This is a genomic window from Pseudothioclava nitratireducens, assembly GCF_029210495.1.
Lineage (GTDB): Bacteria > Pseudomonadota > Alphaproteobacteria > Rhodobacterales > Rhodobacteraceae > Pseudothioclava > Pseudothioclava nitratireducens.
Window position 1 is genome coordinate 1 of sequence record NZ_JARGDK010000010.1, and the last position, 53148, is coordinate 53148.

Sequence of the window (53148 nt, forward strand, 5' to 3'; positions counted from 1 at the left end):
CTGTTCTTGCGGCCGAGGGGCCGGGATATCCGCCACCCGCACATCGATCCGGGTGGTGTCCGACAGGAGCCGCGCCGCTCCGAACGTGGTCACATCATCATTGCGACGCATGATGATGCGGATGCGGGTGAACTGCCCTTCGCTGTCACGATGCCAGGCCTCGTGGGCGAGGTTCGGATCAGCGAAGAGCAGATCGAGGGCCACGGCAAAGGCCGTCATGTCTCAGCGGCCTCAGTTCGAGCTGTGCAACCGGATCGCAAGACGTGGGCGCTTGTTCACCGGCAGGATTGAGGCCTCGGTCATGAGATCGATCCAGCGGCCTTTGGCGTCCATCATCTGCCGCGCGTAAAGCGGCAGGCCGACGGTGTTGGCCGTTTCGAGAAGGTTCGCTGGCCCGCCATAGGTGGTGAAGGTGTCGAAGGTGCCAAGCGGGAAGGCGATGCCCTCGCCCGCGGGGATCAGCCGCTCTGAGGTGCCGTTCGAGAGGGTGACCGAGCCGTTGTATTCCTCGAACAGGATGCCCGCGAAGGGGAAGGCGCGGCGCATGTCCTCGCGGAGCGGCTGGCCGCCCGTGGCGGAGAAGAACTTATAGGCCTCTTCGGTCTTGGGGTGGCTGATCAGCTTGTCGAAGAACTCCGAGCTTACCAGCGCATGCGCGGTGGTCATGGTCTCGCCCAGAAGGCTGTCCTCGATCCCACGCAGCACGGTGCGGACCTTGCCCTGGACATTGGTGCCAGCCGTGCCGAAGACGAAGTCGACCGAGATCTGCTCGAGGCCGAATTCAGTGAAGTAATTGTAGAGCGTCGTGCCTGCGCCATCCTTCACGATGCCGCGGAGCGCATTCATCTCCATGTATTCGCGGGTCTGCGCATGCTTGCGGCGCATCAGTGTGAGCTTGCGGTTCATCACCTCTACGAGCGGATCGGCTGCGTCCGACAGGCCCAGCGCGGGCATGCCCTGAATGTCGGCTGGCAGGATCACATCGTCATGCGGGATCCAGGGCAGGGCGAAGCTTCGCATCGAGCGCTGCTCGCGGGTGCCGACAGTGGCAGGCGCGCCCAGCGGCACGGACGGCAGCAGGCTCAAGACGCCTTGGCGCTGTTCGATCACGATCGAGCGCTGTGTGACGCCTTCAAAACGGAAGAGGCCGATCTGGCCGAGGCGGGTGTAGAGGTTGGGCAGGATGTTAATCGCCTGCGTCATCTCGGCGAGCGAGTAGCCGCCCGCGTCAAACGGGTTGCGGGTGATGGTCATGGGGAAACTCCAGAGAAAGAGGGGGCTGCGTAGCTGCGTGTTCGGGATCAGGTTACGATCAGTCAGTTCAGGCGGCGTCGCGCGGGATGATGCCGAGCGCTGTCAGCTGGGCATGCTTGGCGGCCGTCTTTGCAGCGTCATCGACGCTGGCGTCGAACACGAGCGTGGCTTTTGAGACGATGGCGGGGCCGCGCACGACCACGACCGCCTCCGCGTCCGCCGCGCTGGCGTCGGTTGCGTAGAGCAGGACGGCAGCAGCCGTCTGGGCGCCATCGGTGCCACCCGAGGTGGCGAGCTTGTACTTGCCGCTGGCGGTGATGCGGCCCAGCACAGCGCCGACAGGGTAGCTGGCGCCGGCCAGCAGCGTGACGGTCTCGCGGGTAAAGTTGGGGTTCAGCTCGTATTTGAGGACATCGCCCATGGTGGGCGGTTGGGTCAGCACGGACATGGGCAATCTCCTGAAGATTGGGTGTCAAAAAGAAATCCCCCGCCGGGGAGGAACGGCGGGGGATCAGGTGGGCGGTGCAGATTTCTGGGAGAGCAGTTCAGCCCCTGCTGCCCGCCGAGGCAGCCTTCTTCGCGGCCGCCACAATCGGGCTTTCCAAGGACTTGGGGAGAACCGGGGAGGGTGGCGCGGCAACGATGTCGCGCGCGTCAGCTGCTGCAGCGGCGCGCTGAAGGACCAGTTTGCGGAGGGCTTCCGGGGCCGTGCCGTCGCGCAGCGCCTTCGCGGCATCGATGGTGATCCCGAGGCGGCCTGCCTGCGCCGCGATCTCGGCGATCTCCGCCGCTGCCTCGCGAAGCTGAACTGAGAGTTCCGCCAGATTGCTGGGTTGCGCGGCCGCCGGGGCGGGCAAAGGCGCCGCAGCTGCGACGGGCGCGGGGTCTTCTTCCTGCACGCCACCGGCATCATCCAGGGCATCCGAACTCTCAGCAGTGCTCTCCATCGCCGTGTCTTCCGTGTTAGTGGTTTCAGGAGTTTCCTCAGCAGTGTCTCGATGGGCGTTCATGGCGACCTCCATTGGTTTGGTATGAGCGGCGTGGGGCAGCCGCGCGGTAGGTGATGGGACGGACAGGCTCTCGCGGAATCGGGCAAAGCCACGGGTGAGGTCGATCACCTCATCGGCCAAGCCAGCGATCACGGCATCCGTCCCGCGATAGGTCGCAGCCTCTGTCGCCAGTGTTGCCTCCTGGCTCAGTCGCCCAGCGCGGCCTGCAGCAACAGTCTCAGAAAAGAGGAACCGCAGCACATCGATCTCGCGCTGGATTTCGTTGCGCACGTTCTCGGGCAGCGGCTCATAGGGATTGCCATCGACCTTGTGCATGCCGGAATGAATAAGCGTGACCCGCACCCCATCCTCATCCAGCTGACCACTGAGATCGGCATGTATGACGACAACCCCGATACTGCCCACGGCGCCAGTGCGCGGCAGCAGAATTCGGTCGGCCTGGGAAGCCAGCGCATAGCCGGCCGAGAACGCATGCTCTGCGACAAAGGCCCAGACGGGCTTGCTGCCCCGGATTGCCCGAATGCGATCGGCGAGGTCGAAAACGCCGGCCACTTCGCCTCCGAAACTATCGATTTCCAAGGCAATGCCGCGCACCGCCGGATCACTGGCCGCCGCTTCGATCTGAGCGGCGATCCCCTCGTAACTGGTCTGGCCCGAGGACTGACCGATCCAGCTCCCGCGATGAATAAGAACGCCAGAAATCTCGATCACGGCGATGCCGTCCACGATCGGGTAGGGCGCATTGCCATGTTGCTGAAGTCGTTCGGTAAGGTTTCCGGCGAGTATACCGGCGCGGGCGGTAAGGCTGGGAGCGCCATCTTCTGCGTCGACGCCATCAGCCAGTTCAACCTGCCGTCCCAGGATGCGCGGCCCGAGGCCAGATAGAAACGCCATGGCCTTGGACGGTTCGACCAGCAGCGGCGTGTTGAAAGCGCGCGCGGCAATACGGGCATGGAGCATCAGGGTTGGTCCTCGTCAGGGAGCGGGCGGTCTTCCGCGTCATCAGCGTCATCGATTGGCTCGCTCACCTCGTCTTCGAGCGGAACCGTCTGCACGCCCTGCGCGGGCGATCCTGGCCGGCGGAAATCAAGGCCCAGCGCACGCTCGCGGTCCCGCTCTGCGGCAATCTCACGATCGACCTGCTCCGCGTCATAGCCGCGCTCGGCGATGGCCTGGGTGCGGGATTTGAGCCCTGCCTCGATCTGCGCGATCTCTGCATTGGCGTCCTTCAAGGGATCGACCCAATCCCATTTCGTGGGGAGCCAGTCGGCGGCAAGCATGCGTGGGCGCTCGGCCTCATAGCCGGGCAAGGCCAGCGCGCCGGAGAGCACCGCAAGATCGAGCCACCGTGCATAGACCGGGCGGCAAAGCTGATAGACCATCACTGAGTGCTGCCATGCTGAAACCCGCCGACGGAACTCGATCAGCGCCAGGCGTGAGTTCGAGAAGTTTCCCTTCACCATGTCATTGGCGAGATACGGATAGGGGATCCCGAGCGCGGCCGAGATCTGCAGCAGCGTCCTATACTGGAACGGCTCATAGGTCGCTCCGCTGTCAGCCGGCTGGCCCACGGTCACATCCTCGCCAGGATCCAGCCGGACGATCTGGCCCGGACTGATCTCGACGCCAGAGGGCATTTCTTCATCGTCCAAGGGCGCGAGCGGGTTCTCGGGGGCAGGGGAGGTCACGAACATTGCGTACATCGCGGCGACCTTTTTGCGGTCGAGCTCGGCATCGTCATATTGGTCGAGCAGGAACAGCTTCACGATGGCGGGCGCCAGTTTCGAGACGCCGCGCAGCTGCCCGCCCTCGACTGGGTCGATCACATGGATGACCTCCGAGGCGGGAACGCGCACGATTTCTCCCGAGAGCCCCGGATCTGTGCTGTCGCCCGGGTGACGGCGGAAGAAGTGATAGGCGACGCGCCGCCCGATCCGGTCGAACTCGATCCCCTGGCGGATGGCGTTGCCGTTGCGCGCCACGCCTGTTTCATGCAGTGGCAGCATTTCCGAGGGCAGCATCTGCAGTTGGAGCGGAACCGTGAGGCCGTCCTCCACTCGCCGCGGCCGGATACGAACGAAGACCTCACCGGCTAAGAACACCTCCCGCGCGGCGCGGCGCTGCAGCCCGTAGAAATCCGTTAGCCCCTCGGCATCGGCCTCATCCGTCCAGGCGAGCCAGAGCCGCTGCAGCTCTTCTTTCCTTGCGGCATCGGTGAGCTTCGAGATCGGCTTGATTCCGTCGCCGACCGTATTGGCCGCCCAGCTTTCGACCGCATTCACGGCATAGCCATTGTTGCGCACGAGCCAGCGCGCACGGGCGGTGATGTCGGGGCCTGCTGCTGCGATCAGCGCATTCACATGCGCGCGCGTGGCCTGGAACCCGCGCAGGCGCCGATGATGCTGACCGGCATCAAACCCACCGATGAAGGCGCCTAGGCGCTGCCGCCAGTTCATCACAGATCCTTCACGGCGAAGGGGCGGAGCACACGCCCAGCGCCGCGCTCAAGTTTGGCAATGCGACGTTCGACATCACCGATCGCAGCGGCGAGTTCGGCATCCGTGCCGTAGTTCACGGTCTTGCCGTCATAGCTGACCGACCGCGTGCCGCTGTAGCGCGCGGATAGCAGCGCGCTGTGGCGGAGTTTCAGCTCGTCGAGGGTCATGGAGTGCTCTTGTTTTGCACACTTTGAGTGTGTATATTTCGTATGCGTCAGGAGGTTCCAATGCAGCACGCCACCACAGAAAAGCAGCGTACCAACGTCACCCTCACGGCCGCCAACTTGGCGGCCGCTCGAGAGTTGGGTCTCAATGTATCAGCCATTAGCGACGCCGCAGTTGCCGAAGCGGTCCGCTTGGCAAAGGCGAAAGCTTGGGCACAAGAGAACGCGACAGCCATCGCAGAGCGCCGAACCTGGATCGAAGCCAATGGAACGCCTCTGGCGGATCTTCAGGTATTGAAGATCGGCTGATGGCGCAGTTTCATGTTTATCGGGTGCCTGGCGATCGTCTCGTGCTCGACCTGCAGACGGATTTGATCGAGACCGGCACGCGCGTGGTTGCTCCGCTCATACCCTTGGCTTCAGGTCCTAAAGCCATCGGTCGGCTTGAGCCGGTGTTGGATATCGATGGTACCGCTTATGTGCTTCACACCGCTGAAATGGCCGCGGTTCCGTCCGCGTTGCTCAAGGGCGGGCCTGTCGTTGATCTATCAGCCTCAGATTACGAAATCCGTGGGGCGCTCGACATGGTGTTCTCCGGCTTTTGATCACTCCATGTATTTGGGTGTGCTGATCTTCCAGCCGCGCCGCCGGGGCGTTGCAATCCGCCCCGCTTGCGGCTCGATCGATTTCTCGGGCTCGGCACCCTGTGCTGGGACAGCCGTTTCCACGCCCGCCTGGTTCTCCAACTGACGCCACATCCGTTCGTCAAAGCGGTCGGCGCCGAGGATCCAAGCGGCGGCCCGCGCATAGACCCGTGTGTCCAGCGCCTCGTTCCGCTCGCGCATCTTCTGCCATTCCTGGCGGGCGTAACCGCGCCGGTCGCGGATGGTGACCAGTTGTTCTGCCACGAGCTGCTTCAGCCATTCGCTGTCTGTCCAGTCGGGCAGGTGGATCATGCCCGCGGGATTTGGCACGCCCAGCTCGCGATCTTCATCGGACGGTCGCTCAAGGCGCAGATAGCGATAGGTCTCGGCCTTGAAGGTGGCCGTGGCCACCGTCCAGAGCCGTGCCCCACGTTTGAGCTTCCGTCCGTTCACCGTCGCGTCGACGAAGGTCGGGCCCGACACTGGCGTGGCCCGGTTGAATCCCTCGAGCCCCTTTACAGGCGCCACCTGAGCGGTGCCCTGCTTTCGGGACCAGGCATAGACCGCCGCGGACTCGTAGCCCGTGTCGATGGCAAGCTTCGCCAGCGTCATGAACGCGCCGTTCTCATGCGCCCAAGTCTGGCTAAGAATGGCGGTCAGCCTCTCCCAGCACGCCGGGTCATCCGGCCCGCCCGGAAGCACGATGTGATCGATGAGCCAGCTTTCGAGGCCGCGGCCCCAAGCCCAGACATCGACCTCGATGCGATCCTTCTGGACGTCAGCACCGGCAGTCAGGAACAACCCGCCCATGGGCACCTGAGCGGCAAACACCTCACGTCGGTCCGCCAATCGCTGCCATTCCGGCGCATCGCCGCTTTCAACCCAGGTCTCGCCCAGAAGCGTGTTGCGCGCTGCGCGCAGCATCTCGTCCGAGCCCTGGGCCGCCAGCCAGTCCCGCGCGATCTGCTCCCAGCTTTTCCAGCCGATCGGCGAATAGAGGGCTGACAAGTGGAAGCCGATCGCTGACGGATCGGTCGAGGTTGCCGTCGCCCGCCATTCCCCATTCGCCAGCATTTGCGTTTTGTGGTGCTCGGCGATCGGGCGCTCGCAGCCCTCGCAGGCATAGGCCGCGGTTTCCGGCCGGCCCTTGTCCCAGCGCAGCCGTTCAAACTGCAGCCATTGCCTATGGCCACAATGCGGGCAGGGCACGAAATACCGCCGCTGGTCGCTGGCCTCGTACTCGCGCTCGATCCGAGAGAGCCCGCGGATCGTTGGTGTCGAGACCATGAAGACCTTGCGCCGATGCGCGAAGGTCGTGGTGCGCGCCTCGGCCAACGTGACCGGATCGCCTTCTTCGTCGGCCGAGGCTGGATAAGCATCGACCTCATCCAGAAACACATAGCGCGCTGGCATCGAGCGGAGGCCCGTCGCCGAATTCGCTCCCGTCAGCACCAGAATGCCGCCGGGAAACTCCTTCGACAGCATCGAATTGCCAGCATCGCGAGAGCGCGCCGGCTGCACGCGTTCCTTCAGCGCTGGGCTGTCTTCAATCAGCGGATCGATCCGCCCCCGAGAGGTCCGCTTGGCCATCTCCACAGTAGGCAGCACCGCCAGCATCGGGCCCGGCGCGTGATGGATCACGAAACCGATCCAGTTGTTGCCCGCTTCCGTGGCCCCGACCTGCGCGGCTTTCATGAACGAAATCCGCTGCGCCGGGTGCTTTGGCGACAGCGCATCCATGATCTCGCGCAGATAAGGCGCGCGAGCCGTGCGATACCGACCGGGTTCTGCTGCCGCCCGCGACGACAGCCAACGATGCCTGTCGGCCCATTCGGACACTGTCAGGTCCGGGTCAGGCCGCATGCCTCGGCGCCAAGCGCGCAGGATATCCTCGGCGCCGTCAAAGGCGAGATCGAGCTCCTCGGTCAGATCGTTGTCGGTCAGGCTGTGTTCATTGTCTCCTTCATGCAATCGAGACCCGGAGGTCTGCGAGGGCGTCGAGCTGCTCTCGGACATGGGTTTCCAGCACCCTCTGCAGGATCGCAGTCTCGATCGTCACGGGCACCCCCGATGCCTTCTCCATCTCTGCGGATAATTGCGCGGCCATGAGGGCCGCGACGCGGGTGGGCCAGGTGACCCAAGTGTCGCGCTCCTGGCGCGCGAGGCGGAACACCAGCGTCTCGGCGCGCGCACGGTCGACCAGCACGCCCTTCTTTTTCTGGATGGCCAGTTGGCGTTCTTGCGCCTGGTACACCGTCAGCGCAGTCCGGGCTTTCAGATAGGAAGTACTGTCGCCGGGACCGGAGACGGCACCTTCGCCGACGCTGCCCCGCGATCGCATCTGCTGGTCTGGATCAGTCATCGCGCCCCGACGCGCATCAGATGCTTCGGCGTTGATCGACCCGTCGGCAAAGAGCACCAGCCGACCGTTCTTTCGCGCTTTTTGCACCGCGCCCCGAGAGAGGCCGGAAGCTTCGGCATAGGCACGCTCGGACATACCTTCCATGGCGCTGAGATGATCCTCAATACATTGAAATTAAACAGAAAAGTGCCGATTGTTCAGTTGATTACACTCCCGGATCGAGCGATTCATGGTCTCAGAAGGCGGGTGCATCGCACCCCGCACACAAGGATCGGATACCAACATGACCCGCCGCAAAACCACCAACCCAACTGCCCAGCGCGACGCCCAGCTCCTTGAGATCGCCCAGCGCCAGTTCCGCATCGAGACGCTGGAGACCCAGAACTGGGACCGGCTGGATTTCCACGATGTCGCCGTCTGGGCCATCCGCGCCGCGCTCGAGGAAGCCTTTGAAGCCGGACGCCGCGCAGGCCCAGCCAACACCCAAGTCTGAAAGGACATCCCCATGACTGCCATCACCACCATCCGCATCGACCACGCCGCGCTGCCGGAGCATCTCGACTGCTCGCGCCCGGACGCCGTCGCCGAGGTCATCGAGACTGAGCTGCGCGATGCGGGGATCACCGCCGAAGCCTCCGACGTGATCTCGCACATCAAGATTGAGCTGCCGACCACGCAGCTCGCTGCCGCCAGCACCCTGCTGGCGAGCCTCAAGCTGATCTGAGGGCGCGACGATGAGCACCCGCGCGCAGATCGCCATTCAGATCGGGCCCGAGGAATGGGCCCACGTCTACGTCCACTTCGACGGTTACCCGTCCCACATGCTGCCCGCGCTGGCTGCATGGAATACCGAGGACATCCTCGCCGCCCGCGAAATCCGACAGGTCACTGCCGAGGCGCTGGACTGCTTCGATCCGCCCCGCGCGCCCCGCATCCTGCCGTGTCCGACCTGCGAGCTGTCCCATCTCTATGTCTGGCAGGACGGGGCATGGGTCGATGCGACGACCTCTGCCGAGTGATCATAAAGCAATGAAATTGCTACTATTTCTCTACGACATCTGGCGCTTCAGAGCGATGGTCATCGCACCAAAACGATGCAACTCACCTGAAAGGCCCACGCCATGACCAACCCGACCGCCGCCCTGATCGCCAACTTCCGCGCCGCCGTGGAAGAGATCGAAGCCCGCCTCGCGCCCAGCGCCTGCGCCACGATCGCCTCGCACAACTGGATCGTCATCGACGACTTCGGCCCCCTCAAATTCGAACTAACGCCCGAGGGCGGGAAGCATCGCGCCACCTGCACGGGTCACGGCAGCGCCCACAAGGTCAACCGCTTCACGAAGGAAGATGCCGAGCGCCTCGCAGCCGCTTGCAACGCCCGCGCCGCCTTCTGGGCCGACGCGGCGCTCGAAGAGGCCGCGGCGCTGCGGAGCCACATCGCGACGCTCGAAGCACTCAGCGCCGCCTGAGCCTTAACGGGCGGGGCCCAGCGCCCTGCCAGCCCCCATCACGAGGATCCCGACCATGATCACGCATCCCTGCCTGCCCAGCCGCAACGAGGATTACGGCTTCTTCCGCACCCTGACCGTCTGCCCAGAGCGCGACCGCCGCAGCGCAGAGGTCTGGGCTCTGGCCTCGCGCATGATTGCCGAGGCCATTGGGGCCGACAGCGAAGATGAGATGATCGGCATCCGCGACTTTCTCGACAGCCGGATCGGTCGGCATTTCGCCGACGATGTGGTCGGCAACATGACGGGCTGCAACATCGGGCTCGAGGCCGCAATCGTCTCCGCGATACGCCGTTGGCAGGGTTGGCGCATCGATCGTGCCACAGAACGCTCCGAGGGCATCCCCGCAGGGCTGCCTTACCTGACGGGTTGGGTCCAGCACTTCGCTGTCGAGGCCGCGATGGCCGACAGCGACTGACCCATCCCCGACATCCCCATCACAATAAGAGGCCAAGATGCCCAAACTCACCGATACGCAGTCCATCATTCTCAGCCGCGCTGCCACGCGCCCCGACAATCTCGCCATGCCGCTGCCTGAGGGGCTGGCAGGCGCTGCGGCCAAGATGGCGGTCGCCAAGATGATCGAGCGCGGCTGGCTCGAAGAGGTCGAGGCCAATCTGCGTCGTGGCGATCCGCGCTGGCGCGAGACCGGCGATGGTCACGGCACCACGCTGATCGCGACCGAAGCTGGCCTTGCCGTGATTGGCATCGAGCCCGTCGTCGCGACGACCATGACCAATCTGCGAAAGGCGAAGCTGGACCTAGCCTCGACGGCAAAGGAGCCCGCCGAAACATCACCCGATGCCGACACGCCGCAGCCAGTTGCCATCCGTGCTGGCACCAAACAGGCGCAGATCATCGCGCTCTTGCAGCGACCCGAGGGGGCGTCCATCACCGAGATCGTCGAAGCGACGGGCTGGTTGCCCCACAGTGCCCGAGGTCTGATCTCGGGCGGGCTGAAGAAGAAGCTTGGTCTGCCGATTACCGCGCAGAAGGTCGCTGGCAGAGGAACCGTCTACAAACTTGAGGCTGCTTGATACCTCGCCCTCACCGCAGCCGCTCGAACAGCCTGCGCAGCGCATAGCTGCGCACGAGCGAGATCCCGGTGAAGATTGAGCCAATGGCAAGGTTCTCGCCAAGGCTGGGGTGAATGCCGAACCATGGGAACACCACGATCTGCGTGATCAACGCCAGCAGATAGCCCACGGCGACATTGGTGATCGCCTCGACCAGCGAGAGCCGTCGGGATTGGGTCACGCGGCCAACCGCTGCGACTTGAGCGCCGAGAATGTCTCGCCGCTATCCGCCAGAACAGCCTCTTCGCCGGTGAAGGCTTGCCAGCGCTCGATTGCGACGTCGACATAGACTGGGTTCAGTTCAACGCCGAGGCAGATCCTACCGGTCGTCTCGGCCGCGATGAGTGTGGTCCCGGATCCCATGAAGGGCTCATAGACCGCCTGGCCGGGGCTTGAGTTGTTGAGGATGGGGCGGCGCATACATTCGACGGGTTTCTGAGTCCCGTGCACCGTGGCTGCATCCTGATCGCGGTTGGCGATCTGCCAGAGCGTGGTCTGCTTGCGATCGCCGGCCCAGTGGCCCTTGCCCTTGGCACGCACCGCATACCAGCAGGGTTCGTGCTGCCAGTGATAATCTCCGCGGCTGAGCACCAGCCGGTCCTTGGCCCAGATGATCTGGGAGCGGATGCCGAAACCCGCGGCGATCAGACTTTCGGCCACGGTCGCGGCATGCAGCGCACCGTGCCAGATATAAGCAACATCGCCGGGGAAGAGCGACCAGGCCTCGCGCCAATCTGCGCGGTCGTCGTTCAGCACCTTACCGGTACGTTTGGTCTTTGCGGCACCCGCCTGGTTGCGCCAGGACGGATCGTAGTCCACGCCATAGGGCGGGTCAGTCACCATCAGGAGCGGCTTCACACCGCCAAGAAGTCGCCCAACGACATCTCCGCTGGTACTATCTCCACAGATCAACCGATGCGAACCCAGCTGCCAGAGGTCACCCGCCACCGAGACCGGTGTCACCGGGGGCTCGGGGATGTCGTCCTCGCCCTCTATCGACCCGTTGTTCGCGTCATCGTCACCTTGTGCCGCGTTCAGCAACCCCTCGAGGAACTCGTCTGAGAAGCCCAGCAGGTCAGTATCAAAGCCCAGCGCCTGCAGGTCGATCACTTCCAGACCCAAATTGAGTTCGTCCCACTCCGCCATATCCGCGACGCTGTTGTCCGACAAACGCAGCGCTCGGCGATGGTCCTCATCAAGATGCGACAGGCGCAGTACCGGGATCTTGCTTAGGCCAAGCTGGGTCGCGGCCATGATGCGCCCATGCCCGGCGATGAGCTCGCCATCGTCGGAGATCAGGCACGGCATGGTCCAGCCGAACTTGAGCATATTGGCCGCCAGTACGGCCACCTGGTTGTCGCTATGCAGGCGCGCATTGCGGGCATAGGGCCGCAAGCGTTCGATCGGCCAGAGTTCGATCTGGCTCGGCATGAATGGGAGATCCATAGGGCAGGGCTCGCACAGGCGCGCGGAATGTCCTGTGGCCGCCTAGGGGGGCGCCAAGACTTGGGATCCGCGATGTCAGGAAAACGAAACGCCCGCGAGGGCATCCTCCGGGCGCAATTCTTCGATGATCTAGGGGTACGTCAAGGGGGGCAGCTTTGTCAAATTCAAAATGAGGTCTGCACGGATTGACGAATCCCCAGCATTTGTTCACCTTATGTTTCTGTCCTGCCCTTGTTCTGAATTCTCACCATGCAAACACCCGCTGACGATCCTTCCGTTTGTTTGCTGCCAGTATTCAGCAGCCGTGTCCCGGCCGGGTTTCCGAGCCCGGCCGAGGATCATATCGAGGGCAAACTCGACCTCAATCAGCATTTGATCCGGCGGCCCGCTGCGACCTTCTTCGTGCGCGCGAGTGGTGAATCCATGCGCGATGCCGGGATCTTTGATGGCGACCTTTTGGTTATCGATCGCTCGCTTGCGCCTCAGGACGGGGATGTTGTGATCGCTGTGGTCCAGGGCGACCTGACGGTCAAACGTTTGGCTCGCACGCGTGGAAATACCTGGCGCCTTGCTGCCGCGAATGCGGCGTTCCCAGACATCCCCGTCGATGAAAATGGTTGCGAGATCTGGGGCGTGGTGACCAACAGCGTCCGCCGCCATTGCCAGCGGTGAAACCATGCCGACTTTTGGCTTGGTGGATTGCAACAACTTTTATGCCTCTTGCGAGCGGGTGTTCCAGCCGGGTCTGGCTCAGCGTCCCTTGGTCGTCCTCTCGAATAATGATGGCTGTGTGATTGCGCGCTCGCAGGAAGCAAAGGCGCTTGGTATCCCGATGGGGGCGCCGCTCTTCAAGATCAGGGGGATAATCAGTGACCACGACGTTGTTGTGCGTTCGTCGAACTATGCGCTTTATGGAGATCTGTCCGAAAGGGTGATGAGCCTTCTGGCACAGGAGGCACCGCGTGTGGAAATCTACAGCATCGATGAATGCTTCCTGGATTTGCACAGGCTCGCCGTCCCTGATCTCTCAGCGTGGTGCGCCGACCTGCGACGAAAGGTCAGGCTCTGGACAGGGATTCCCGTTTCGATCGGGATCGGTCCGACCAAGACGCTGGCCAAGATCGCGAACAAACTTGCCAAGGGGTCACCCCGTGCAGGGGGTGTGCTGGACCTTGTGCATCATCCTGACTGGATTGAGCCCGCGTTGCGCAAAACACCTGTTGGGGATGTCTGGGGCATTGGTCGCCGGTGGTCTTCCATGTTGGCAGACCGGGGCATTGCGACAGCGTTTGATTTGAGCCGCGCGCAGGATGGATGGGTGCGTCAGCGTATGGGAATCGTGGGTCTGCGCACCGTTCACGAGTTGCGGGGCATAGCTTGCCATGATCTGGAAACTGAGCCGGCCCCGAAACAGACAACCTGCTGCTCCCGAAGCTTTGGTAAGGCAGTCTCTCAGCGCGAGGAGGTTTATTCTGCGTTGCTATCGTTCGCGGAACGCGCGGCAGAAAAGGTCCGCGTCGGAAATCAGGTGGCGGGGGCACTGCAGGTCTTTGTTTCGACCGACCGCTTCGACACCAAGGCGCCGCCGTACAGCTCGGCTGCGACCATCCGATTTCTGGTCCCCACCGCTGACGCCCGCGATATCGTGAAAGCTGCTGGGCAAGCCTTCGACAAAATCTGGAGACCAGGGTTCGCCTATCGCAAGGCGGGCGTGCTTTTGTTGGATCTTGCGGAGCCGGGGGATCGGCGAGCTGGATTGTTCGACCAACGAATACGCTACAGCGATGATCTCATGCAGGCCGTGGACGCCATCAATCAGCGTCACGGGCGTGGTGCGATAGCGTTCGGTCTTGCCCCGAAATCGAGGGGACGGCTCTGGGCAATGAAGCAAGATATGCTTTCGCCGCGCTACACCACGCGCTGGTCTGATTTGGCGGTTGCTCGGGCGAATGAGGCTGCAAATGGTGCGCTGGATTAGGTGGGTTCCTCGACGCTGGTTTTGGCAAGGTGGATTCTTGACAAAAACGGTAAAATCCACTTTCGAGGTAATCCGTGCTGCGCAACACATTGTAATTACGTAGGTATTCTGGCTGACGCAGATGGGGTGGCTTGCAAGTGGATTCCCCGGTGTAAAGGCCAGAGGCTAGAAAACTTGCGCGCTGCGCCCCCCCGTATATGTGTAGGGCCGGGGAGGAACCATGCCGGGGGGGGCTGTGGTCCTAAGTCTCACCAAACAATGTCTATAACGCGACCGTCACTGTGCTGGCACACTCCTACGCCGCCGGCTGTGGTAAAGCCGCTCGAGTCAGCATATTGAAGTTGGCAGGATAGGGTCGAACCCTTGGAGCCCAACAACACTGCCACAAAATCGCCCGTGTAACTCGACCCTACAATGGTAGTCGTCCCAAAGGCTGTGGTGCCGCCCGCCGTGGCTGTGCCGAACCCGGTTCCGATAGTGGTACTTGCCCCACGCATCACCGCTTTGCCATTGAAAGTTTCGCCGTCGATCACGGCAGTGAGCATATCGCTCGACATGCCTTGTTCGTAGGAGAACTGAACTGGTTGGCCAGATCCACGGACAGCGCCTTGCATCGTTCCGCCGCATGCCGATAGTAGACTGATGCTGGCGACCAGCATGGCATTTACAGCATTCTTCATCTCAGCGCTCCTGCTTTCCGAGTGTTGCTCGCAACTGGACATCAGAGTCGTCCGAATTTCAAGGTCGACACGCTGAATTCCCAATAAGCAGGAAATTTAGACTTGGCGTGGATTGGCGGCGCGTGCACGAGCGCGCGCTTCATTCGCCCCCTTGGACGTGATTAATACCCAAGTCGCAAATGCAATTTTGTCGTTGCGGCCAGCCCCAGCGAGCGCACTGATGCTATCCTCAGCCAGTGTGATGAAACTCAGAGCTTCAATTTTACTGAGTCGGATCATCGGATCATAGTCCGCGGCATGCCGGGCTGCCTGCAGCTGCTTGAAGGCATCAGAAAAATCCTTGATCCCTTGAGGAAACGCAATGTTTGCTGCCGCATTGCATGCATTTTTCGCAGTCCCATGATCAAGGCCTCGGTAAACCTCGACCCAAGCTTTGTTCGGTCTTTTTGCTTTCGTCTTGCCAACCAAGGCGTCAGCACAGGTCCGCGCCAGCCCATGAAAAACCGCATAATAGGCCGCGCTCACGGCACGGCGCAGGTCTGCTTGTCTTGGCTTTCTCACCCCATTCGAAGGACAAAGGGTTTTCGCCGACGCGATTAACCCCTTTGAGAGCGTGGTATCAGGCATGCGCTTCCATCGGGCGAATTACAGGAAATACACCCTCAAGCTCTTCGCCCAATACAGTCTTAACGCGTCCGGTCAGGCCAAAGAACTTGCCAGAAAAATCACGCGCCGTTGTATCCCTGCCAAAGTGTACACGAATTAGCAGTACTTCTTCGCCGCTCTCACCAACCGACGTTTCCATTTCGACGCGTTGAACTTTGCCTAAAAAGCGATCACGAATGACACGCTCGACGGCATCACGACGTTCCTCCGAGATTTTCATGTCTTAGCCTTGATTGCATTGTTTAATTTTTTGCTTTCATCCACGCTAGCACCAAGATGGAACCCTCGCAACGAATGTGAAGAACCCGGCCCATGTCATGGTCCGCACATGCGTACCCATGGATACCTCTTCGGTGCCGTGTTTGTCACATCAATTTCCCGCAACATTCCCCCAGCTTGAAGTCCTTCCCCCACCCATTCTAGCGCCCGCCACCAGTCGTCATATGCCCGCCGTGCAGCCTCAATCTGCTGCGGATGGGGCGAGAACGTCACTGGGCACGCGAGCACCTCTACTGTGCGCCACTTACCGCGCGACAAAACACGATCGGTCCCGACCACCACGGTGGTAGCCCGCTCTCCATGCTGGTTCCGCTTCGTCTCAACCGGCACACAGCGCGGCGCCACACCAGGCATCCAGTCCGGCGTCAGCCCAGCGCGGGCGAGCTCGGCAACCCGGATAGCCATACGCTTGCCGCCCAGACTGTCGGGCATCCCAGCGACGGTGGCCGCGATGACCTCGGCGTCTTCATGGGTGTAGCTGCCGATCTTGTAATGGCCGCCGTCGATCTTACAGCCAAGGATGGCGCGCTGCAGGAGGACGTATTCGAGGCCGAAGCCAAACCCTTGCTCGCGCTCGGGGTCGGGCGGCTCGGGCAGTTCAAGCTGGGCATGCTCAACGCGGAATGCCCACTCCAGCGCTTGCTGAACCGACATGGACCGCTTCGGTCGGCCCGGCGCGACACGCCCGGCGCGTGCCTGCAAATTGCGATCGTGTTTCATCGAATCCCCCGCTCGCGGAGGCGCTCCGCCGTCACCAGCCCACGCGCAAGCATGGCGTCGCGCATGGAATTCGAGATTGCACTTACGGGAACGTAGCGATCGGAGTTCACCATCTCGGCATAGAAGACTGGCAGATCCGTGATTGGTCGGGGTCCCTGCGGCGCTGCCGTCTTCGGCTTGCGCCGTTTTCGTGACGCCTCATCCGCCTTGCGCTGGGCAGCGCGCTGCATGATACGGTCCAGCGCCTTGGGCCCATCGGGGGGCTCGGGGTGTTCCCGCCGCGACGCCTCTGCCGCCTCGAGGATTTCAGCCTTGCTCAGCCAGAGGTCGGTCTGCCAGCGCCGAACATGTTCACGCGGCGGCCAGCCTTGCCACCAGCCGGGCAGGGGGCCGTCAGGGTCAAAGCCCAACGCCGATAGCAACGAGCCGAAAAACGCCTCATCAAGGCCGTCACGCGCCTGCGCGCCCTCCTCCTCCTTTACTGGTTTACTTACTGGTTCTCTTACAAGTTTACTGTCCGGATTTCGGACACGGCTCGGGGCATTTTCCGGACACGGCTCGGGGTGAAAAACGGACACGGCTCCGCGTCCGGATTTCGGACGCGGGGACTGGCTATCCACCGGCGATCTGGCAATTTCGGCAGCGTTTTCGGGGGCCGCGAAGGGCAGGTCGTCTTGCGCGTCACCGCCATGTCCGGTTTCCGGACACGGGGCTGGCCGATCTTGGGCAAAGGCCGGCTCTAAGGCCAAGATGTAGCGGGTCGGCATCTGTCGCTTGTTGCCAGGATTGAGGCGCTGCACGCGGCGGATCAGGCCCGCCGTCTCGAGCAGGGCCAGATGCTCGTTCAGCGTGGATCGGCTGATCTCGCAGTCCTCGGCCAGCTGCTCCTGGGAGGGGAAACAGCCGAAATCCGGATTGAACCGATCGCAAAGATGCCAAAGCACGATCTTGGTCGTGGGCTTCAACCCGCGCTGCTGGATGGCCCAGTTGGTGGCGGCATGGCTCATGGCGCTGGCCTCCTGACCTGAGGCGTTACGCGCGTAGTGAAGCCATGATCTGACAAGGCGCCCAGCGCATCGTCCAGTGATCGTACCAGCGCCCAGCCATAGCCCTGCGCGGTCACCGCATCACGAAACGCCTCCTGCGCTTGGCTCAGCCGACCCTTGAGGGATTTTAGTTCAAGGAAGAGGACGCGCCCGGCGCAGAGCACTATCAGATCGGCAAAGCCGGGATGGACGCCCATGCCGACGAGGATCGCCTGCCGCTTGGCTCCGCGCGGTCCGGTTTCGGTGATTTCATTGGGGCAATGGTGAATGATTGCGCCCTTGGGCAGCGCGAAACGCAACGCCGTGACGACAGCGCGCTGCAGATCCGCCTCGGGTGTGCCGCGACGCTTCATCGGTGGCCCTCCCGGTCTGACCGGAGATGCTTCGTACGGCCGGGCGACTTGGCGTCGAGGACAACGAGCAGGATGCGGGCATCCTCGCGCTCCTCGGGCGTCTCGCCATGCTGGACCAGGACATTGCAGGCCAAGCGCAACAGATGGTCGGAATGGTGAACCACATCAGCGACGACGATGCGCGCCTCGCGACGACGCTCGTGAATCCAGTCCTGGCGGGCGCGGTCGCGCGCGCTGGGCTTGCGGAAGGGCAGGGGAATGCTCATCGACGTCCCCCATGGCACTTGCGCCGCGATGCTGTAGTTTCCTGCTCTTCGAGCCATTCCAGGACGGTGGCGCGGCGGTAAAAGACTTTGCGACCCGCCCGGATACATGGCGGGCCGGATCGCAGAACGTCCCAACGACGCAAGGTGTCCTCGGACACTCCGAGTTGTAGCGCGAGGTCGGTCCTGCTGATCCATCCTCCCAGCAAGCCGCCTGACTGCCTTGCAATGCTTTCACCGATTTCGTGCGATTGCATGATGTCCCTCCAGTTTTGCGCCCCGATGCGGGCGATTTCCGAGGGCTACTCAGGCACAGGCTTGAGGGTGGAAGGGAGGAACGGGGTGGAATGGAACCGCGAAACCCGTTCCGCCCCCATATTTTATTGATGATTTCGTGCGCCGCACGGCCACCGTCCTTCAAGCTGAAGCCACCTCGCAGGCCACCCTCGGACCGGTTTCGGCGACACTCGGCGGCAAATCCCCTGAAATCCCGGCATTCGCGTGCAATTCGGGGGTGGAACGCCGCAAAACGCGTTCCACCCCCTGTAATTATTGAAGATTCGCAGCTTCCAGCGCGGACCGGGGCTCGCATGGAGGCTCAAACGTCCTGCCTGCGGGTGTGACAATGTTCGACAGCGGGACAATCGCACGTCACGTAGCGGCAAAATCTTCAAGAAAACTTGGGGGTGGAAGCAATCTGTCTCCACGATGCCACCCTGTTCCAGCCTTCCACCCCGGTCGCCATGCTCTGCTTGATGAGGGTCTGGATCTACGCCTGATGACAGGTCCAGGAGAAAGGATTTGGCATGGTGAACAGACAGAAGCTGACCGAAAAGGTTCTACGAGAGGCCATTCCCGCCGAGGGGCGCGACTATCAGATTTTTGACACCGATGTGCGTGGCTTTGCCGTCTGCATCTATCGGGGCGGCGGCCGCGCCTTCACCCTCGATTATCGCTACGCCGGGCGCCAGCGCCGCATGACATTCGGGCGTTGGCCTGAGTGGAGTGTCACGGCGGCGCGGGAACGGGCCAAGGAACTGCGCCGCGAGATCGACGCAGGGGGTGACCCGCTGGCCAAGCGCGGTGCTCTGCGCGAGGCGCCGCGCGTTACCGACCTGATAGAGCGCTACGTCGAGGTGCATTTGCCCCATCTCGCGGCTCTGAATGCTGCCGACCAGCGATCCATGATGGAAAAGTTCATCGGGCCCGCGTGGGGCAGGATGCTGGTCACGGAGGTTTCCGCCTATGACGTCGAGTTGCTTCTGACCAAGGTTGCCGAAGGACGCGCACGTCCCGCCAAGCAGAAGCCGAACAACCGCGCGCGCAAGCTGCAAGGGGCCAAGCCCACGCCGGTGCGCGCAAACCGTGTCGGCGAGGTGATCCGCAAGATGTTCGCCTATGCCATCAAATGGGGGTGGCGCGAGGACAATCCTGCCATGGGGTTCCGCCGCCGCATGGAGACGCCGCGCGAACGATACCTGTCGCAAGAGGAAATCTCACGCCTTGCCATGGCGCTTGATGCGGCACAGGACGATCGTGCTGCGGGGATCATCCGCCTGTGCATGTTGACGGGCGCGCGCGTGGGTGAAGTTCGGCAGGCCCGCTTTGAGGATTTCAACCTCGAGCATCTGAGCTGGACCAAGCCTGCCAGCACGACCAAGCAGCGCCGTGTGCACCGTGTGCCGATTTCCGATGAGGCCGCGGCGATCGTCCGCCAGCGGCGCATCGCTGTTATCAAAGGATCGCCATGGCTTTTCCCGGGCGACACGCCGGGCCAGCCCGTGCAGGAAATTCGCCGATTCTGGGCGCGCATCCAGAAGGACGTTGGGATTGAGGACGTGCGCATTCACGACTTGCGCCATACCTTCGCCTCGCTGCTGGTGAGCGGCGGCGCGTCGCTGGAGATGATCGGCAAGTTGCTGGGCCACAGCCAGATGCAGACAACCCAGCGCTATGCACACCTGATGGACTCGCCCCTGCGCGCCGGTGTGGGTGCTGTGGCAAGCGCGTTCAAACCAAAGCCCCGCCTCGTGCACAATGCCCAGCCCCAGCCGGCTGATGTTACACACTCTGAGGCCAGCCCGCTCATCGCTTCGGGTGCTTGAATTTCAATGCCTTCAGGATTGGCGCCAGCCGCAGCCGGATCGATTTTTCGTCGGGGAAGGTTCCGTCCTCAGACTGCATCGAGAACCAGTCCTGTAACTCCCGGATCCACTCGCCTTGCGACTTCGGCAGGCCTTCCTCGAAAACGCGGCGAGTAATTTCGACATTCATCCCCGCCCAATCGTACTCCCCGCTATCTCCCAGCCCAGCGCCCCCGGCGACGCGGCCGAAGAGGTCGTTGGTCATCTCGAATTTGTGGACATCCTGGCCGAGGATCATCATGTCGCCGATCGAGACCAGAACGCCTTCTTCAGGCGTCGTGATATACAGCCAGTCAGCCTCTTCGATCCGTCTGATGCGTTGAAGATGGGCTTCCTGCGGGCCCGTCCCGCAGCGTCTGAACATGGGTAAGATATCAGCTGGATCGATGCTGATCATGCCGGCCACACGTTCGTCACCGCAGAGCACGGGCGGTATGCCTGTGATGATCTTGAGCGATCCCGTCGCGGCCCAGCCCGCAATGTCGGAGACCGTACAGCCCCAGCGCGCGGCTGTTTCGTGCACAGGGTAGAAGGCGCGTTGTGGAAGTCCCATTGGCAGAAATCCTTTCAGTTGAGTTGCTGCCACGCCGAATGAACTCCATGCAAAGCAGCATCTTGGCCGTGTTTTGAGACGATGGGCGATGCCCGGGGGCGGCCGTCTGGATGATTCGGCTCGACCACGAGGCCATGGTAATTTACCGTGGAGGTAAGAATCTTACCCCCTCGATGCTGCTTGGGCATTTTCGCTACGGAGGCAGGCAATGTCGTTCGTCAAGGCACGGGAACTGCTGCGCATCGCTGAAATGGCCAAGGCGCGATACCGCGGGGTCAGCCTCCGAGACATCATGAGCGAGTTGTCAGTGAACGAGCGGACCGCTCGACGTATGGTACGCGAACTGGAGGATCTCTGCCCCAAGGTTCTGATCACCGAAGATGAGGAACGGCGGCGGTACTGGAAGCTGGCACAGGTTCCGTTCATCGACCACCGCGTCGTTCATGAGAAGGAGCTTTCGGCGCTTGATCTGGCAATCCGGCGTGCAGCGCGCGATGGCGCAGAAAACGAGGTGGCAGCATTGCAGAGCATCCGCGATCACCTCGTCGCATCTGTCCCCCGGGTGCATGCGAGGTCAGCTGAAGTCAGCTCGGAAATAATGATGCTTGCAAACGGCTTCGCATGCCGTCCTGGACCTGCCACGAGGATACAGAAACACCACCTCGAGGCGCTGTTCAACGCCCTGGTCCATCCGAGCATGATCGAGATCACCTACACCAGTGCACGCAATCCGGAACCTCGTACCAAGCTTGTCGAGCCGCATGGTGTGATTGTCGGCACGCGACATTACCTTGTGGCCCGCGATGGGCCAGATGATCGGCAGTACAAGCAATACCGTTTGGATCGGATCAGCAAAATCCAAGGCACCGCAACGCTCTTCGCGCGAGACCCTGATTTCGACATCGAGACTTACAGCACCTTCGCTTTCGGCTCATACTTTTCCGAGGAGGAACACGGCCTCGTGCGTTGGCGCTTCACTTCGCGTGCGGCGCCAGTAGCGCGCGAATTCGTGTTTCATCCAACACAGGTTCTGACCGACATGGCCGATGGCAGCCTTCTCGTGGAATTCACGGCCAGCGGTTGGGTCGAGATGGCCTGGCACCTGATCATCTGGGGCAACGATGTCGAGGTCCTTGAACCGCCAGAACTGATCTCAATTCTCGACGAGGTGCGGCGCGGTGAGGTGAAGGTTCTGCCTTGAGAGATGCCAGAGTAGCGACGTGGAGGGCGGATTGCGGGCGTTCGGCGTGACATCAAGTTCGGCTCCTAAGCCTCAAAAGCGGTCTTGCGGTGGATGGGGCGGAACTGCGATCCACCCCATCTCTGGCATTTTTTGCTCTGTCCCGCCAAACGCGCGTAAATTTCTATCCTGTCACGCTCATGGATCGTCGGAACAGCAGCAGGCTCGCCGTGAAGAAGACTGCCCCCAGGCCTGCCATCAGCGCCAACTGAGGCCAGACCGCGTCGATGCCCGCGCCACGAAACACCACCGCCTTGGCGAAGGCGAGGAAGTGGCGCGAGGGTAGCGCCTGTGTCAGCTTCTGCACCAGATCGGGCTGGCTTTCGACCGCGCCCATCCCGCCCGACAGCATGATGACCGGGATGATGACCACGATCACCAGCAGGGCGAACTGCGCCATGCTGCGCGCAACTGTGCCCAGCAGCATCCCGATGGCCGCCGCAGCCCAAAGATAAACCGCAGCACCCGCCACCAGCAAAGGCACCGATCCGACAACCGGCACCTGCAACAGCCCCTGTACCACCAGCAGCAACGAGCCGATGAACGCCACCAGTACCACGATCATCGTGGCCAGCACCTTCGACAACGCCACCTCGGCAGGCGTCAGCGGCATCACCATCAGATGCTCGATCGTGCCATGCTCGCGCTCGCGCAGCATCGCGGCCCCGGTGAGGGCGATGGTCAGCAGCGACAACTGGTTCAGCAAGGAAGACATCGATTTGAACCAGACCGGGTTGCCATTGGCGTTGAAGGCACGGCGCAGTTCCAGCCGCAGATCAGGCGGCGGGGCATCAGTGCTGCCCGACAGGAACTCAAGGCTTTCCAGCTGGACGATGTTGCGCAGATAGTCCGTGCCCAACTGCGCCTGCGACACCGCCGTCGCATCGGCCAGAAGCTGTGCCATGGGCACCTTGCCAGCAATCGTATCAGCCGCAAAATCAGGCGGAAAGGCCAGCGCGAACATGATCTCGCCGCGATCCATCGCTGCGGCGGCCTGATCGGCGTTTAGGTAGACCGGTTCCTGAAACCACGGCGGCATCAGGGCCCCGGCGATCTGCCGCGTCAGGGCAGAACGGTCCTCGTCCACAATCGCGATGGCGGCATTCTGCACCGTATCGGCGGCGCCGCTGGCCTCTAGCATCACGGCGACGACGAAAGACCACAGGATCAGAATGACCATCACCGGGTCACCCAACACACTTTTCAGCTCTTTGCCGATCAGCCAGAAGATATTGGCCAGCGATTGCATCTACCGCTCCTGTTTGCGCAGAAGGGCGATGGCAAGCCCGGTGAACAGGGGGCCGAACACCGCCAGCCGCATTAGTGCGCCGCTAAGATCGGCAAAGCCAAGGCCCTTGGTGTAACTCCCGACGCTGACGGCCATATACCAAGTCGTCGGCCAAAGGCTGCCCAGCACGCGCGCTGGTCCCTCCAGCGAGGATACTGGCGTCAGCATGCCCGAGAATTGCAGCGTCGGCATGACCGACAGCACCGTGCTGGCAAAGACCGCCGTCACCTGCGTCGACGACATCATCGACACCAACAACCCAAAACCGGTGGCGGCCACGGCATAGACCAGTGTCGCCAGCAGCAGAAGCATAGGGTTCCCCCGCATCGGAACACCCAGCACCAGCACGACAAGTGTCGTCAGAATCGCAAAATTCAGCAACGTGATGCCGATATAGACCAGTTGCTTTCCGATCAGGAATTCGGCGCGGCCACTGGGCGTGACATAGAAATTGGTGATAGTGCCGATCTCTTTTTCCCGCGCGACGCTGACCGCCATCAGGATCGCTGGAAACAGCAGCAGAAGAAGCGGCGGGATGGACGGGCCAATTGCAGGCAGGCTTGCCATCGTCGGGTTGTAGCGGAAGCGGGGGACAAGCTGCACCAGCGGCGATGCCGTCGGAACAGCAAGGCCCCTGGCCATGTCCGCCGCAGCCACCGCATGGGCACCGGCGACATAGCTTTCAATCGTGCCTGCCCGTCCGGTATCGGCCCCATCAAGATTTGCGGCAACCTCGGCCCGACTGCCCTGTCGCAGATCTGCGCCAAATCCGGGCGGGATTTCGAGCGCCAGCGCCAGTTCGCCGCTTTTCAGCCGCGTCTCCATCGCCAGCGCGTCCCTGATGGGGGAATGGACTGCAAACCATTCGGTATCCTCGAAAGCCGAAAGATAGGCCCGGCTTTCCGGGCTTTGGTCATGGTCAAGTGCTGCAAAGGGAATGTCGCGCACCTCCTGCGAGATGCCGAACGACATGATCAAAAGCAGCAGTGCGCTGCCCAGAAAGGCAAAAGCCAGCCGGACCGGATCGCGCCACACCTGCATCGCCTCGCGCTCGGTATAGGCAAAAAGCCGACGCAAGCTGAAATCGGCCGCATCGGATACCACATCGCTTTCGGGGGCGAGCGTGGTGGGGCCTGACGGTTCTTCCGGTGGCAGGGCTGCGGAAATGAAGCTGATGAACGCCTCTTCCAGCGAGGTTGTCCCGCTTTGCGCGATGATACCGGCGGGCGTATCGGTGACCAGCACCTTGCCTGCATGCATCAACGACATACGGTCGCAACGCATTGCCTCGTCCATGAAATGGGTGGACACGAAGATCGTCACCCGGTCCCTGCGCGACAGTTCCAGCAGCAGTTGCCAAAAATCATCGCGCGCCTGTGGATCGACGCCCGAAGTCGGCTCATCCAGGATCAGGATGTCCGGGGAATGGATCACCGCCACCGCAAGCGACAGGCGCTGGCGCAACCCCAGTGGCAGGTCATCGGCGCGCTGGTCAAGATGCTCGGTCAACCCAAAGCGCGGCACCAGATCGGCCAGGCGCTGCGCGGTCAAGGCGGCACCAAGGTGGAACAGTCGGGCATGCAGCATCAGGTTTTCGCGCACGCTCAGTTCGCCATAAAGCGAAAAGGCCTGCGACATGAAACCAACGCGACGGCGCGCGTTCATCCCCTGCGCCTCGATCGGTCGGTCGAAGATCCAGGCTTCGCCCTCGGTGGCGGGCAAAAGCCCGGTCAGCATCTTCATCGTCGTGGTCTTGCCGCAACCGTTCGAGCCGAGAAACCCGAAGATCTCGCCGCGCGCGATTTCGAAACTGACCGAATCCACCGCCGTAAAATCCCCGAAACGACGGGTCAGACCGCGCGCCAGGATGGCGATTTCGGTGGTCAGGGGCGCATCTGCCGGGTCCAGTTTCGCCGCCGCGTTTTCAGGTGCATCCTTTGTCCCCTCCGGCTGCATCAGCCGGACATAGGCATCGCCCACCGATCCACTGCCGGTGCGCTGCATCAATTCCGTCGGGCTGCCTTCGGCCAACACCCGCCCCGCGCCCATCGCCACCAGATGATCGAAACGTGCGGCTTCCTCCATGTAGGCAGTTGAAACCAGCACACTCATCTGCGGGCGGTCGGCGCGGATTGCATCGATCAGATCCCAGAACTGGCGCCGCGACAGAGGATCGACGCCGGTCGTCGGTTCGTCTAACAGCAGGAAATCCGGATCGTGGATCAGCGCACTGCAAAGGCCCAGCTTTTGCTTCATACCACCCGACAACTTGCCCGCCGGACGGTCAAGGAACGGGTAAAGCCCGGTCGCGCGGGTCAGGCGATCAATACGGGCGGACCGGTCAGCACGGCCAAGTCCGAACAATTTACCGAAGAATTCAAGATTTTCGCGCACCGAGAGATCATGGTAGAGGTTCCGCCCCAGGCCCTGCGGCATGAAAGCAATGCGCCCGCCCATGCGCGCGCGGTGGCGGGCATCGTTCATGTCGCCGCCCAGACAGTGCACAGCGCCCGTCTGCAAGCGTTTCGCGCCGGCGATCAGCCCCATCAGCGTGGATTTTCCTACACCGTCGGGGCCAATCAGCCCGATCATGCGCGCGCCGGGCAGCGATAGTGACACATCGTCCAGCGCCGTAACCGCGCCATACCGGTGCCGCACATTGTTCAGTTGCGCGATGGTTTCGGGGCTTTCGGTCATGGCGTGGTCGGCGCGCTGCCTTGGGGTATGTCCAACGTCGGCGGGGTCAGACCCTCGGGCCATTCTGGCAGGTTGCCATCAGGTGCGGCCAGCCGCACCCACGCCACGCCGCGCACTCCGGTCTTCACTTGATCGATGCGCGCCATCACCAGTTCCGGCGGGATACGCACCCGCACCCGGAACATCAGGCTTTCGCGTTCGCTGAGAGTTTCAACCTGTTTCGGGGTGAACTGTGCCTGCGGTGAAACAAAGGCCACTCGGGCCGGGATCGACATTCCCGGCATGATGTCGGCCACGATCCGGGCCTCGTCGCCGATCTTCACACGTGGCGCATCCGCCGCGGACAGGAAGAACTCCATATGCACTTCCTCAAGGCTGACCAGCGTCAGGATCTTGCCACCGGCACCGACGATTTCGCCGGGTTGCGCCAGTCGATACAGCACCCTCGCAGGCCCACCTGCATAAAGCGTGGCATCTGCGATCCGGGCCGCGATTTCGTCGCGCGACGCCTTTTCCGCATCTACCCCGCGTTCCTGTGCTCGCTGCGTCGCCCGGGCCGCAGCAAGCCCTGCGTCGGCCAGTTGCGTTTCGGTGCGCTGGATATCCAGTTCTACCTGAGAGATGACATTGCGTGCCATCAACGCCTCGGCCCGGTTCTGTTCGCTTTGCGCCAGCGCCAAGCGGGCTGCGGCCTCGGTGACATGGGCCGCGGCAACGCCGACTGCGGCCTCGGCGCTATCCACGGCAGCCTCGGCACGAGCAAGCTGCGCGCGCAGTTCGGTGGTGTCCATGACCGTCAGCACGTCGCCTGCCGCCACAAGATCACCCTCGCGCACGCGGATTTCGGCCACCCGCCCTGCAAGACGCGGCGAGATATCGACCATGTCCGCCTCGATCCTGCCGTTGCCCCGGGAAAATCCATCAGGCGGAAGATCCGAGGGTTTGAACAGCACGGTCCAGGCCCCAAAGCCAAGGACCCCGGCAAGAACAAGGGCGACGATGATGATGGAAATCCGGCGAGACATCTGTTTTCTCCTGCGCGGTGGCGGTTGCCGTCATGCCGGTGGCCACACAACATGATCGGGATGCGGACCATCTTGCCGGCCCGGACGGGGGTGCCGTACGGGGGGGGATGGCTCCTGAACAATTTTACCATCGTGCCGAAGCCGCCGGGGCATGTAACCAAACAGCACGCACAGGCCTGACTCTATGGCCAAAGGCCCAAATTGAACCGCAGCGCCGCGCGACGTTTTCGCTTCTGTCCCCATCGCTACGCTCCTGTCCTAAGCTTGAAGGACATATGAACCCGGAGCGTCGCCGAGCGGCTCCAGGCCGCGATCAGGTGCGCCCATCGGCGGCGGCGCCACGTGGGCACCGGCGCGCTGCGCTAGCCAGTCAGCCCAGACCGGCCACCACGAACCTTCCTGCTCCATGGTTTGTGCGAGCCAACTGTCCGGATCGATAAAGCGATCCTGCGCCTGCCTGGTCCGGACCCGCAGATGTCGACCCGGATGGCCCGGCTCTGACACGATGCCGCCGTTATGGCCACCGCTGGCCAGAAGAAAGGTCATCTCGGTATCGGTAAGCAGGTGGAACTTGAACACCGAATGCCACGGCGCGACGTGATCGGTTTCAGCAGCGACGACAAACAATGGCAGGCGCAGATCGGTCAGCGCAACGGGGCGACCCTCGACCCGGAAGCGTCCTTCGGCCAGATCGTTCTTCAGGAACAACTGGCGCAGATATTCCGAATGCATGCGCGCGGGCATCCGGGTGCCATCGGCATTCCAGGCCATCAGCGCGTTCATCGGGCTGCGCTCGCCCATCAGATAGTCATGCACCATGCGCGACCAGACCAGATCGTTCGAATGCAGCATCTGAAAGGCCCCGGCCATCTGGTGCACATCCAGATAACCCTGTTCGCGCATCATGTCCTCAAGGAAGGCCACCTGACTTTCCACCATGAACAGCGTCAACTCGCCCGCCTCTTCAAAATCAATCTGGGTGGCCAGAAAGGAAAGACTGGCCAGCCGGTCGTCGCCGTCGCGCGCCATGGCCGCCGCCGCGATCGACACCAGCGTGCCGCCAAGGCAGTAGCCCACGGCATGCACCTTCTGCCCCGGCACGACGGTATTCACCGCCTCCAGCGCCGCCAGAACGCCCAGACTGCGATAATCGTCGATGCCCAGATCGCGGTCTTCGTAGTCGGGGTTCTTCCACGAGATCATGAAGACGGTGAAGCCGCGGTCGGTCAGGTATTTCACCAGCGAATTCTGCGGGGTCAGGTCGAGGATGTAGTACTTCATGATCCAGGCCGGCACGATCAGCACCGGCTCGGGATGGACCATTTCGGTCGTGGGGGCATACTGGATCAGTTCGATCAACCGGTTGCGATAGATCACCTTGCCGGGGCTTGTGGCCAGATCGCGACCCACCGCGTGGGCATCGGCCCCGTGCGGCGGGTTGCCGTTCAGGCTGCGCTGCCAATCCTCCAGCAGGTTCAGCCAGCCGCGCGTCAGATTGGCACCGCCCTCGGCCCAGGTCTTTTGCAGCACCACCGGATTGGTGGCCACGAAATTCGCCGGAGACAGCGTATCCAGCGCCTGCCGGGTCGCAAAATTCACCTGCGCCTCGTGTCGGGCGTCAAGGCCGTGGATGCCGGTGGTTGCCACATGCCACCATTGCTGCTGCAGCAGAAAGGACTGGTGGAGCACGTTGAAGGGCCAGCGCTGCCAGGCCGGATCGCGAAAGCGCCGGTCCTGCTCCAAGGGTTCGATGCAAGACGGGGTGGCGTCTGGCTGCAGGGCGCATTGTGCTGCAAAGCGCCCGAGGCGCGCCACCTTGCGCGCGGCCTTGTCAGCCAGTTGCGCCTGCTTGCCGGGCGAGGCCGCCAGATGGGTCATCCAGTCAGAATAGGCAGTGGTCACGGCGAGGGGAGAAAGGCCCTTTGTCCGACGCGCCAGGAACGCGTGCCACGTCCGGTCGAGCCCGTCCCCGAGGCGCTGCACGCTGTCTTCGCCCGCGCCATCCAAGCCGGGCCGAGGCAACACAGCCATTTTGCCTGCCGCTGTCACAGCAGTCTGATGCGCGACCTCGACGCCAGGCGGCGAGAGTTTCTGTATTTCAGGCATTTGTGAGTTTTCCTCTGCTAAACGCCGCATCAAAGACCCTGACGCCGCAGTCCGCCCTATTCAGGATCAGTCTCTGCATAATATTGTCCTTTTCTCCCCGGCATCGACCAGCAGCACCGCGGTGAATACGGCCACGCGTGCCCGTTTCATGTGCTGCTCTGCTTGGTCATGGGTTTCCATGCCGTCAAGGCCACCACGGCCCAGAAACCCGTGCGCAGGGCCATCGCGCCGACCGTGCGCATCTCGTAGGCACCGCCCGAGGCGACGCGCAGGCCGAAGGCTGCAAAGACTATTGCCGTGGCGAACAGGATCGCCAGCGCCACGGGTAGGGCAAAGCGATGGCCGCGCCATAGCAGCAGGCCACCCACGACATAGGCAAAGCCCGCAATAAAGTTGAACCACAAGACAAAGGGCACCACCGCGCCCATGTCGGCCGTCCCGAACAGCGCCTTGCCGCCAGACAGCAGTGTCAGCAGCCCAAAGGCCATCGCTGCGCCGCCCGCAATCCGTTGAGTTTTCATCGCTGTCTCTCCCCATAAGCAAAAAGCGCCAATTGCACGTCAAGCAGGCGCAGGCCTTCGGGTTGAAGCGCAAATCCCCGCGAACCAAGACTCCAGCGGATGGCGATGCCCTGCACCAGCGACGTCAGCAGGACTGCTGCATCCTGCGGCCTGACGTCCGGGGTCATCGAACCGTCGGCGATCATGCCTTCAAGGTTTGCCACCAGATGTGCCTGATACTGCATCATCAGGCCACGAAACCGTTCGCGCAGGATGACGTTGTCAACGTTGATCTCGCGCGAATGCAGAATTGCGGGCAAGGCCGGGGTTGCCTCGATCTGGCGCAATTGCGCGGCGATCAAGGCGCGCAGCCGATCTTTCGGCGTGGTGTTCGCCGCCAGCGCCTGCTGCCAAGCCTCTGCCAGCCGCACGGCGATCACCTCTCCCACCGCCGACCACAACTCGGCCTTCGTCGGGAAGTGCCGGAAAATCGCCGCCTGTGTGACCCCAACCTCGCGTGCGATGTCATTCGTGGTCAGGCGATCTGGCCCAATCTGATCGGCCAGACGCAGCAGCGCCTCGACGATATCGGTCTTGCGATCCTCGGCGGGTTTGCGTTGAAGCATGGGAACCTCTTGTGAGTGAGTAAACACTAACATAAGGTTCTAGGAAATCAAAGTGATTCGCATTGCCTGGAGATGAACGCGATGACTGCTAGCACCAGACCCGCCCCGATCGGATATTCCCGCCTGCAGATCCTGTTACACTGGGGTGCCGCGGCACTGATCGTGCAGCAATACCTGCTCAAGGACGCGATGTCTGCGGCATGGGATGCGGCAACCAAGGGCGTGGAGATCGCCTTCAACCCACTTGTCCTTGCCCATGTCGCGGGGGGCGCGCTGGTACTGGTGTTTGCGCTGTGGCGGCTGTCGATCAAGGCCCGCGTTGGGGCACCGGCAATGGTGGGCGACAGCGCTGTGCAACGGGCGTTGGCCAAGGCCACGCATCTGGGCCTTTACGCGCTGATGATCCTGATGCCGCTCAGCGGGTCTATGGCCTGGTTTGGCGGGGTCGAGTTGGCAGCACAGGGCCACAACATCCTGAAAATCGCTTTGCTGGCGCTCGTGGCGCTGCATGTGGTTGGTGCTGTCTACCACCACTTCGTGCTGAAGGACGGGCTGATCAACCGGATGCGCCGCGCCGAAAGCTGAGCATCAGCCAGAACATCCCGCAACGCCGCAGTCGGCAAGCTACCGTGAACACTCGCAGCAGCATCGTGGTGATCAACGCAATGCGGCGGCGCCGGACGTGAGATGGACGGTCGCCCCTCAGCGCCACCGCTGCCAGAATATGATCAGCAGAGGAAAGCCATGCCCCATAATCGCAGCATGAGGTTCTGGGACCGCATCGCCAAACGCTATGCCGCGCGCCAGATCACGGATGTTGCGGCCTATGAGGCGTTGTTGGCCGACGTCGCTTTACGGCTGAACCCCGGCGATCGGGTGCTGGAAATTGGCTGCGGCACTGGCGGAACGGCGATCCGTCTGGCCAGCCATGTGGCCAGCTACACGGCAACCGACTTTTCAGCTGAAATGATCCGCATCGCCCGGTCAAAGCTGGCACCCGCCACTCTGCATTTTGAAAGAACTGACGCGCAAAGGGCGTTCGACGGCGCGCCTTTTGATGCGATCTGCGCGTTCAACTTCCTGCATCTTGTGGACGATTTCGAGCGACCGCTTTCAGGACAAGCCGACAGGTTGCCCGATGACCGCTAAGGGCCGAAACCGTCGATCTTGCGGGCAGCTGGTCCTCCACATGGGTTGAGCTGGGGCTCGGGGAGCACAGAAAATAACGGCCTGAGATGTAGATCCGCGGGCGCAGGGCAAACAGTTACATCAACGCCACATCAACCCGCGAATGCAGGTTTCGCGCGGGGTTTGCGCCTGAATGTCGGTGAATGCGGCTGAATGCCGGGTCACAAATTTCGGGATAACAAAGGCTTATTGGCTAAATGCCTAATTTCCATAAGTTATTGGAATCGTTGGGGTATAGGCTCATAACCTGAAGGTCGTAGGTTCAAATCCTACCCCCGCAACCAAATATATCTGCAAATACAATGCGTTACGAGCCGCCCTTGGGCGGTCGCTCGCGTTCCAGATTCGCCCGTGGAGGCACGCTGGAAGCAAATGGGGCGAGAAAAACGCAATGAACGCGATGCTGGGATGTGGCGCTCCCTGAAGGACTCGAACCCTCAACCTGCCGATTAGAAGTCGGCTGCTCTATCCTGTTGAGCTAAGGGAGCGCATGGGACCATGTTTTGCGCCATGGCGCGCGCGCGCGCAACCCGTCAGATCGCCAATGTCATGAAAACTGAGTTCGGATCGGGGCGATACCCTTCGAAAGGATCGCAGTAGCTGAAGCCCGCGCGCTCGTAGAGCAGGCGGGCGGCCTCGAAGGAAGGTTGTGCGCCTGTTTCGAGGCTGAGCCTGGTCAGGCCTTCTTCGCGCGCCGCGGCAATCAGGTGATCGAGCAACATTCGTGCCAAGCCGCGCCCGCGCATCTCCATCAGCACATGCATCGATTTGATTTCGCCATGGTCAGGGCTGGTGAGCCGCTTGATCGCGCCCATTCCCACAGCCTGCGCATCGTCGCGCATGACGAAAAACAGGATGCCCGGTGCGGCCAGAGCGTCCGCGGGCAGCATGTGGATCGACTCGGGCGGCGTGTCGGCATGCATCGCAGCGGTATGGCGCGCATGCAGATGGGCGAGGTTTTCCTGAACCGGATGTTCGAGCGTGATCGTGATCATGGCGGCGAGATTATGCCATCGGGCGCCATACGCAAGGGGGTTGGTCAGGGGCGCAGCAGATCCGCAATCTGCCCAAATTGCGCGGATAGCGGGCTGCTCTTGCGCCAGACGATGCCGACGGTGCGCTTGGGGCGCGGGGCGGGGAGTTGCGTGACCGAAACCTCGGCGGAGCGGGTCTCGATCGGGACGGCCATCTCGGGGATGAGCGTCACGCCGATGCCCGCGCCGACCATCTGCACAAGCGTGTTGAGCGAACTGCCCTCCATCAACTCGCGCGGGCCTTTGCTCGGCGCGGTGCAGAAGGACAATGCCTGATCGCGGAAGCAGTGGCCCTCTTCGAGCAGCAGGAGCCGCATGTCGAGCAGATTGTCGAGATTGGGCACGGGCAGGTTGGCCTCATGCACCGGGCGAACCAGCATGAATTCTTCCTCGAAGAGCGGTTCTTCGTGCAAGGCGGGTTCCGAGACCGGCAGCGCCACGATGGCCAGATCGAGCCGCCCTTCGTTCAGGTCGCGGATCAAGGTCTGGGTAATCGCCTCGCGTGGACGCAGGTCGAGCGCCGGATAGGCCGCACCCAGCCGCTTGATCGCACCCGGCAAGAGATAGGGCGCGATGGTCGGAATCACGCCAAGACGCAGCCGCCCCGAGAGCGGGCCGCGTGCGGTGCGCGCCAGATCGTCGATTTCCTCTACCGCGCCGAGGATCGCGCGCGCCCGCTCGGACAGTTCCTCGCCAAGCGCGCTCAGCCGCACCTGCCGCGCGCCACGCTCGATCAGCGGTGCCCCCAGGAGCGCCTCAAGTTCCTTGATTTGCAGGGAGAGCGCAGGCTGCGAGATGCCGCAGCTATCGGCGGCATGGCCGAAATGGCGGTGCCGGGCCAGCGCCTCGAAGTAGCGCAACTGCTTGAGCGTGAGGCCAATCATAAGCTAGCCTTATTGGAATTATTATAAATTCAAAATTCTATTAATCGTTCTGCGTGGTATAAGCAACGCATGAATTCGCAGCGGATTCGATGGGGCAGGAGATCTCCGGCCCAAACGGCTCCGCCATCGCAACTTGTCATGAACTCGAAATCTCAGAGGAGGACCGTCATGGACGGAAACGACATCAAGACCGAAGGCAAATGCCCGGTGATGCACGGTGGGAACACCGCGCAGGGATCCAATGTGATGAGCTGGTGGCCGAATGCTCTCAACCTCGAGATCCTGCATCAGCATGACAGCAAGCCGAACCCTATGGGCAAGGCGTTCAACTACCGCGAAGAGGTCAAGAAACTCGATTTCGACGCGATCAAGGCCGATGTGCACGCGCTGATGACCGACAGCCAGGAGTGGTGGCCGGCGGACTGGGGCCATTACGGCGGCCTGATGATCCGCATGGCGTGGCACTCGGCGGGCAGCTACCGTCTGGCAGATGGTCGTGGCGGTGGCGGCACCGGCAACCAACGTTTCGCGCCGCTGAACTCGTGGCCGGATAACGTCTCGCTCGACAAGGCGCGCCGCCTGTTGTGGCCGATCAAGAAGAAATACGGCAACAAGATCAGCTGGGCCGACCTGATGATCCTCGCCGGTACGATTGCGTATGAAAACATGGGTCTCAAGACCTTTGGCTTCGCGTTCGGCCGTGAAGACATCTGGCATCCCGAACTCGACATCTACTGGGGTGCCGAGAAGGAATGGCTGGCGCCGTCGGATGCGCGGTACGGCGATGTCGAAAAGCCCGACACGATGGAAAATCCGCTGGCCGCTGTGCAGATGGGTCTGATCTATGTGAACCCCGAGGGTGTGAACGGCAAGCCCGACCCGATGAAGACCGCCGCTCAGGTCCGCGAGACCTTTGCCCGCATGGCGATGAACGACGAAGAAACCGTTGCGCTGACCGCTGGCGGCCATACCGTCGGCAAAACCCACGGCAATGGCGATGCCGCCGTGCTGGGCGCGGACCCGGAAGGGGCCGATGTCTGCGAGCAGGGCTTTGGCTGGTCGAACCCGAACATGGGCGGCAAGGCGGCCAATGTCGTGACCTCGGGTCTCGAAGGCGCATGGACCTCGGAGCCGACGAAGTTCGATATGGGCTTCTTCGAGATGCTCTTCGGCCATGAGTGGGAGCTGCGCAAATCGCCCGCAGGGGCTTGGCAGTGGGAGCCGGTCAATATCAAGGAAGAGGATAAGCCGCTCGACGCGACCGATCCGACCAAGCGCCACAATCCGATGATGACGGATGCCGACATGGCGATGAAAGTCGATCCGATCTACAACGAGATCTGCCAGAAATTCATGGCCGATCCGGCGTATTTCAACGACGTCTTCGCCCGCGCATGGTTCAAGCTGACCCACCGCGATATGGGGCCGAAGGCACGCTACATCGGGCCGGACGCGCCGCAAGAAGACCTGATCTGGCAAGATCCGGTTCCGGCGGGGTCGACCGATTACGATGTGGCCGCGCTCAAGGCCAAGATCGCCGCTTCGGGGCTCTCGCTCTCGGATATGGTCTCGACCGCATGGGACAGCGCACGCACCTACCGTGGCTCGGACATGCGGGGCGGTGCCAATGGCGCGCGTATCCGTCTGGCGCCGCAGAAGGACTGGGAGGGCAACGAGCCCGAGCGTCTGGCGCGTGTGCTCTCGGTTCTGGAGCCGATCGCCAAAGAGGCCGGGGCGTCGATCGCGGATGTGATCGTGCTTGCAGGGAATGTGGGCGTCGAGCAGGCGGCGAAAGCGGCGGGCTTTGACATCGAGGTTCCCTTCGCGCCGGGCCGTGGGGACGCGACTGACGAGATGACCGATGCCGAGAGCTTCGACCCGCTCGAGCCGCTGGCCGACGGGTTCCGCAACTGGCAGAAGAAAGACTATGTCGTGAGCCCCGAAGAGATGCTGCTCGACCGGGCGCAGCTCATGGGTCTGACCGGGCCGGAGATGACCGTCCTGATCGGCGGCATGCGTGCGATGGGCACCAACTACGGTGGCACCAAGCACGGCGTCTTCACCGACCGCGAAGGCGCGCTCACGCCGGACTTCTTCGTCAACCTGACGGACATGGCCTATAAGTGGGTTCCGGCTGGCAAGGGCGTCTACGAGATCCGCGACCGCAAGACGGATGCGGTGAAATGGACCGCAAGCCGCGTCGATCTGGTCTTCGGGTCGAACTCGATCCTGCGCGCCTATGCCGAGGTCTATGCCCAAGACGACAACGCGGGCAAATTCGTCGAGGATTTCGTGGCGGCTTGGACCAAGGTGATGAACGCGGATCGCTTCGATCTGCACGCCTGATCGGGTCAAGACAGATGAAAAACGGGCCATCCCTTCGGGGGTGGCCTTTTTCATGTTGGGCCGCAGAGAAAAACGGCCGGGGATCGCGCGCCCCGGCCGTTCTTGATTTTAGGTCTTGGCTGCGATCAGTCGCGGAGCGAACCTTCCTCGTCGCGGCGCAGGCTCGGCATCTTGATCCGGCCCGCCAGAATGATCGGCAGCACGAAGCCGAAGATGGCGACCATCCAGAGCCCGATGGCGAGCGGGCTGTCGATCAGCGTCCACCAGTTGCCATTGTCGATGGTGATCGCTCGGCGCAGGTTGTTCTCCATCGAGTTGCCCAAGAGCGTGCCAAGGATGATCGGCACCAGCGGCACGTCGAGCTTGCGCAGGACCCAGCCCATCACCCCGAAGCCGATCATCACCAGAAGGTCGAAGCTCGAGCCCGAGATCCCGTAGATGCCCACAAAGGACACCATCGCCACGATCGGCATCAGGATCCGCGGCGGGATCAGCAGGAGCCGGGTAAAGAGGCCCACCATCGGGATGTTCATGGCCAGAAGCATGAAGTTCGCGATGAAGAGCGCGGCGATCAGGCCCCAGACCACATCCGGGTTGTTGGTGAAGAGAAGCGGTCCTGGCGTGATGTTGAGGCTCAGGAGCACGGCCAGCAGAACGGCGGTGGTGCCAGAGCCCGGCACGCCAAGCGCCAGCATCGGGACGAGCGCGCCGCCTGCGGCTGCGTTGTTGCCCGCCTCGGGTGCCGCCACGCCGCGCGGGTCACCGGTGCCGAACGTGCCGTCCTTGTCGACCAGACGCTTCTCCATCGAATAGGAGATAAAGGACCCCAACGAGGCGCCCGCACCGGGCAGAACGCCCGCAAGGAACCCCAGCACCGAGGTGCGCAGCATGGTGGGCGTGCTTTCCTTGATCATCTTGAGCGGAGGCGTCAGCCGCCCGATCTTGAGCTTGTGGCCTGCCGCATCCGAGCTGCCGTGGCGCTCTTCGAGGAAGATGAAAACCTCGGACAGCGCGAAGAGGCCGACGATCGCCACGAGGAAGTCGAGCCCGTCATAGAGGTGCACCTCGCCAAAGGTGAAGCGCGGCACGCCGGTTTGGGTATCGACCCCGATCATCGCAAGGCCGAGCCCCAGCGCCGCAGCAAAAGCCGATTTCGCCTGATTGGTCGAAGACACTCCGCCCAGCGTCATGAAGGCCAGCGCGAAGAGCGCGAAATACTCGGCCGGGCCGAAGAGCAGCGCGATTTTGACGAGCTGCGGTGCGAGGATGATGAGCCCCCAGGTTGCAAGGAACGCACCCACGAAAGAGGCGATCCCCGACAGCGACAGGGCCTCGCCCGCCATGCCCTTCTTGGCCATCGGGTGGCCGTCGAGGCAGGTCATCATCGCCGGTTCGTCACCGGGGATGTTCAGCAGGATCGAACTGATCCGCCCGCCATACATCGCCCCGTAATAGACCGAGGTCAGCAGGATCAGCGCGGGCGTCGCGCCAAGGCCCATGGTAAAGGCCAGCGGGATCAGGATGGCGACGCCGTTCGAGGGGCCAAGGCCGGGCAGGGCGCCCATGATCGTGCCAAGGAAGCAACCCAGCAGCGCAAGCCCGAGGTTTTGCCAGGTCAGGGCAATTGCGAAGCCGTCGCCCAGTTGGGACAGGATTTCCATGCTCGCTCTCCCTTAGAAACCAAGCGGACCGCGCGCGAGCGAGAGGCCCAGCACGAGGTGAAAGACAGAGTAGATGCCCAGCGATGTGCCAACACCCGTCAGCACCGAGGCGAGCACGGATGAGCCGAGCCGCCAGGACAGGTAGCTGGCCGCCAGTGCGGTCGCGATCACAAAGCCCGCCACCGGCAGAAGCTGCGCGTAGAGGATCATCACGACCACCGCCGCGCCGATCTCGACGAGACGCCCGAGCGCGGGCCAATGCGGTTCGGCATCGGGGCGCAACGCAATCACGAGGCTCGAAAGCCCGAGGATGGCGGCAATAATGAGGGGGAAGGCCTTGGGGCCGACAGCATCGGACAGGAAGCTCTCCTCGATCGCCAGCGCCGCGAGCGCAAAGCCGATCGACAGGAGAACCCCGAAGATGCCGAAAATCCGATCACTCATGGCGATCTCCTTTTCGGGGAAGGGATATGGGGTGGGCGCTGCCCGGCCCGGCAGCGCCCGTTCAGGCAAGCGTCGTTTGGTGCGCTTACTTGATGATGCCGATCTCTTTCGAGATCGCTTCGATCTGTGCGACGCTATCGGCGACGAACTTCTCGAAGGCTTCGCCTTGCAGGTCGAGCGGGGCCATGCCGTTCACAGCCATGACTTCTTTCCACTCGTCCGATTCATAGAGCGCCCCGATCTTCTCGACCCAGCCGTTATAGGCTTCGTCCGACATGCCGCCAGGCACATAGAAGCCGCGCCAGTTCGCGCCGATGGCGTCCACGCCTTGCTCTTTGGCGGTCGGGAAGGCGGCGAATTCGCCCTCCAGGCGCTCGGGCGCGAGAACCGCGATCACGCGGATGTCGCCCGAGTCGACGAAGCCCTTGGCTTCCGAGATGTCACCGGTGAATGCCTGAACCGAGCCAGCCAGCAGCTGGGTCACAGCCTCGCCGCCGCCATCGAAGGCGATGTATTTGACGGTGCGTACATCGTCGATGCCATAGGCGTCCGCCGCGATCAGAACCTTGAGGTGGTCCCAGCCGCCGACAGCCGAACCGCCCGCGACCGAAATGGCGGTCGGGTCGTTTTTCATCTGCTCGAGCAGTTCCGGCAGGGTCTGGATCGGGCTGTTGGCCGCGACCGCGATCACGCCGTAATCCGCGCCGATCGAGGCGAGCCAGCGCACCTGATCCATGGTGTTGCCCGGGAAGGCGCCTTGCGCGAGACGGGTGGCGGTGGCCGAGGAGGCTGCCACGATCAGGTCGTTGCTGTCCCCGCGCTTGTTCACCACTTCGGCGAACGCCACGCCACCGCCGCCGCCGGCGAGGTTGACGACCTGCATGGTCTTTTCGATCAGGCCGAGGTCTTGCAGCGATTTGCCGACCTGGCGGCAGGTGAAGTCCCAGCCGCCGCCCGGGTTCGCGGGTGCGATGCATTCGGGGTTTTCGGGGGTGAAGCCCTCGGCCGACGCGGTCAGCGCCGATGCGCCCAGAAGGGCTGCGACGAGCGTCATGCGGGTTGCTTTGAACGTCATGTATTCCTCCACTGTTTCCAGCCATGGGCGACATGAAGCGCCCGGGCCTTTCCTCCCCCGCGACCCTGTCCACGCTTTGCAGACTCCTCCGTGCGGGGTATGCAACGGGTGTAGAGGAAAAACCTGTCACGAACCTGTCAGCTCGGGAAATCGTGGCCTGACAGGGGTTTGAGGGGGAGAATCGGCGCCATGCGGGTGCTTATCGTCGAAGATGCGATCGACCTGGCCGAGACCGTCGTCGGGCGGCTCGCGCAGTCGGGCATCGTCTGCGACCACGCTGCAAGCGTCGCTGATGCGGAGGATTATCTCCGGGTGCAAGGCTATGACGCGCTGGTGCTCGACATCAATCTGCCCGACGGCTCGGGGGCAGAGCTGTTGCGCCGGTTGCGCGGGGGCGGCGACCGCACGCCGGTGATGATGCTGACCGCGCTCTACTCGGTCGATGATCGGGTGAGTGCGCTCGATCTGGGCGCGGATGATTACCTCGTGAAACCTTTCGATCAGCGCGAGCTGGAGGCGCGGCTGCGCGCGCTCATGCGTCGGGAGACCGGCCCCAAGAGCGATGAGATCCGGCTCGGGCCGCTCAGCTATTCGGTGGCCGCGATGCATGCGAGTTTGAACGGGGAGCGGCTGAGCCTGACCCGGCGGGAGGCCACGCTGATGGGGCTTTTGCTGCGCCATCCGGGGCAGGCGCTGAGCAAGGAGCGGCTCTATGACGGGCTGTTCGCGCTCAATGAGGCGGATGTCGGCATCAACGCGATCGAATTGTATATCGCGCGGCTGCGCAAGAAGCTTGCGGGGAGCGGCGTGGCGATCGTGACGCTGCGCGGGATTGGCTACCGGATCGAGGAAGATGTCTGACACGCCCGGCTTCTGGCCACACCCCCAAAGCCTTCAGGCCCGCGTTCTGCGCCGGGTGCTCGCGCTCTTGCTCTTGGGGGCGGTGCTGGTCGCGGGGATGGCGTGGCTGAACGGACGGCAGGCCGCTTGGCAGGCCTATGACCGCATTTTGCTGGGCGCGGCCAATGACATTGCGGAATCGATCCGTATTCAGGGCGGCGGCCCGGTGGTCGATCTGCCGGTTTCGGCCTTCGAGCTTCTGGCGCAGGCCCCGGATGATCGCGTCGCCTATGCGGTGCGCGCGGCCGATGGCGCGCTGATCACCGGCTTTGCCGATGCCGCGACGCGCGCTGGGATGCCGGACACCGACGCGCGGCTGTTTTTCGACGCCCCCATGCAAGGGGAACGGGCGCGCTTCGTCGAGGTCACGCGCCGCTTTGCCGAGCGTGATTTCTCTGGCGTGATCCGGGTCAGCGTCGGGCAGACGCTGATTGCGCGCAAGGCGATGACGCTTCGGCTGATGCTCGACGCGGTCTTGCCGCTGGCGGTGGCGGGGCTGGTGCTGCTGGTGGCCTCTTACTTCGTGATCCGCGCGGCGGTGCGCCCGCTGGAGCGGATCGCCGACAATCTGCTGGCGCGCGATCCCTATGACCTGACGCCGATGACGGTCGCGGACCCGCCGCGCGAGGTTGCCGTCATGGTCGATGCGATGAACCGCTTCATGGGGCGGCTGGACCGGCAGATCGGCGTGATGCGCAACCTGATCTCGGACACCGCGCATCAGTTGCGCACCCCGGTTGCCGCGATCCGGGTGCAGGCCGAGGCCATCATTGAGGCGCCCGAGACCCCGGATGGTGGGCAGCGGCTTGTCCGGCTGGTGCGGCGGACGCGCTCCCTGGGGCGGCTGCTCGATCAGATGCTGTCGCGTGCGATGATCATTCACCGGACCGATAACGTGCCACGGGCGCGGCTCGATCTGCGCGAAGTGGCGCTGGGCGTCGTCGAGATGCGCGACCATGAGGTTTTGGCCCCCGAGGCCGAGGTGGGTCTGGTGATCGGCGACAGCCCGGTCTGGGTCGAAGCGGATGAATTCTCGCTCTCGCAAGCGGTGGGAAACCTGCTCTCCAACGCGCTGCGCCATGGTCAGCCGCCGGTGCGGATCGGCGTCGAGGCGCGCGGCTCCGAGGCCTGGCTCTGGGTCCTGGATAGTGGGGCGGGGCCGGGGGAGGATATCCTGCGCGGTCTGGGTCAGAGGTTCGAGCGCAGCAAGGCCTCGCCCGAGGACAGCGCGGGCCTTGGTCTTTCGATTGTCGCTGCGGTGGCGCAGGCTTTTGGCGGGCGGGTTGCGATGGAACGGACCGAGGACGGGTTCCGCATGGCGCTGGTGCTGCCGCGCGCGGCGGAGGTGGGGTCATGATCGGGTCGCTGTGCAAAGCGATCGTGCTGGGGGCCAGTCTGACGGGGCTGCTGGGGGCTGTTGCGGCGCGGGCGCAAGAGGCCCGCACGGCGATTGGCACAGGCTCCACCACGCTGCTGCTGCATTCGACCACCGATATCGAAATCATCCGCCCCACGCTCGAACGGTTCACGGCGCTCAACCCCGACCTGCGGATCGAGTATGAGCAATGGGGGTCCAACGATCTCTACGCCAACAGCCTGGAGGCCTGTGCGGGCGATGAGCCGGTCGCGGATGCGGTATTTTCCTCGGCGGTGCATCAGATGGTGTCGCTGGTCAATGCCGGCTGCGCGGCCCAGCACCGCTCGGCTTTTACCGAAGCGCTGCCGCCTGCACGCCGCTGGCGCAACGAGCTGTGGGGGATCACCGAAGAACCCGCCGTCATTGCCTATAACAAGGCCTTCTTTGCCGAAGCCGAGGTGCCGCGGGACCGTTTCGCGCTGCTCGATCTGCTGCGCACACGGCCCGATGCGCTGCGCGGACGGATCGCCACCTACGACATCGAGGCGTCAGGGCTCGGCTATCTCTTTGCCTATAGCGACAGTCTGGAGGCGACAACTTTCGGTGCTTTGCTCGAAGGGTTCTCGCGCACCGAGGCGATTGCGACCTGCTGTTCGGCGGAGATCATCGAGGGCGTGGCCGAGGGGCGCTACCTGCTGGCCTATCACGTGCTTGGCTCCTATGTCGAAGCCGGTGCCCGTCCCGAGGTCGGGTTGATCCTGCCCGAGGATTACACGCTGTTCCTGTCGCGCGGCTTCATGATCCCCAAGGGGGCACCACAGGCCGCGGCGGCGCGGCGGCTGCTTGATTACCTGCTTTCGCCCGATGGGCAGGCGCGGCTCAGCGAGGCCGGGTTGATCTTTCCGCAAGATGCGACGGAGACCGGACTTTTGCCCAGCGCGCGGCGCTTCATCGCGCTGGCGCCCAGCCTTCTTGTGGCACTTGACCAGCACCGCATCCGTCAGTTTTCCGCCCTTTTCGCAAGCGCCTTCCGACCCTCCGAACATCCCTGAACTGGCCCGGTCTCAGGGCCCGCGGGGCCTTGCGAAAAAAATTTTAAATCTGTGAAACCATTTCGCGCCTGCGCGCGTTGCTCCCGAAACTTCACGTTTTCGGGATCAACCCGAACGCTCAGGGGGAAGCGATGAAGATTGCAATTGTCGGCAGCGGGATTTCCGGGCTGGGGGCCGCGTGGCTATTGTCGCGTGCGCATGAGGTGACATTGTTTGAGGCCGAGCCGCGTCTTGGCGGGCATGCCCGCACCGTGCAGGCCGAGGGTGTCGATGTGGATACCGGTTTCATCGTTTGCAACCGCAAGACCTATCCGCTTTTCATCCCGATGCTCGAACATCTCGGCGTCGAATTGATCCCCAGCGACATGAGCTTCGCCGCGAGTTTTGCCGGCGGACGTTACGAATATGGCACGACGCGCGCGCTTGATATGTTCGCGCAGCCCCGGCGGCTCTTGGACCCGTCGCATTGGCGTATGGTGCGCGACATCTTGGCCTTCTTTCGGCAAGCGGGTGGGCGCGCCGACTATCCGGGCAGCATCGGGGAGCTGATTGCCGAGCTGGGGCTTGGGGCCGAGTTCCGCGACCGCTTTCTCATGCCGATCTCGGGGGCGATCTGGTCCACGCCCACCCGCGACATGCTCGATTTCCCCGCGCAAAGCTTCATCCGCTTCTTCGACAATCACGGGCTTCTGACGGTCAACGACCAGCCCAAATGGCTCACCGTCAGGGGCGGGTCCGCGCGCTATGTCGAGGTGCTGGCGCAGGCGAGCGGGGCGCAGATCCGGCTGAACAGTCCGGTCACGGCGATTGAGCGCGACGGTGCGTCGGTGCGCGTGGTCTCGGAGCGTGGGCCGGAGCTGTTCGACCGGGTGATCCTTGCGACCCATGCGCCGCAGGCCCTGCGGATGCTCGCGCAGCCGGACGCGCAGGAGCTGGCGATCCTGGGCGCGCTGCGCACCGAGGGCAACCGGATGGTGCTCCATTCCGATACCGATCTGATGCCGCGTCGGCGCTCGATTTGGTCGTCTTGGAACTATGTGACCGAAGCTGCGCCGGGGCTGACGGATCGCCCGATCAGCCTGTCCTATTGGATGAACCGCCTGCAATCGCTGCAAACCGAGCGTCCGCTGATCGTGACCCTCAACCCCGAGCGCGAGCCGCGCCATATCCATGACGAGGCGATCCTGCATCACCCGCAATTCGATGCGACGGCGCGCCACGCGCAGGAGCGGCTGCCCGAAATTCAGGGGCGGGGCGGGGTTTATTATGCCGGTGCATGGACGCGCTACGGGTTCCATGAGGATGGGCTTCTGTCGGCGCTGCGCGTGGCCGAGGCGCTGGGCGTGTCCTGGCCGCTTGGGCCGAACCCGTGGGCGGATGAAGCCCCGCCACTGCGCGTCGAGCCTACGCGACTGGAGGCTGCCGAATGAGCGATCTGTGGCAGGGCGCGCTGATCGAGGGGCGGATCTGGCATGGCCGGGCCGGCGATCTCACCCGCACTTTTCGATATAACGCCACCTATGTCGCACTGCCGATCACGGCGCTGGAGTCGGGCGCGTTGCCGATCCGGCCCGACCGGCGCGGGCTCTGGTCAATCCGCACGCGTGACTATGGCCCGCGCGATGGCACCGGGTTTGCCGACTTCATCCGGGCGCAACTCGCGCCCGTCGGGCTTGGCGGCACCGAGGTCACGCTGGTCACGATGACGCGCAGCGCGGGCTATGGCTTCAACCCGGTGAGCTTCTGGCTTGCGCGGGACGCTGGCGGGTTGCGCGCGGTGCTGGCGGAGGTCTCGAATACCTTTGGCGAGCGGCACCTTTATCTGTGCCGCCATTCGGACAACCGTCCGATCCAGCCCAGCGACCGCATCTCGGGCGAGAAGCTGTTCCATGTCTCGCCCTTCCTGCCGCGTGAGGGGCGCTACCTGTTCCGCTTTGATACGGGGCCGGGGCGGTTCGGGGCGTGGGTCGATTGGGTCGGCGCCTCGGGAGAGGTCCGGTTGGGCACGTCGCTGGCCGGTCCCGCCCGCGCGCTCACGGCCCAAAGCCTGCGCCGCGCCGCGTGGCGGCATCCGCTTCAGGTGCAAAAAGTCATGGCGCTGATCCATTGGCAGGCGGCGAAACTTTTCGCCCGTCGCGCCCGTTTCTATCAAAAACCAGAGCAACTTTCCCGGACCATGTCCGAGGCCAAGACAGGTGAGTGAGAATGTTCGAACGCCAGATTGAAACCAGACTTCTCAAGGGGCTCGACGGAATCCGCTACGGCAGCCTGACGCTGACCACCCCGGACGGGCGAGAGCGCGGCTTTGCAGGGCCGCAGCCCGGCCCCCATGCCGATTTGACGATCACCGACTGGCGAGCGGTCCCCGCAGTCGCGGCACGCGGCGATATCGGCCTGACCGAGGCTTACCGCGATGGCTGGTGCGACAGTTCCGACCTGACCGCGCTGCTCCTCTTTGGCCTGCGCAACGAGGAGCCGCTGGAGCATTTCCTCTATGGTCACCCGTTGCAATCGCTTCTGGTGCGCGCACTCTACATCTTTAACCGCAACACCAAGGCCGGGTCGCGGCGCAATATCGAGGCGCATTACGATCTGGGCAATGCGTTCTATCGGCTGTGGCTTGATGAGACGATGACCTATTCCTCGGCGCTGTTCGCCCCCGAGGATGCAGGTGCCGCCGATCCGTTAGCGGCGGCGCAGCGGCGCAAATACGACCGTATCCTCGATGGTCTGGGCGCGCAGTCCGGGCGACTCCTCGAGATCGGCTGCGGCTGGGGCGGCTTTGCCGAGCGCGCGCTGGAGCGGGGTGATTTCGCGCATAAGGGGCTGACGCTCTCGCATGAGCAGGCGGCCTTTGCCCGCGCGCGTCTGGGTCAGGGGGCCGAGATCGCGCTTCAGGATTACCGCGATGAGCGCGGGCGCTTCGATCATGTCGTGTCCATCGAGATGTTCGAGGCGGTTGGCGAGTCCTACTGGCCCGTCTATTTCGACAAGCTGCGCTCGGTTCTCTCGGATAAGGGCCGCGCGATGATCCAGACGATCACGGTGGGCGATCGCTATTTCGACCGCTACCGCAAGGGCGGTGACATGATCCGCAGCTTCGTTTTTCCGGGCGGCATGCTGCCTTCGCCGTCGCGCTTCGATCATGAGGCGCGCCGCGCGGGGCTTCGGGTCGAGGATACGCATGGGTTCGGGCTCGATTACGCGCGCACGCTGCGCGACTGGCTGATCCGCTTCGAGGACCGTCTGGGCGAGGTGCGTGCGCTGGGCTTTGACGAGGCCTTTATCCGGGTCTGGCGGTTCTACCTCGCGGCCTGTGTCGCGGCCTTCGAAACCGGGCGGACGGATGTTTATCAATACCGGCTGGCCCATGCCTGAACAGGGTGCGCGCATCTGGATCATGGGGGCCTCGGACGGGATCGGGGCGGCGCTCGCCCGGGCCTATGCCCGGCAAGGCGCGCGGCTGATCTTGTCCGCGCGCTCCGAGGACCGTCTGGAGGCGCTCGCGCAGGAAATCGGCGGGGCCGAGGTCATCGCCGCCGATGTCGCCGACCCGCTCAGCCTTCAGGCCGCCTCCGAGAGGATTGCGATGGGCGGTCCGCTTGACGCGGCGATCACGCTCGCGGCGCTCTACGATCCGGGGCAGGTCTCCGAGATCGACGCGGACCGCGCGGCGCAGATCGTCGGCGTCAACCTGATGGGCAGCTTTCACTTCGCCCGCGCCGCAGCGCCCTTACTGCGCCCCGGTGGGCAGTTGGTGCTGACCGGCTCGGTCGCGGGCTATATCGGCCTGCCGCAAGGTCAGATATACTCAGCCAGCAAGGCCGGGGTGATCAATCTGGCCGAGACGCTGCGCGCCGAGCTTTGGCCCGCCTGCGATGTGCGGCTTATCAATCCCGGCTTCGTGGAGACACGGCTGACCGAGATGAACGATTTCGAGATGCCGGGTCTGATGCAGCCCGATGCGGCAGCGGAGCGCATTATCCGGGGGCTCGCCGGGCGCGGTTTTGAAATCCATTTCCCCCGCAGACTGACTTGGGGGCTGAAATTCTTGCGCGCACTTCCGTATGGGATTGCGCTGCGCCTGACGAGACGATTGGTGCGCGAGGGCTAGGCCCTGCGCGAGACAAAGGAGACATGCGATGACACGGCTTTTCAAGATCCTGACGCTTGTCATGGGGGCGGGGTTTGGCCTTGCCACGGGGGCGCAGGCCGCCGATCCGGCCCCGAGCTTTACCTTCGACTCGATCGACGGGGGCACGCTCGACACCGCCGATTGGCGCGGGCAGCCCGTTCTGGTGATCAACACGGCCTCGATGTGCGGCTTCACGCCTCAGCTTGAGGGGATGCAGGACATGCATGAGGAATGGGGGCCGAAAGGGCTTGTCGTGCTTGCCGTGCCCTCGGACGATTTCAAACAGGAATATGACAGCGCGGCGCAGGTCAAAGAGTTCTGCACGCTCAATTTCGGGATCACCCTGCCGATGACCGATATCACCCATGTGAAGGGCGCGCAGGCGCATCCCTTCTACAAATGGGTGAAAAAGACCGCGGGTTTCGAGCCGGGCTGGAACTTCAACAAGGTTCTTCTGGACGGTGAGGGGCGGATCGTCGGCACATGGGGCTCTTTGACGAAACCCGATGCGCGTCCGATCCGCGAGGCCATTGCGCCGCTCTTGCCGCGCGGATGAGCCTAGCCGAACTGGCTGGCGATCATCACGCCCGCCCAAGCCGAGCCACCCGTCAGCACCGCGCCCCAAAGGCTGTCGATGATGACCTGCTCCCAAGACCAGCCGCGCAATGTTGCGAGGTTGGTAAACTCATAGGTGCCGTAGCACATCAGCCCCAGCAGCGCGCCGCCCAGAAGCGCCTGCATCGGGCGGCCCGCTGCCAAGGCCGGGGCCGAGACGAAATAGAGCACGCCCGCGATGTAGAACAGGTAGAACAGCGCCGCCGGGCCAAGCCGCAACGGATCGGCCAGCATATCGCCCACATGGCGATCGAAGACGGGTTTGATCAGGGTGGTGATGCCGACAACGTCGATGGCCAGAAAGATCACCAGCGTCGAGAGATAGAGCACGGGAAGCTGCATGTTGGGTCTCCTTTTCCCTGTGAACGACAGAAGGCGCGAAAAAGTTTCACGCTTGCAAGGATTTATCGCGCCGAAGGGGCACTTGATTGCGTCCGGCGGCGCGACATATGAGCCGGACATGACGAAAGCGATGCCGATGGGAATGCGAAAGAAAGCCGATTTGCCGCAGAAAACCTGCGCGCGTTGCGGGCGCCCCTTCACGTGGCGGCGCAAATGGGCGCGGGTCTGGGACGAGGTGCGCTATTGCTCGGACCGGTGCCGGGGCGTGCGCGGCAAGCCCGGCGGACAGGGGCGCGCGTGATGCGGCTTCGGTTTGTCTTGGGGGATCAGCTGACCCGCGATCTGAGCGCGCTGGGCGATCTCGACCCTTCGCGCGATGTCGTGCTGATGGTCGAGGTCATGGCCGAGGCCACCTATGTCCCCCATCACCCGCAGAAGATCGCTCTGATCCTTTCGGCGATGCGGCATTTCGCAGACGAACTGCGGGCCGAGGGGATTACAGTCGATTACGTGCGCCTCGACGACCCCGAGAACACCCAGAGCTTCACGGATGAACTTGCCCGCGCCGTGGACCGCCACGCGCCGGAGGCGGTGATCGTCACAGAGCCCGGCGAATGGCGTGTCTGGGAGATGATGCGCGGCTGGGAGGCGGCGCTGGACGTGCCGCTAGATATCCGGCAGGACGCGCGCTTCTTCTGTTCGCGGGCCGGGTTTGCCGCCCTCAAGGACGCGCGCAAAACCACGCGGATGGAGTATTTCTACCGGGAGATGCGGCGGCGCACGGGGATCTTGATGGAGGGGGGCGATCCGGCGGGCGGGCAGTGGAATTACGACCACGACAACCGTGAGCCGTTACCCGCGCAGATCGACCTGCCCAAGCGCCTGCGCTTCGAGCCGGACGCCATGACGCGCGAGGTGATCGACCTCGTGGCGGAACGCTTCCCCAAGCATTTCGGCGATCTCGAGCCCTTCGGATGGGCGGTGACGCGGGCGCAGGCGCTTGAGGCGCTCGACCATTTCATCGCCGATTGCCTGCCGCGCTTTGGCGACTATCAGGATGCGATGCGGGCGGGGGAGGATTTCCTGTTTCACGGGCTGATCTCGCCCTATCTGAACTGCGGGCTCCTGACCGCGCTCGAGGTCTGCGCGCGCGCCGAGGCCGCCTATGATCGGGGGGAGGCGCCGCTCAACGCGGTCGAGGGCTTTATCCGGCAAATCCTTGGCTGGCGCGAATTCGTGCGCGGCATCTATTGGACCGAGATGCCGGACTACCCTGAACGCAATCACCTGAACGCCACGCGCGATCTGCCCGAGGTCTATTGGACGGGCCAGACGGGGATGCGCTGCATGGCCGAGTGTATCGGCACCACCCGGCGCCATGCCTATGCCCACCATATCCAGCGGCTCATGGTGACCGGCAATTACGCACTCTTGTGTGGGATAGCGCCCGCGCAGATCGCCGAATGGTATCTGGCGGTCTATGCGGATGCGTTCGAATGGGTGGAACTGCCGAATGTGCATGGGATGGTGATGCATGCGGATGGCGGCTTGCTCGGCTCCAAACCCTACGCGGCATCGGGCGCCTATATCGACCGGATGTCGGATTATTGTACGGGCTGCGATTACGACCCCAAGGGCAAGGTCGGCGAGGGCGCGTGCCCCTTCAACTATCTCTACTGGAATTTCCTGATCGAGAACGAAGACACATTGTCCAAGAACCCGCGCATGGGGCTGCCCTATGCGACGCTGCGCAAAATGCCCCAGACGCAGCGCGACGCGATCCGCAAATCGGCCAAGGCGCATCTGGAGGGGGCGGAGCCGGGACCGCGACAGCCCCGGCTCGATGCGGATTGGTAGCGTTCAGGCCGCCCGGAGCGCAGGCGTCTCCGCTTCGATAAACGCCGCGTGGAGGGCCTTGATCACCGGCTTCATGTCGTCGCGGTCGAGGATGAACTGCACATCGACATTGCGCGGCCCCTGGCTCGCGCCAAGGCAGGCCATGCCGTTCGCTTCAAGCGCCTGAAGCCCGCGCGTCAGCACCGAGAGGCCCAGCAGATCGCGCCCGATCACCGACACCATCGCCAGCGGACGGGCCGAGACTTCGGCATTGGGGTAGAGCGCGCTCAGGTCCTTTTCGACGCGGCGCATCACCTTGAGCGAGGCGTCGAGGTAATGCGTGATCGTGTTGGCGTTCGAGGTTTTCGACACGATCCGCACATTGTGCCGCGTGAGCACGTCGAGGATCGCCGCGTCATAGCCCTTCACGCCGACCATATCCTGCTCGAACACCTCCAGCGCCACGATCTCAAGCCCCGTAATCATCTCGACGGCGGCCCGCTCGGCGGGGCGGTCGTCGATCAGCGTGCCGGGATCGTCGGGCTCGAAGGCGTTGGTCACGCGCAGCGGCACATCGGCCTGACGCAGGGTCTTGGCGGCTTTCGGGTGGATCGCCTCCATGCCCATATTCGACATCTGGTCGGCCACGTCGTAATTCGTATGGCCCAGCTTGCGCGCGGCCCCTGCGCCGACGAGCTTGGGGTCGGCTGAGGAGAGGTGAAACTCCTTATGGATGATCGCCTCTGCTGCGCCGGTCTGGGCGGCGAGCCGGGAGAAGGTGACCTCGGAATAGCCCCGGTCGAATTCGGCCATGAGCCCTTCGCGGCATTGTGCATAGCCGGTCACGATTGGTATTTCTGACGCGATATCAATATCCTGCATGGCGTTATTGATGCGTTGCATGAGGTCCATTTCGTTCTGTTCGCGCCACCCTGAGAGGTCCACGAAGCGCGCATTCACGCCCGCACGCTGCAATAGAAGCGTGGTCACGAAGGCCGAATGGGCCTCGCCCAGCCCCGAGAGCAATTCGCGGATCTGCATCATATGCGTGCTCAGTTGGAAATGCCCGTAAGAGCAGAGCCTTTGCAGATCGATCAGGCAGTTGCGCGCGCCCTCGATCCGCTCTGCGACGAAGGCGTCGGCCTGCGCGCGATCGGCGGGGTGGTCCAGCAGCCGCGTATGGATCGCGGTCATCTCCTCGCTGACCCGGCTTAGCGCCTCGTGCCAGCCGTGATCGGTGTCGGCATCGGCAAAGCGCGCGTAGACACCGGGCGCGCCGGTTTTCTTGTGTTCCAGCAGCAGGTTGGTGATGCCCGCGAAGGCCGAGACCACGAAAACGCGTCCGTAGAGCGCGGCGCCCTTCCGGTCCCCGACGATCAGCGTGTCGCGCAGCTCATCGATGCGGGACATCGAGGTCCCGCCGATCTTTTCGACAGTATGGGTCATGGCGGGCCTCAGGCGGTTTCTTCGGCGGGGGCGTAGGAGCCATCCGCCCGGTGCACCTCGCGCCCCGTTACGGGCGGGTTGAAACAGCAGGCCATGTGCAGCTCTTCCTCGGCGCGCAGGATGTGCTTGTCATGGAGGTTGAGCGCATACATGACGCCTGGGCGGATCTCATGCGTCTCGCCCGTGCCCAGATCGGTGATCGAGCCCTTGCCCTTCATGCAATAGACGCTCTCGAAATGGTGCTTGTAGTGGAACTGATGCTCAGAGCCCGCTTGCAGCACGGTGATGTGGAACGAAAACCCCATGCCGTCATCGGCCAGCAGCAACCGGGTCGAGGTCCATTGCGCATCGGATACTTCCCGCTCTGTGCCCTTCAGGGCGTTCAAATCTCGAACGATCATGGTCTCTCTCCTTATTGCGCGGCCAGTTTCAGATTGGACATCGTTTCGCGGGTTGCGCGCAACAGAATATCGAAGCCCTCGCGGAAGAGCGCGTTCGGCGTCGTCAGCGGTGCGAGGATCTTGACCACCTCGTCATTCGGACCAGAGGTCTCGATCAAAAGGCCCAGCTCATAGGCGCGCGCGCAAATATCGGCGGCCAGATCGCCCGAGCCGACATCGACGCCCTGCATCAGCCCGCGGCCCTTGAGCGTTGCGCCGGGGACCAGGTCCGCGACCTCCTTGAGCGCCGAGGTGAGCATCACCGACTTCGCGGCAAGCTCTTTCTGGAATGCGTCATCGGCCCAGAATTTCTCGGTTGCGACGCGCGCGGTGACGAAGGCATGGGTATTGCCCCGGAAGGTGCCGTTATGCTCAGCCGGGCCAAAGATGTCGTGCTTGGGGCGCACCAGCAGGCAGGCCATCGGCAGGCCAAAGCCCGAAAGCGATTTCGCCATGGTCACGATGTCGGGCTGCACGTCCATCTCGTCAAAGGAGAAGAAGCTGCCCGTGCGCCCGCAGCCCGCCTGAATGTCGTCGATAATCAGAAGCGCGCCGTGCTTGTGCGCGATCTTTTGCATCTTGCGCACCCACTCGGCCGAAGCCGCGTTCAGCCCGCCTTCGCCCTGCACGGTCTCGAACAGGATCGCGGCGGGGGCGTCGATGCCGCCCGAGGGGTCTGACAGCATCTGGTCGAGCAGGGCGGCACTGTCCACGCCATCGGCGTAGCCGGCGAAGGGCAGGCGGGTGACGCCCGACTTGTCCATGCCCGCGCCGCCCCGGTGATAGCCGTTGCCGGTCGCGGCCAGCGCGCCCATGGTCACACCGTGGAACCCGTTGGTGAAGGCGATGACATTGGTCCGCCCGGTCACTTTGCGCGCGATCTTTAGTGCCGCTTCCACGGCATTCGCGCCGGTCGGGCCGGTGAACATCACCCGGTGATCCATCCCGCGCGGGGTGAGGATATGGCGGCTGAGTGCATTCAGGAAGGCGGCTTTGGCGTCCGTGTGCAGGTCGAGCCCGTGCGCGATACCATCGCCCGCGATGTGCTCGATCAGTGCCGCTTTCATGTCCGGGTCGTTATGCCCGTAATTGAGCGACGAGCACCCGGCGAGGAAGTCGATGTAGCGCGTGCCGTCCGCCGTGAACAATTCCGAGCCGCGCGCCTCGGTGAAGGTCGCGGTGAAGGAGCGGCAATAGGAGCGTGCGGCGCTTTCGCGGCGTTCAAAAATGGTCGGGGTTTGGGCCATGTCTTTGGGCATGGGGACATCCTTTGGTCTTTGGAAAAGGGAAGGGTTCAGGCGGCGGCGCGCTGCGTGGGCAGCGTGATCTGCACCAGATGTTCGGTGGCATGAGCGCCGTCGAAGTGCTGGGCGCGCGTATAGTGCGGCGCGTCGGTCAGCGTGCCGCCAAGGCTGCGGGCAAGGCTGCGAAACAGGGCCCAAGAGGCGGCGTTATCCGGCGTGATCGTCGTGTGCAGCGCGCGGGCACTTGCGGTTTCAGGGCGCGAGAGCAGCTCGAGCAGCATCTTGCGCCCAAGGCCAAGGCCGCGCGCCTTGTCGCTCACCGCGACTTGCCAGACGAAGAACGTGTCGGTGTTCGGGATCATATGGCCAGAGATCCAGCCGAGGGTCTCACCCTCTGCCTCCGCGATCACCGAAGTGTCGCGGAAATGGTCGGCCTGCACGATATTCGCATAGAGCGAATTCTCATCGAGCGGCTTGCAGGCCCGCACGAGGGCCCAGATTGCAGCCCCGTCCGTCGCATTCGGTTTGCGCAGGCGGGGCTGGGGCGTTCGGGCGGGTTGGCTGTCCTGATCTGTCAGATGTTCCGGCATGTCGCGGCCTTATATTGCTTCGTTAGGCTAAGTATAGCTTGAGAGGCGAAATTTCAAGAACTCTTTGAAAATCTATTTATATCGGTGATTTTTGGCGTTGTTTCGGTGATTTCATTGCCGGGTTGCAAAGTATTTACATTTGCTTTGCGAAGAATATTCGCGCAATTGTTCCTCGTTGCGATCTATGCCAGTCTTGGGGAGATGACCGACCAACCCCATGATAGAACCGATGCCAGCCTGATCGCCCTGCGCCGTATTCTGCGCGCGACAGAGCTTTATGCCCGCGATCTGGCGCAGGCGGCGGGGCTCACGCCTGCGCAGCTTCGGGTCTTGCAGATCGTGGCGGCGCGGGGCGGCTCGACCACGCCCAAGGCGCTGGCGACGCAGATGGGGGTCAGTCAGGCGACGGTGACCGCGCTGGTCGATAAGGTCG

At 63.2% G+C, this 53148-nt stretch carries 60 protein-coding genes and 1 tRNA gene (1 of these 61 only partly in view); 25 read left to right on the forward strand and 36 right to left on the reverse strand.

The window, feature by feature from the left end:
- The 6 genes from P0X85_RS11670 to P0X85_RS11695 all read right to left on the reverse strand — a co-directional run.
- On the reverse strand, nucleotides 1–219 hold a 219-nt coding region (locus tag P0X85_RS11670), incomplete at its 3' end, for a head-tail joining protein (RefSeq protein ID WP_275813329.1).
- Nucleotides 220–231: 12 nt separating this feature from the next.
- Nucleotides 232–1254 carry a major capsid protein gene (locus P0X85_RS11675; RefSeq protein WP_275813332.1) on the reverse strand — a complete coding sequence of 341 codons (1023 nt, stop codon included), beginning with the start codon at nucleotides 1252–1254 and terminating at the stop codon, nucleotides 232–234.
- Between the two features lie 67 nt (nucleotides 1255–1321).
- Nucleotides 1322–1702: a head decoration protein gene (locus P0X85_RS11680; RefSeq protein ID WP_275813335.1), complete on the reverse strand. Its 381-nt coding sequence runs from the start codon at nucleotides 1700–1702 to the stop codon at nucleotides 1322–1324.
- Nucleotides 1703–1799: 97 nt separating this feature from the next.
- The gene (locus P0X85_RS11685) at nucleotides 1800–3224 is read right to left on the reverse strand and encodes a S49 family peptidase (protein ID WP_275813338.1); all 1425 of its coding nucleotides are present in this window, start codon (nucleotides 3222–3224) and stop codon (nucleotides 1800–1802) included.
- Nucleotides 3224–4720 (reverse strand): phage portal protein, encoded by a 1497-nt coding sequence (locus P0X85_RS11690; RefSeq protein ID WP_275813341.1) that lies wholly within the window; start codon nucleotides 4718–4720, stop codon nucleotides 3224–3226. Before P0X85_RS11690 ends, P0X85_RS11685 begins: the two co-directional genes overlap by 1 nt.
- The gene (locus P0X85_RS11695) at nucleotides 4720–4929 is read right to left on the reverse strand and encodes a phage head-tail joining protein (RefSeq protein WP_275813344.1); all 210 of its coding nucleotides are present in this window, start codon (nucleotides 4927–4929) and stop codon (nucleotides 4720–4722) included. The genes P0X85_RS11690 and P0X85_RS11695 overlap by 1 nt, the downstream gene beginning before the upstream one ends.
- A 60-nt stretch (nucleotides 4930–4989) precedes the next feature.
- Here P0X85_RS11695 and P0X85_RS11700 point away from each other — a divergent pair, with 60 nt between their 5' ends.
- Nucleotides 4990–5235, forward strand: a complete 246-nt coding sequence (locus tag P0X85_RS11700; protein WP_275813347.1) for a type II toxin-antitoxin system CcdA family antitoxin — start codon at nucleotides 4990–4992, stop codon at nucleotides 5233–5235.
- Nucleotides 5235–5531 carry a CcdB family protein gene (locus tag P0X85_RS11705; protein WP_275813350.1) on the forward strand — a complete coding sequence of 99 codons (297 nt, stop codon included), beginning with the start codon at nucleotides 5235–5237 and terminating at the stop codon, nucleotides 5529–5531. Before P0X85_RS11700 ends, P0X85_RS11705 begins: the two co-directional genes overlap by 1 nt.
- Here P0X85_RS11705 and P0X85_RS11710 read toward each other — a convergent pair whose 3' ends face one another.
- Entirely contained in the window at nucleotides 5532–7586 is a 2055-nt protein-coding gene (locus tag P0X85_RS11710; RefSeq protein WP_275813352.1) for a phage terminase large subunit family protein, read from the reverse strand. It abuts the gene before it with no gap.
- The gene (locus P0X85_RS11715; protein ID WP_275813354.1) at nucleotides 7534–8076 is read right to left on the reverse strand and encodes a hypothetical protein; all 543 of its coding nucleotides are present in this window, start codon (nucleotides 8074–8076) and stop codon (nucleotides 7534–7536) included. The genes P0X85_RS11710 and P0X85_RS11715 overlap by 53 nt, the downstream gene beginning before the upstream one ends.
- 139 nt (nucleotides 8077–8215) lie before the next feature.
- Between P0X85_RS11715 and P0X85_RS11720 the strand changes: the two genes are divergently transcribed.
- The 6 genes from P0X85_RS11720 (at nucleotide 8216) to P0X85_RS11745 (ending at nucleotide 10477) form a co-directional block, all read left to right on the forward strand.
- A complete protein-coding gene (locus P0X85_RS11720; protein ID WP_116904225.1) occupies nucleotides 8216–8425 on the forward strand; it encodes a DUF6900 domain-containing protein in 210 nt (69 codons plus the stop codon).
- A 12-nt stretch (nucleotides 8426–8437) separates the two neighbouring features.
- Complete coding sequence (locus tag P0X85_RS11725; protein ID WP_275813358.1) at nucleotides 8438–8656, forward strand: hypothetical protein; 219 nt, start codon at nucleotides 8438–8440, stop codon at nucleotides 8654–8656.
- 10 nt (nucleotides 8657–8666) lie between these two features.
- Nucleotides 8667–8951 (forward strand): hypothetical protein, encoded by a 285-nt coding sequence (locus P0X85_RS11730; protein WP_275813361.1) that lies wholly within the window; start codon nucleotides 8667–8669, stop codon nucleotides 8949–8951.
- A gap of 102 nt (nucleotides 8952–9053) precedes the next feature.
- Nucleotides 9054–9401, forward strand: coding sequence for a hypothetical protein (locus P0X85_RS11735; RefSeq protein ID WP_275813364.1), 348 nt, complete (start codon nucleotides 9054–9056; stop codon nucleotides 9399–9401).
- 55 nt (nucleotides 9402–9456) lie between these two features.
- Nucleotides 9457–9858, forward strand: a complete 402-nt coding sequence (locus P0X85_RS11740; RefSeq protein ID WP_275813367.1) for a hypothetical protein — start codon at nucleotides 9457–9459, stop codon at nucleotides 9856–9858.
- A gap of 37 nt (nucleotides 9859–9895) precedes the next feature.
- Nucleotides 9896–10477 (forward strand): DUF3489 domain-containing protein, encoded by a 582-nt coding sequence (locus tag P0X85_RS11745; RefSeq protein ID WP_275813370.1) that lies wholly within the window; start codon nucleotides 9896–9898, stop codon nucleotides 10475–10477.
- A gap of 10 nt (nucleotides 10478–10487) precedes the next feature.
- On the opposite strand, the gene P0X85_RS11750 is transcribed toward P0X85_RS11745, so the two are convergent.
- The 3 genes from P0X85_RS11750 to P0X85_RS15195 form a co-directional block, all read right to left on the reverse strand.
- Nucleotides 10488–10697 (reverse strand): DUF7220 family protein, encoded by a 210-nt coding sequence (locus tag P0X85_RS11750; RefSeq protein ID WP_275813373.1) that lies wholly within the window; start codon nucleotides 10695–10697, stop codon nucleotides 10488–10490.
- Nucleotides 10694–11962: a site-specific DNA-methyltransferase gene (locus P0X85_RS11755; RefSeq protein ID WP_275813376.1), complete on the reverse strand. Its 1269-nt coding sequence runs from the start codon at nucleotides 11960–11962 to the stop codon at nucleotides 10694–10696. The genes P0X85_RS11750 and P0X85_RS11755 overlap by 4 nt, the downstream gene beginning before the upstream one ends.
- 207 nt (nucleotides 11963–12169) lie before the next feature.
- Nucleotides 12170–12670: a hypothetical protein gene (locus tag P0X85_RS15195; RefSeq protein WP_476748544.1), complete on the reverse strand. Its 501-nt coding sequence runs from the start codon at nucleotides 12668–12670 to the stop codon at nucleotides 12170–12172.
- Here P0X85_RS15195 and P0X85_RS11765 point away from each other — a divergent pair.
- Nucleotides 12639–13940, forward strand: coding sequence for a Y-family DNA polymerase (locus P0X85_RS11765; protein ID WP_275813382.1), 1302 nt, complete (start codon nucleotides 12639–12641; stop codon nucleotides 13938–13940). The genes P0X85_RS15195 and P0X85_RS11765 overlap by 32 nt on opposite strands.
- Before the next feature lie 248 nt (nucleotides 13941–14188).
- Here P0X85_RS11765 and P0X85_RS11770 read toward each other — a convergent pair whose 3' ends face one another.
- From P0X85_RS11770 to P0X85_RS11800, 7 genes are all read right to left on the reverse strand, one after another.
- Nucleotides 14189–14620 (reverse strand): hypothetical protein, encoded by a 432-nt coding sequence (locus tag P0X85_RS11770; RefSeq protein WP_275813384.1) that lies wholly within the window; start codon nucleotides 14618–14620, stop codon nucleotides 14189–14191.
- A 96-nt stretch (nucleotides 14621–14716) separates the two neighbouring features.
- The gene (locus P0X85_RS11775; protein WP_275813387.1) at nucleotides 14717–15247 is read right to left on the reverse strand and encodes a hypothetical protein; all 531 of its coding nucleotides are present in this window, start codon (nucleotides 15245–15247) and stop codon (nucleotides 14717–14719) included.
- On the reverse strand, nucleotides 15240–15506 hold the full coding sequence (locus P0X85_RS11780) for a hypothetical protein (protein WP_275813390.1): 267 nt from the start codon (nucleotides 15504–15506) through the stop codon (nucleotides 15240–15242). The genes P0X85_RS11775 and P0X85_RS11780 overlap by 8 nt, the downstream gene beginning before the upstream one ends.
- 95 nt (nucleotides 15507–15601) lie before the next feature.
- Nucleotides 15602–16285, reverse strand: coding sequence for a hypothetical protein (locus P0X85_RS11785; RefSeq protein ID WP_275813393.1), 684 nt, complete (start codon nucleotides 16283–16285; stop codon nucleotides 15602–15604).
- Nucleotides 16282–17292, reverse strand: coding sequence for a helix-turn-helix domain-containing protein (locus P0X85_RS11790; RefSeq protein WP_275813396.1), 1011 nt, complete (start codon nucleotides 17290–17292; stop codon nucleotides 16282–16284). The genes P0X85_RS11785 and P0X85_RS11790 overlap by 4 nt, the downstream gene beginning before the upstream one ends.
- Nucleotides 17289–17684 (reverse strand): VRR-NUC domain-containing protein, encoded by a 396-nt coding sequence (locus P0X85_RS11795; RefSeq protein WP_275813399.1) that lies wholly within the window; start codon nucleotides 17682–17684, stop codon nucleotides 17289–17291. Before P0X85_RS11795 ends, P0X85_RS11790 begins: the two co-directional genes overlap by 4 nt.
- The gene (locus tag P0X85_RS11800; protein WP_275813401.1) at nucleotides 17681–17950 is read right to left on the reverse strand and encodes a hypothetical protein; all 270 of its coding nucleotides are present in this window, start codon (nucleotides 17948–17950) and stop codon (nucleotides 17681–17683) included. The genes P0X85_RS11795 and P0X85_RS11800 overlap by 4 nt, the downstream gene beginning before the upstream one ends.
- Before the next feature lie 803 nt (nucleotides 17951–18753).
- Here P0X85_RS11800 and P0X85_RS11810 point away from each other — a divergent pair.
- Nucleotides 18754–20052 (forward strand): tyrosine-type recombinase/integrase, encoded by a 1299-nt coding sequence (locus P0X85_RS11810; RefSeq protein ID WP_275813407.1) that lies wholly within the window; start codon nucleotides 18754–18756, stop codon nucleotides 20050–20052.
- Here the strand turns inward: P0X85_RS11810 and P0X85_RS11815 are convergent.
- Nucleotides 20033–20644, reverse strand: coding sequence for a hypothetical protein (locus P0X85_RS11815; protein WP_275813410.1), 612 nt, complete (start codon nucleotides 20642–20644; stop codon nucleotides 20033–20035). The two genes, P0X85_RS11810 and P0X85_RS11815, sit on opposite strands and share 20 nt — an antisense overlap.
- A 208-nt stretch (nucleotides 20645–20852) precedes the next feature.
- Between P0X85_RS11815 and P0X85_RS11820 the strand changes: the two genes are divergently transcribed.
- Nucleotides 20853–21845, forward strand: a complete 993-nt coding sequence (locus P0X85_RS11820; RefSeq protein WP_275813413.1) for a helix-turn-helix transcriptional regulator — start codon at nucleotides 20853–20855, stop codon at nucleotides 21843–21845.
- Nucleotides 21846–22008: 163 nt separating this feature from the next.
- On the opposite strand, the gene P0X85_RS11825 is transcribed toward P0X85_RS11820, so the two are convergent.
- The 6 genes from P0X85_RS11825 to P0X85_RS11850 all read right to left on the reverse strand — a co-directional run bounded on the left by P0X85_RS11825 (nucleotide 22009) and on the right by P0X85_RS11850 (nucleotide 30126).
- Nucleotides 22009–23133: an ABC transporter permease gene (locus tag P0X85_RS11825; RefSeq protein WP_275813415.1), complete on the reverse strand. Its 1125-nt coding sequence runs from the start codon at nucleotides 23131–23133 to the stop codon at nucleotides 22009–22011.
- Nucleotides 23134–25869, reverse strand: a complete 2736-nt coding sequence (rbbA, locus tag P0X85_RS11830) for a ribosome-associated ATPase/putative transporter RbbA (protein ID WP_275813418.1) — start codon at nucleotides 25867–25869, stop codon at nucleotides 23134–23136.
- Nucleotides 25866–26894: an HlyD family secretion protein gene (locus tag P0X85_RS11835; RefSeq protein WP_275813421.1), complete on the reverse strand. Its 1029-nt coding sequence runs from the start codon at nucleotides 26892–26894 to the stop codon at nucleotides 25866–25868. The genes rbbA and P0X85_RS11835 overlap by 4 nt, the downstream gene beginning before the upstream one ends.
- A 258-nt stretch (nucleotides 26895–27152) precedes the next feature.
- Nucleotides 27153–28925, reverse strand: a complete 1773-nt coding sequence (locus P0X85_RS11840) for a PHA/PHB synthase family protein (protein WP_275813424.1) — start codon at nucleotides 28923–28925, stop codon at nucleotides 27153–27155.
- Nucleotides 28926–29146: 221 nt separating this feature from the next.
- Nucleotides 29147–29521 (reverse strand): hypothetical protein, encoded by a 375-nt coding sequence (locus P0X85_RS11845; protein ID WP_275813427.1) that lies wholly within the window; start codon nucleotides 29519–29521, stop codon nucleotides 29147–29149.
- Entirely contained in the window at nucleotides 29518–30126 is a 609-nt protein-coding gene (locus P0X85_RS11850) for a TetR/AcrR family transcriptional regulator (protein ID WP_275813431.1), read from the reverse strand. Before P0X85_RS11850 ends, P0X85_RS11845 begins: the two co-directional genes overlap by 4 nt.
- Nucleotides 30127–30207: 81 nt before the next feature.
- Between P0X85_RS11850 and P0X85_RS11855 the strand changes: the two genes are divergently transcribed.
- Both P0X85_RS11855 and P0X85_RS11860 read left to right on the forward strand, forming a co-directional pair.
- A complete protein-coding gene (locus P0X85_RS11855; RefSeq protein WP_275813434.1) occupies nucleotides 30208–30711 on the forward strand; it encodes a cytochrome b in 504 nt (167 codons plus the stop codon).
- A gap of 102 nt (nucleotides 30712–30813) precedes the next feature.
- Nucleotides 30814–31275, forward strand: coding sequence for a class I SAM-dependent methyltransferase (locus P0X85_RS11860; RefSeq protein WP_275813437.1), 462 nt, complete (start codon nucleotides 30814–30816; stop codon nucleotides 31273–31275).
- A gap of 450 nt (nucleotides 31276–31725) precedes the next feature.
- On the opposite strand, the gene P0X85_RS11865 is transcribed toward P0X85_RS11860, so the two are convergent.
- The 3 genes from P0X85_RS11865 to P0X85_RS11875 form a co-directional block, all read right to left on the reverse strand.
- Nucleotides 31726–31802, reverse strand: a tRNA-Arg gene (locus tag P0X85_RS11865).
- Between the two features lie 45 nt (nucleotides 31803–31847).
- On the reverse strand, nucleotides 31848–32309 hold the full coding sequence (locus P0X85_RS11870; RefSeq protein ID WP_275813439.1) for a GNAT family N-acetyltransferase: 462 nt from the start codon (nucleotides 32307–32309) through the stop codon (nucleotides 31848–31850).
- A 44-nt stretch (nucleotides 32310–32353) separates the two neighbouring features.
- Complete coding sequence (locus P0X85_RS11875; protein WP_275813442.1) at nucleotides 32354–33232, reverse strand: hydrogen peroxide-inducible genes activator; 879 nt, start codon at nucleotides 33230–33232, stop codon at nucleotides 32354–32356.
- A gap of 168 nt (nucleotides 33233–33400) precedes the next feature.
- On the opposite strand from P0X85_RS11875, the gene katG reads away from it, so the two are divergent.
- Nucleotides 33401–35578 carry a catalase/peroxidase HPI gene (katG, locus tag P0X85_RS11880; RefSeq protein WP_275813445.1) on the forward strand — a complete coding sequence of 726 codons (2178 nt, stop codon included), beginning with the start codon at nucleotides 33401–33403 and terminating at the stop codon, nucleotides 35576–35578.
- A gap of 125 nt (nucleotides 35579–35703) precedes the next feature.
- Here the strand turns inward: katG and P0X85_RS11885 are convergent, their stop codons facing one another.
- The 3 genes from P0X85_RS11885 to P0X85_RS11895 all read right to left on the reverse strand — a co-directional run bounded on the left by P0X85_RS11885 (nucleotide 35704) and on the right by P0X85_RS11895 (nucleotide 38758).
- The gene (locus tag P0X85_RS11885; RefSeq protein WP_275813448.1) at nucleotides 35704–37239 is read right to left on the reverse strand and encodes a tripartite tricarboxylate transporter permease; all 1536 of its coding nucleotides are present in this window, start codon (nucleotides 37237–37239) and stop codon (nucleotides 35704–35706) included.
- Nucleotides 37240–37251: 12 nt separating this feature from the next.
- Entirely contained in the window at nucleotides 37252–37683 is a 432-nt protein-coding gene (locus tag P0X85_RS11890; protein ID WP_275813451.1) for a tripartite tricarboxylate transporter TctB family protein, read from the reverse strand.
- An 85-nt stretch (nucleotides 37684–37768) separates the two neighbouring features.
- Nucleotides 37769–38758, reverse strand: a complete 990-nt coding sequence (locus P0X85_RS11895) for a Bug family tripartite tricarboxylate transporter substrate binding protein (protein ID WP_275813455.1) — start codon at nucleotides 38756–38758, stop codon at nucleotides 37769–37771.
- 189 nt (nucleotides 38759–38947) lie between these two features.
- Here P0X85_RS11895 and P0X85_RS11900 point away from each other — a divergent pair, with 189 nt between their 5' ends.
- From P0X85_RS11900 to P0X85_RS11935, 8 genes are all read left to right on the forward strand, one after another.
- Nucleotides 38948–39619, forward strand: coding sequence for a response regulator transcription factor (locus P0X85_RS11900; protein WP_275813459.1), 672 nt, complete (start codon nucleotides 38948–38950; stop codon nucleotides 39617–39619).
- Nucleotides 39612–41015 (forward strand): sensor histidine kinase, encoded by a 1404-nt coding sequence (locus P0X85_RS11905; RefSeq protein WP_275813462.1) that lies wholly within the window; start codon nucleotides 39612–39614, stop codon nucleotides 41013–41015. Before P0X85_RS11900 ends, P0X85_RS11905 begins: the two co-directional genes overlap by 8 nt.
- Complete coding sequence (locus P0X85_RS11910) at nucleotides 41012–42067, forward strand: ABC transporter substrate-binding protein (RefSeq protein ID WP_275813465.1); 1056 nt, start codon at nucleotides 41012–41014, stop codon at nucleotides 42065–42067. Before P0X85_RS11905 ends, P0X85_RS11910 begins: the two co-directional genes overlap by 4 nt.
- A 131-nt stretch (nucleotides 42068–42198) precedes the next feature.
- A complete protein-coding gene (locus P0X85_RS11915; RefSeq protein WP_275813468.1) occupies nucleotides 42199–43497 on the forward strand; it encodes an NAD(P)/FAD-dependent oxidoreductase in 1299 nt (432 codons plus the stop codon).
- Nucleotides 43494–44270 carry a DUF1365 domain-containing protein gene (locus P0X85_RS11920; protein WP_275813471.1) on the forward strand — a complete coding sequence of 259 codons (777 nt, stop codon included), beginning with the start codon at nucleotides 43494–43496 and terminating at the stop codon, nucleotides 44268–44270. Before P0X85_RS11915 ends, P0X85_RS11920 begins: the two co-directional genes overlap by 4 nt.
- 2 nt (nucleotides 44271–44272) lie before the next feature.
- Entirely contained in the window at nucleotides 44273–45445 is a 1173-nt protein-coding gene (locus P0X85_RS11925; protein WP_275813474.1) for an SAM-dependent methyltransferase, read from the forward strand.
- Nucleotides 45414–46181 carry an SDR family NAD(P)-dependent oxidoreductase gene (locus P0X85_RS11930; protein WP_275813477.1) on the forward strand — a complete coding sequence of 256 codons (768 nt, stop codon included), beginning with the start codon at nucleotides 45414–45416 and terminating at the stop codon, nucleotides 46179–46181. The genes P0X85_RS11925 and P0X85_RS11930 overlap by 32 nt, the downstream gene beginning before the upstream one ends.
- A 28-nt stretch (nucleotides 46182–46209) precedes the next feature.
- Nucleotides 46210–46758 carry a glutathione peroxidase gene (locus P0X85_RS11935; RefSeq protein ID WP_275813480.1) on the forward strand — a complete coding sequence of 183 codons (549 nt, stop codon included), beginning with the start codon at nucleotides 46210–46212 and terminating at the stop codon, nucleotides 46756–46758.
- Nucleotides 46759–46760: 2 nt separating this feature from the next.
- Here the strand turns inward: P0X85_RS11935 and P0X85_RS11940 are convergent, their stop codons facing one another.
- Complete coding sequence (locus P0X85_RS11940) at nucleotides 46761–47159, reverse strand: DUF2177 family protein (protein ID WP_275813483.1); 399 nt, start codon at nucleotides 47157–47159, stop codon at nucleotides 46761–46763.
- A 118-nt stretch (nucleotides 47160–47277) separates the two neighbouring features.
- Here P0X85_RS11940 and P0X85_RS11945 point away from each other — a divergent pair, with 118 nt between their 5' ends.
- Nucleotides 47278–47460, forward strand: coding sequence for a DUF2256 domain-containing protein (locus P0X85_RS11945; RefSeq protein ID WP_338030531.1), 183 nt, complete (start codon nucleotides 47278–47280; stop codon nucleotides 47458–47460).
- Nucleotides 47460–49016, forward strand: a complete 1557-nt coding sequence (locus tag P0X85_RS11950) for a cryptochrome/photolyase family protein (protein WP_275813486.1) — start codon at nucleotides 47460–47462, stop codon at nucleotides 49014–49016. Before P0X85_RS11945 ends, P0X85_RS11950 begins: the two co-directional genes overlap by 1 nt.
- Before the next feature lie 3 nt (nucleotides 49017–49019).
- On the opposite strand, the gene P0X85_RS11955 is transcribed toward P0X85_RS11950, so the two are convergent.
- The 4 genes from P0X85_RS11955 to ectA are packed head-to-tail and all read right to left on the reverse strand — an operon-like array spanning nucleotide 49020 to nucleotide 52715.
- Nucleotides 49020–50441 carry an aspartate kinase gene (locus P0X85_RS11955; protein ID WP_275813489.1) on the reverse strand — a complete coding sequence of 474 codons (1422 nt, stop codon included), beginning with the start codon at nucleotides 50439–50441 and terminating at the stop codon, nucleotides 49020–49022.
- Nucleotides 50442–50449: 8 nt separating this feature from the next.
- On the reverse strand, nucleotides 50450–50842 hold the full coding sequence (locus tag P0X85_RS11960; RefSeq protein WP_275813492.1) for an ectoine synthase: 393 nt from the start codon (nucleotides 50840–50842) through the stop codon (nucleotides 50450–50452).
- A gap of 11 nt (nucleotides 50843–50853) precedes the next feature.
- Complete coding sequence (gene ectB / locus P0X85_RS11965) at nucleotides 50854–52140, reverse strand: diaminobutyrate--2-oxoglutarate transaminase (RefSeq protein ID WP_275813495.1); 1287 nt, start codon at nucleotides 52138–52140, stop codon at nucleotides 50854–50856.
- Between the two features lie 35 nt (nucleotides 52141–52175).
- Nucleotides 52176–52715: a diaminobutyrate acetyltransferase gene (gene ectA / locus P0X85_RS11970; protein WP_275813498.1), complete on the reverse strand. Its 540-nt coding sequence runs from the start codon at nucleotides 52713–52715 to the stop codon at nucleotides 52176–52178.
- Between the two features lie 201 nt (nucleotides 52716–52916).
- Here ectA and P0X85_RS11975 point away from each other — a divergent pair, with 201 nt between their 5' ends.
- Nucleotides 52917–53148: the 5' portion of a MarR family winged helix-turn-helix transcriptional regulator gene (locus P0X85_RS11975; protein ID WP_275813502.1), read on the forward strand. Its footprint extends 272 nt past the window's final position; only the first 232 of its 504 coding nucleotides appear in the window; it begins with the start codon at nucleotides 52917–52919; its stop codon lies off the right edge, out of view.

What these genes read in the sequence shown, in the direction of transcription:
- P0X85_RS11675 (WP_275813332.1), bottom strand. Translation starts at nt 1,254, where the DNA reads ATGACCATCACCCGCAACCCGTTTGACGCGGGCGGCTACTCGCTCGCC.
- P0X85_RS11680 (WP_275813335.1), bottom strand. Translation starts at nt 1,702, where the DNA reads ATGTCCGTGCTGACCCAACCGCCCACCATGGGCGATGTCCTCAAATAC.
- P0X85_RS11685 (WP_275813338.1), bottom strand. Translation starts at nt 3,224, where the DNA reads ATGCTCCATGCCCGTATTGCCGCGCGCGCTTTCAACACGCCGCTGCTG.
- P0X85_RS11690 (WP_275813341.1), bottom strand. Translation starts at nt 4,720, where the DNA reads ATGAACTGGCGGCAGCGCCTAGGCGCCTTCATCGGTGGGTTTGATGCC.
- P0X85_RS11695 (WP_275813344.1), bottom strand. Translation starts at nt 4,929, where the DNA reads ATGACCCTCGACGAGCTGAAACTCCGCCACAGCGCGCTGCTATCCGCG.
- P0X85_RS11700 (WP_275813347.1), top strand. Translation starts at nt 4,990, where the DNA reads ATGCAGCACGCCACCACAGAAAAGCAGCGTACCAACGTCACCCTCACG.
- P0X85_RS11705 (WP_275813350.1), top strand. Translation starts at nt 5,235, where the DNA reads ATGGCGCAGTTTCATGTTTATCGGGTGCCTGGCGATCGTCTCGTGCTC.
- P0X85_RS11710 (WP_275813352.1), bottom strand. Translation starts at nt 7,586, where the DNA reads ATGTCCGAGAGCAGCTCGACGCCCTCGCAGACCTCCGGGTCTCGATTG.
- P0X85_RS11715 (WP_275813354.1), bottom strand. Translation starts at nt 8,076, where the DNA reads ATGGAAGGTATGTCCGAGCGTGCCTATGCCGAAGCTTCCGGCCTCTCT.
- P0X85_RS11720 (WP_116904225.1), top strand. Translation starts at nt 8,216, where the DNA reads ATGACCCGCCGCAAAACCACCAACCCAACTGCCCAGCGCGACGCCCAG.
- P0X85_RS11725 (WP_275813358.1), top strand. Translation starts at nt 8,438, where the DNA reads ATGACTGCCATCACCACCATCCGCATCGACCACGCCGCGCTGCCGGAG.
- P0X85_RS11730 (WP_275813361.1), top strand. Translation starts at nt 8,667, where the DNA reads ATGAGCACCCGCGCGCAGATCGCCATTCAGATCGGGCCCGAGGAATGG.
- P0X85_RS11735 (WP_275813364.1), top strand. Translation starts at nt 9,054, where the DNA reads ATGACCAACCCGACCGCCGCCCTGATCGCCAACTTCCGCGCCGCCGTG.
- P0X85_RS11740 (WP_275813367.1), top strand. Translation starts at nt 9,457, where the DNA reads ATGATCACGCATCCCTGCCTGCCCAGCCGCAACGAGGATTACGGCTTC.
- P0X85_RS11745 (WP_275813370.1), top strand. Translation starts at nt 9,896, where the DNA reads ATGCCCAAACTCACCGATACGCAGTCCATCATTCTCAGCCGCGCTGCC.
- P0X85_RS11755 (WP_275813376.1), bottom strand. Translation starts at nt 11,962, where the DNA reads ATGGATCTCCCATTCATGCCGAGCCAGATCGAACTCTGGCCGATCGAA.
- P0X85_RS11765 (WP_275813382.1), top strand. Translation starts at nt 12,639, where the DNA reads ATGCCGACTTTTGGCTTGGTGGATTGCAACAACTTTTATGCCTCTTGC.
- P0X85_RS11770 (WP_275813384.1), bottom strand. Translation starts at nt 14,620, where the DNA reads ATGAAGAATGCTGTAAATGCCATGCTGGTCGCCAGCATCAGTCTACTA.
- P0X85_RS11775 (WP_275813387.1), bottom strand. Translation starts at nt 15,247, where the DNA reads ATGCCTGATACCACGCTCTCAAAGGGGTTAATCGCGTCGGCGAAAACC.
- P0X85_RS11780 (WP_275813390.1), bottom strand. Translation starts at nt 15,506, where the DNA reads ATGAAAATCTCGGAGGAACGTCGTGATGCCGTCGAGCGTGTCATTCGT.
- P0X85_RS11785 (WP_275813393.1), bottom strand. Translation starts at nt 16,285, where the DNA reads ATGAAACACGATCGCAATTTGCAGGCACGCGCCGGGCGTGTCGCGCCG.
- P0X85_RS11790 (WP_275813396.1), bottom strand. Translation starts at nt 17,292, where the DNA reads ATGAGCCATGCCGCCACCAACTGGGCCATCCAGCAGCGCGGGTTGAAG.
- P0X85_RS11795 (WP_275813399.1), bottom strand. Translation starts at nt 17,684, where the DNA reads ATGAAGCGTCGCGGCACACCCGAGGCGGATCTGCAGCGCGCTGTCGTC.
- P0X85_RS11800 (WP_275813401.1), bottom strand. Translation starts at nt 17,950, where the DNA reads ATGAGCATTCCCCTGCCCTTCCGCAAGCCCAGCGCGCGCGACCGCGCC.
- P0X85_RS11810 (WP_275813407.1), top strand. Translation starts at nt 18,754, where the DNA reads ATGGTGAACAGACAGAAGCTGACCGAAAAGGTTCTACGAGAGGCCATT.
- P0X85_RS11815 (WP_275813410.1), bottom strand. Translation starts at nt 20,644, where the DNA reads ATGGGACTTCCACAACGCGCCTTCTACCCTGTGCACGAAACAGCCGCG.
- P0X85_RS11820 (WP_275813413.1), top strand. Translation starts at nt 20,853, where the DNA reads ATGTCGTTCGTCAAGGCACGGGAACTGCTGCGCATCGCTGAAATGGCC.
- P0X85_RS11825 (WP_275813415.1), bottom strand. Translation starts at nt 23,133, where the DNA reads ATGCAATCGCTGGCCAATATCTTCTGGCTGATCGGCAAAGAGCTGAAA.
- rbbA (WP_275813418.1), bottom strand. Translation starts at nt 25,869, where the DNA reads ATGACCGAAAGCCCCGAAACCATCGCGCAACTGAACAATGTGCGGCAC.
- P0X85_RS11835 (WP_275813421.1), bottom strand. Translation starts at nt 26,894, where the DNA reads ATGTCTCGCCGGATTTCCATCATCATCGTCGCCCTTGTTCTTGCCGGG.
- P0X85_RS11840 (WP_275813424.1), bottom strand. Translation starts at nt 28,925, where the DNA reads ATGGCTGTGTTGCCTCGGCCCGGCTTGGATGGCGCGGGCGAAGACAGC.
- P0X85_RS11845 (WP_275813427.1), bottom strand. Translation starts at nt 29,521, where the DNA reads ATGAAAACTCAACGGATTGCGGGCGGCGCAGCGATGGCCTTTGGGCTG.
- P0X85_RS11850 (WP_275813431.1), bottom strand. Translation starts at nt 30,126, where the DNA reads ATGCTTCAACGCAAACCCGCCGAGGATCGCAAGACCGATATCGTCGAG.
- P0X85_RS11855 (WP_275813434.1), top strand. Translation starts at nt 30,208, where the DNA reads ATGACTGCTAGCACCAGACCCGCCCCGATCGGATATTCCCGCCTGCAG.
- P0X85_RS11860 (WP_275813437.1), top strand. Translation starts at nt 30,814, where the DNA reads ATGGACGGTCGCCCCTCAGCGCCACCGCTGCCAGAATATGATCAGCAG.
- P0X85_RS11870 (WP_275813439.1), bottom strand. Translation starts at nt 32,309, where the DNA reads ATGATCACGATCACGCTCGAACATCCGGTTCAGGAAAACCTCGCCCAT.
- P0X85_RS11875 (WP_275813442.1), bottom strand. Translation starts at nt 33,232, where the DNA reads ATGATTGGCCTCACGCTCAAGCAGTTGCGCTACTTCGAGGCGCTGGCC.
- katG (WP_275813445.1), top strand. Translation starts at nt 33,401, where the DNA reads ATGGACGGAAACGACATCAAGACCGAAGGCAAATGCCCGGTGATGCAC.
- P0X85_RS11885 (WP_275813448.1), bottom strand. Translation starts at nt 37,239, where the DNA reads ATGGAAATCCTGTCCCAACTGGGCGACGGCTTCGCAATTGCCCTGACC.
- P0X85_RS11890 (WP_275813451.1), bottom strand. Translation starts at nt 37,683, where the DNA reads ATGAGTGATCGGATTTTCGGCATCTTCGGGGTTCTCCTGTCGATCGGC.
- P0X85_RS11895 (WP_275813455.1), bottom strand. Translation starts at nt 38,758, where the DNA reads ATGACGTTCAAAGCAACCCGCATGACGCTCGTCGCAGCCCTTCTGGGC.
- P0X85_RS11900 (WP_275813459.1), top strand. Translation starts at nt 38,948, where the DNA reads ATGCGGGTGCTTATCGTCGAAGATGCGATCGACCTGGCCGAGACCGTC.
- P0X85_RS11905 (WP_275813462.1), top strand. Translation starts at nt 39,612, where the DNA reads ATGTCTGACACGCCCGGCTTCTGGCCACACCCCCAAAGCCTTCAGGCC.
- P0X85_RS11910 (WP_275813465.1), top strand. Translation starts at nt 41,012, where the DNA reads ATGATCGGGTCGCTGTGCAAAGCGATCGTGCTGGGGGCCAGTCTGACG.
- P0X85_RS11915 (WP_275813468.1), top strand. Translation starts at nt 42,199, where the DNA reads ATGAAGATTGCAATTGTCGGCAGCGGGATTTCCGGGCTGGGGGCCGCG.
- P0X85_RS11920 (WP_275813471.1), top strand. Translation starts at nt 43,494, where the DNA reads ATGAGCGATCTGTGGCAGGGCGCGCTGATCGAGGGGCGGATCTGGCAT.
- P0X85_RS11925 (WP_275813474.1), top strand. Translation starts at nt 44,273, where the DNA reads ATGTTCGAACGCCAGATTGAAACCAGACTTCTCAAGGGGCTCGACGGA.
- P0X85_RS11930 (WP_275813477.1), top strand. Translation starts at nt 45,414, where the DNA reads ATGTTTATCAATACCGGCTGGCCCATGCCTGAACAGGGTGCGCGCATC.
- P0X85_RS11935 (WP_275813480.1), top strand. Translation starts at nt 46,210, where the DNA reads ATGACACGGCTTTTCAAGATCCTGACGCTTGTCATGGGGGCGGGGTTT.
- P0X85_RS11940 (WP_275813483.1), bottom strand. Translation starts at nt 47,159, where the DNA reads ATGCAGCTTCCCGTGCTCTATCTCTCGACGCTGGTGATCTTTCTGGCC.
- P0X85_RS11945 (WP_338030531.1), top strand. Translation starts at nt 47,278, where the DNA reads ATGACGAAAGCGATGCCGATGGGAATGCGAAAGAAAGCCGATTTGCCG.
- P0X85_RS11950 (WP_275813486.1), top strand. Translation starts at nt 47,460, where the DNA reads ATGCGGCTTCGGTTTGTCTTGGGGGATCAGCTGACCCGCGATCTGAGC.
- P0X85_RS11955 (WP_275813489.1), bottom strand. Translation starts at nt 50,441, where the DNA reads ATGACCCATACTGTCGAAAAGATCGGCGGGACCTCGATGTCCCGCATC.
- P0X85_RS11960 (WP_275813492.1), bottom strand. Translation starts at nt 50,842, where the DNA reads ATGATCGTTCGAGATTTGAACGCCCTGAAGGGCACAGAGCGGGAAGTA.
- ectB (WP_275813495.1), bottom strand. Translation starts at nt 52,140, where the DNA reads ATGCCCAAAGACATGGCCCAAACCCCGACCATTTTTGAACGCCGCGAA.
- ectA (WP_275813498.1), bottom strand. Translation starts at nt 52,715, where the DNA reads ATGCCGGAACATCTGACAGATCAGGACAGCCAACCCGCCCGAACGCCC.